We start from the raw sequence: 57,092 nt of genomic DNA on the forward strand, positions 1-57,092 counted from the left end.
CAGTTAAAATGCCTTGCCGTGCTAAGGTGCCAGAAAAGCAGTGGATATAAGGTTGCGGTATAAATAGCCACTTTATCGATAAGCTGCCCGGCACGCGAAGCCTGCTCATTGCGCGAATACAAGCGCATAAAGCCGTATTGCTGCCTGATGAAATGGTAAACGGCCAGGTAAGCCAGGATTCTCCAAAACCACAGGGCATCAAAATGGTAAACCATTACTCCTGCAATATAACAGGCAAGCGGAATGGCAATGAGCAAAGTATATTGTTTTTTAAAATTACCAGGATTAAAATAGGTGCGGTACAAAGTGCTGTACACATGTGCAACATCGATAAAAACAATTAAAAATACCCAATAGGCCAAAGGAACACCCGCTGCATTTTGAAATTGTGACGGAAAGAGCAAAACGAGCAACAGCGCAAAAAACGGAGGCGAAAGGATGAAAACAACATCACTTATACGCGAATTTAACCAGGGCTGATTTGGATTAGGATGTGACATTGAGTACTTGTTTTGCTGCGTTGATGCCCTGATGAAAAGCTTCTTCAAAAATAGATACCCCACTTAAATCGCTATGGGCAAAGAAAATTTTATCATCAACAGGCAGTTTTGCTTTTGCCAGGTTTTCACTCCAGATAAAATCTTTTGCAGGTGCAATCATGCCATGCCCCCAAACCCAGAAATCGATATTTTCAATGGCTTTGCTAATACCAGGGTGTATAATTTCCAGTTCTGGAATGACGATATCCAGCCACTGTTCGTAATTTCTGGAATAAGCGGCCAAACGGGCAACTGCAGGCTCAAAATCGCAAAGCGGGAGATAATAGGTAATTACCTTTTTATCTTCAGAAAGGTTTAAATGTTGTTGCGCCGAGTTTACGTAACCAACTGATGGTGTATTGTAAGCCACATTATCCCAGCAAAGGCTTATTCCTTTCGATTCTGGTAATTGGTTGATAGTAATATTTGCAATAAGCCATGGCGAATAATTAAAAGCTTTATAATCGATATTGCGGTTAAAATTTTTCAGCAAGCGGTTGTTTACGAACTGCGGCGCGCATAAAATGATTTTTTCGGCCTCAATATTTTCAGTAAGTTGTGTTTTGGTGTTAAATACGGTTACCAACGTATTGCCATTAGGCATAGGTTTCAAATCGTAGCACAGGCTTGAGGTTTTAATGTGATCTCTGAGCGGGCCTGCCAATTGTTTCATGATCCAGCCATTGCCTTCAGGCCAGGTTAAAATAGCGTTCTGCTCTGCATTGGCAGCTTTTCCCCTGCGTGAAGCGAAATAATGCAAGCCTGCCCAGGCCGATATATGTTTAATTTTTTGACCGTAATCGTCTTTACTGGCATAATTTAAGTACCAGAGCAGATATTTGGAACGATAGCCCTTTTCTTCCAGATAAGCCTCAAAAGTTATTTTATCCAGCCTTCTGTAGTTTTCATCAGCAGAAGAAGAACTTAAAGGTATATTGAATAAAAATTTACCATCGTTACCTCTGGTGTTTTTAAGCTGATCAACTTCTGATAAAAAACGCCTGATCTCTTTTTTATCGGCAACGGGCACACCAAAATCCGGAATTAAACCTTCCTGCCATTCGCCATTTATTAATAATCTTTCTTCAGGATCGAAAGTTAAATAGTAATCGTTGTAGTAGGGTAACTGCCCCTCAAAATGCGTGATGACGTCAATTTCCTTTAAAAAATCAATCAATAAAGCATCGTCATTATTGGCTATGGTGATATAATGAGCGCCCAAGGGATATGAAGCTATTTTGTTGCTGCCATAATAAGAGTTTCCGCCCGTATGGTTTTCTAGCTCCAGAATTTCGAAATCAGTTTCACCATTCTTTTTTAACCATCTCCCTGCCGACAAGCCGGAAATGCCACTGCCAACAATGAGTGTTTTTACTTTTCTGGTACTTTTCGCCGCGGGTAATTTTAGTTTATCGCGTAAAATATGTCCTGCTTTGGCATCAGGGCCCTGTAAGGTTCCCGGGATGTTATAGCGATTTGACCGCATTTTTTTATAACAACCATTTAAAAAGATGCCACCGGTAATTAATCCGATCCGCAACAAAAAAGAGCGACGCTTTAAATAAGCCGATAACTCATCCTTATAAAACGTTTGCCCACTCATCTTCAAAATACTTGACCAAAATTTGGTTATTAAGCTTATTTACATCAGTTTCTACCTTGCCCATATCTTTCGGAAAGTAGAGCATTAAATCTAAACTTTCTTTCGAAATGAATTTCAGACCCGGTAAATATTGCTGCGGTTTTTTATATACATTATCGGGTTCGGTAGCCATAATGTAGCCCCACTCGCCAAATGATGGTACATAATTGTGATAGGGAATGGTTTTTAAGCCAACACTTTCTAAAGTTTTGTTTACAGTCCAGAAAGATTTTGGTGCAACGAAAGGCGAGGTAGACTGGATTACCATTAAGCCTTTTGGGGCAAGAATACCTTTCACCAACTTGTAAAATGCATTGGTGTAGAGTTTTCCGACAGCATAATTGGATGGATCGGGAAAATCGATCACAATAAAATCGAATTTCTTCCGCTGTGCTTTTACCCAGCTAAATGCATCAGCATTAATTACCTTAACCTTTGGCGATAAGAGGGCGTTTTTATTGAGCCCAAGCAAAATCTTATTCGATTGGAACAGGCCTGTCATTCCTTTATCCAAATCAACCAGGGTTACCGAATCAACATTTGGATATTTTAAAATCTCCCTAACAGCAAGTCCATCGCCACCTCCCATTACCAAAACGTGTTTGGCAAAAGGTAAAGCCTGTAATCCGGGGTGCACTAAAGCTTCGTGATAGCGGTATTCATCATCAGAACTGAATTGCAGGTTTCCGTTCAGGAAAAGCCGCAAAACCTTATTTTTTTTGGTTAAAATAATCCGTTGGTAAGGCGTACTTTTCGAGTAGATAATGGTATCGCTATAAGTCTGGCTCTCAGAAAAACTGGTTATTTTATCGGCATAAATAAAACCCGCAAGCAGGGCGATGATACTGATGAAAGATGCACCCTGCAGATACTTTGAAGCCCTGATTTCCTTTTTAAAGTTCAAACAAACAATTAAGGCTACTGCAACGTTGAGCATCCCAAACAAATAGGCTGTTTTTACCAAACCCAGATGCGGAATGAGCAGTAATGGGAAAATTAAAGAGGCGAGTAAGGCTCCAATATAATCGAAGGTAAAAACTTTAGAAACAAGGTCTTTAAATTCATAGCGATCTTTAAGGATACGCATAAGTAAAGGGATTTCTAAACCAACAAGAATACCGGTTAAGCTTACAAAACCATACAGCACAATCCTGAAAGAGGCAATACTTTCGAAAACGAGGAACAAAACAGTTGAACTGAAACCGCCGACCAGCCCAACCAGAATTTCGATTTGTATAAACCACGAAAGGATATTCTTCTCAAAATATTTGGATACCCAGGAGCCAATACCCATCGAGAAAAGGTAAACCCCAATTATAGTCGAAAATTGGGTAACCGAATCGCCAAGCAGGTAGCTGGCCAGGGTGCCGGCAATTAACTCGTAAATTAAGCCACAGGTTGCAACAACAAAAACTGAAATTAATAAAAGCGCAGGTAACTTTTTGTTCATGCTAACTGTGAATGGCTGAGCTTATAATAATTGCAATGGCAATAATAAAGGCTGCAAAAACAATAGCTAAGGCTAAATTTTGTTTTTCGAGTATTTCTTTCCAAAGATTTTCTGGCGTAATTTTTTCTATAATCCAGAATGCGATAAAAAGTACAAAAATACCCAGGATAGAGTAAACTAATGATGCAATAATGTACTTGATGTTAATTAGTTCGTTTAAGCTCATAATCTTTTATTTATGGTAAAATCTGTTTACATGGCCTCCGTGACGGCTGGATCCATTGAATTCGGTGTTTTTTTCTACATTATCCTGGTAATAGGCATGCCCGCGCAGGCCGCTGTAACCGTAAAAGCCCAAAATAACGAGTAATACAATGAGGTAATATTTAATTGGTTTCAAATCCATTTAATCTCCGTTTACAAAGGGTGAAAAATCGCTGTTGTTCCATCTTCTTTTCTCATAATTGCGCATTAAATACCAGCAAATGGCCGGGAAGATGCAAAGCAGCAGTATGGTAATCAGGGTATTGCGGATCATGCTCACATTAGTAGTAGCCCTGATATACAGGTTGTTCCGGTAAATATCTCCCGATGATGGATATACATTTAAGTGGTACTTGCCTTTCGGTATGTCTGATAAAAGAACCGATTCTCTGGTTGAACCTTCCGACCAGCTTTCGCCATCTTCTACACCATGGTAATATTCTATACCCTTGCTCACTTCCCAGGTTCGGTTATCGGCCTCATTAACCAGTACAATGGTAGTTTCCAGCCAGTTGTTGTCAACACCAGAAGCAATATCGAATTCAATATTGGATGATTCATCTTCAATAACAAATGAAGGCGTAATGAAAGATTTGAAAGCATCAGCACCGGCCTTGGCATCGTAGGTAATTAAAAAATCGTCGTTTATTAATTCTTTTTCAGGTTTTACAGCACCAAAAAGCAAATGCAAAAGCAACACCGCAACTATAGCTATGCCGGTTATTTTTAAAGAAGACATCCACCTGTCGTAAGCTTTAGATGGCTGATTGGCACCAATACCAATCTGTTCCGGAAGACTGCTTTTATCAAGATTAAATGCGGTAGCAATTTCATCCTTGCTCAGGTATTCGCCAATGTAGTAATTGGTAAGGTTTTGCGATTTATTAATCACCTCTTTTACAACCATAAATGGCGGTGCGATATATTCTGTAGCCTTAACCTTTTCATTTACCACATTCCAATCCACTTCGCCAAGCATGGCTGTTACTTTTGGACTGTACCTGTTAAAAAGCTTGTACTCTACCTCTTTGTAGTCTACACTTACACCGTACGATGTAGGTTGTTTATAATCGGGCAGAAAATCTTCGCCTGCGATGAAATTCCAATGGCCATTAAATTCGGCTAAGGTAACATAGCCCTTATCGTGGCTGGTTAAAATATATTCTCTCCAGCAGTATATTGTTTCTGCTTCCTTTTTTTCGAGGTACGCAATTACTTTTAAATCGACACCGTGGATATTGGTTGTTGAGCCAAGTTTTAAAACCGGAGCATTTTTGGGCTTTTCTAATTTTCTGTTCAGCCTTGTTTCTGCCCGGGTAAAAATGTGTAAATACGAGAAACAAGAAGGGCAAACCACGTATTCGCTTTTGGCCGGTTCGTACAGGACAATATTTTGCCTGCATACCGAACAAGCTATTGTTTCTGACAGTTTGAAAAATGATTGAACTGAATTTTCCATTAACGTACAATTTCAGTTTTCTGCATTTCTTTACCTTCAAAAAAGTGCAATACAGCGTCATAAATATCCCTTACCTTTTGGGTATTGTCTTTCTGGTAATTGGATAGAAAAATATCGAAGGTAGCCAGTTTAAACTCCGGCCAGGTATGGATAGATAGATGCGATTCGGTTAAGCAGATAACGGCCGTAAAACCTCCGTTAGGGAAGTCGTGATAAACTTCGCCAACTTTTTCAAGGTTTTGATTGGCAATTAATCCGTTAAAAAGTGCTTTACAAGCCTGAAAAGAAGAGAGTTGTTCCGTTTTTTCAGAAGAAAATTCAGCTAATATGTGTAATCCCGGTTTATAGGTCATTGAGCGTTTAGTATCTTTCAAAATTAGAAAAGTATTTCTAATGTAAGTTATAGCAAGCGAATTTTAAGTTCAGATATTTTTTTCTGCTATAAAATGATCTTCAACATCTTCTTCAAGCGGGATATAAATTCTTTCCCATTCGTTGCCATCTACAATTTCCCAGGTGTGCCCAACGCCAAGGGTATCGTTTGCAATTAAGATAATGCCTGGTTCAATGATAAAAGTTTCACCATTGCTTACCGTAAAACGAAGTTTACCTTTCAAGGTAAGTACATATTGCCGGCGTGGGGCAGGATGGGGGATTTTTTCCAGCGTTGATACATCGGTTTGTGCAAAGAAATGACTGGCTTTGATGTGCTGGCGGATAGGGATTTTGCCTGTTTCAAATGAACATTGTTCGTTTGCTGTATTAATTAAGCGAATGGCTTTAAGGTAATTGCGGGTGTCGGCTATTTCGGTATTCATCTGCAAATAAAAGGTATTGATTTTAAAATTTTAATTCAGTTTGTCCACGTTGCATTACTTCACTTTCGTGTTGTAGCAACCATTTTTTACGCCACAGGCCGCCTGCATACCCCACCAGCTTGCCATTACTGCCAATAACCCTGTGGCAAGGTACTACAATGGCAATGTTGTTTTTGCCATTTGCAGCGGCTATTGCGCGGATAGCGAGTGGCTGATGTGCCGAGAATTTAGCATAGGATGTGGTTTCGCCATAGGGAATAGCCAATAAATTTTGCCAAACGCCCTGCTGAAATTCCGTTCCTTTCTGTTTCATCGGGAAATCGAAATGCTGTAATTTGCCATTAAAATAATCGGTTAATTGTTGGGCAACCTTTAACGTGAGCGGATTTTCGGTTAATCCTGTAATAGCTGTCTCGGCAAAAGTTACGGCATGTACAAATTCATCATCGGCAAGGATGGTAATCTGGCCAACAGGCGATGCAATAACTGATGCGTAGTTCATATTTTTTCTTTTTTGCCACAGATTTCTCTGATTAACACAGATTTTGGTTTATTTTTCTGTATCTACTGTGCTTCCGTGGCTATTTATGCAATTAAAAACTATCTGTGTTTATCCTTTTTATCTGTGGTTTTAATCTTTCTGCGCCTTCAGTGCCTCTGTGGCTAATAACGCTAGTTGCAATTAAATGCTATCTGTGTTAATCCTTTTTATCTGTGGTTTTAATCTTTTTCGATGTCTGCTGTGGCTAAATTGTTAATGCCCCAGATCTCAAACAAAATTACAACAATACAACAATTTAAGCATGCAATATTTATCAATAAAAGTATCTTTGCGGTTATGCAATTGGCCAAAGAGGTTAAATATTTAATTCACAAGGAAGTATTGTTAGAGTGGCGCTCCAAATATACCATTAACGGTGTGCTGTTATACGTGGTTTCTACCATTTTTACCTGTTATTTATCGTTTGTGAGTTTAGGAGATAAATTAACGTGGAATGCGCTTTTTTGGATTATTATGCTTTTCGCCTCGATTAACGGTGTATCTAAAAGCTTTTTGCAGGAAACCAAAGGTCAACAGCTTTACAGTTATATTTTAGCAAGCCCGGCGGCGATTTTAATCTCCAAAACGGTATACAATACCTTGCTCATGCTTGTGCTCACTACCATTGCCTTGGGTTTTTATACCCTGGTATTCGATTCGTTTACCCCCCCTGATTTGATGATGTATTATATAGCCGTGGTATTGGGGAGTATCAGTTTTTCAACGGTATTTACCATGGTTTCGGCTATTGCCAGCAAAGCGGGTAATGGAGGCATGTTGATGGCAATTTTAAGTTTTCCGATTATTATCCCCGTATTGATTCTACTAATTAAGCTGGCCAAAAATGCAGTAGATGGTTTACCCTGGGAGAATAGCTATGACGAAATTGCAATGCTTTTGGTGGTAAACGTACTGGTGGTAGCAACCTCTTTATTGTTATTTCCTTACCTTTGGCGCGATTAAAAAATGAATGATAGATGGATTGAATGATAGCATTCAATCATTCAACCTCATAATTATACACATATATGAAAAAAACCTGGTGGAAAATTTTAGCTTCGGTGCTGGTTGTTTATACTGCAATTGCAGGTTTATTACTGGGCGTACCCCGGCTGGCTATTTTAAACGAGACCATCCGTAACCTGTACTTCCATGTGCCCATGTGGTTTGCCATGATTGTACTTTTCTCCATTTCTGTTTTTTATAGCATCAAGTCGTTGAGCACCAAAAGTGAAATTGATGATATTAAAGCCGTTGAAAGCGTAAATGCCGGTATTATTTTCGGTTTATTGGGGCTGGTAACAGGGGCTATTTGGGCAAAATATACCTGGGGACAATTTTGGAGCTTCGATCCGAAACAGAATTTTGCGGCAATTTCGGTATTGCTTTATTTTGCTTACCTCATTTTGCGCAATGCTATAGATGAGGAGCAGAAAAGAGCCAAAATTTCGGCCATTTATAACATTTTTGCCTTCCCGATGATGGTAGTACTGCTTTTTGTACTTCCCCGTTTAAAAGATTCGTTACACCCCGGAAATGGTGGCAACCCAGGCTTTAACAGTTACGATTTAGATAGCCGCATGCGGATGGTGTTTTATCCGGCATGTTTAGGCTGGATATTAATCGGTTACTGGGTATATACCATCCGTTTCAGAATACGTTCAATAGAAAACAAACAACAACATAACTAAAATGAAGAAGATACTTTTCTCCCTGATATTAATGATGGCTACCCTGCAGTTATTTGCACAGGATAATGGTGTAGAAATGGCCGATACCTTACGCAATAACGGAAAGATATACGTAGTGGTAATCTGTATCGTAATTATCTTACTGGGCTTACTGGCTTATCTTTTTAGTATCGATAAAAGATTGAAAAAAATAGAAAAAGAAAGCAATACCGGAAAATAGGTCTTTCTGCGCAATAAGTTTACAACTTATTTCGGCCATAAAATCAATAAAACGCAATAATTCGGCCTGTTTGCTAATTATGCTTTTATCCTTATCTTATTGTAATTTAGCTTTTTGCATTTTTAAAAATCGCTAATTAAGTATACAAAACAGTAAATATGTAAATTACCTACTACATAGTATTGTTTCTTGCAAATTAATTGGTGATGTTTGATTAGTTATAAATTAAATCAACGGGACGATTTAGATTAACTTTAAAGAGGTGATCAATTTTATATTGATCACTTTTTTTATGCAAAACTTTCTTCAAAAAGGCCTTGATTGTGCCGTAAATCCAATTGTTTTAAGTATATTTAAGGGTGTTAAAATATTTTTTTAACTTTTTTTTATGCTTGTTTAACGCTTCATATTCCAGCTAAATGTTTCGTTTTGTTTCGGATTTAAGCAGGGCATAACTGCCTTAAAACAGGTTTAAATATTGTTTTTGTACAGTTTGCTTAAAACGGTCTAATGTGCCCCCAGCGGCCAGAAATTGTGGTGTTTGCTGTACACTAAGTATTTTTGCATTTGGATATGTGCGGTTTTTTTAGGCAATTTTGCAGCGAAAACTTATTCATAAAAAAAATAAATAATGGCTAATCTAGCAGACGAGAACAAGTTCTTTGCAGATGTTTGTAAGAACTTTGACAGTGCGGCTCAATTCACCAATCATCCCGAAGGTTTATTGAACCAGATTAAAACATGTAATAGTGTGTATCGTTTCCAGTTCCCTATCCGCCGCGGAAACGGTTTTGAAGTAATTGATGCCTGGCGCGTAGAACACTCTCACCACATGAGCCCTACAAAAGGCGGTATCCGTTACAGCGAAATGGTAAATGAAGATGAAGTAATGGCGCTTGCGGCATTAATGACCTACAAATGTGCCATTGTTAACGTTCCCTTTGGTGGTGCAAAAGGTGGTATTAAAATTAACACCAAACAATATAGCGTTGCCGAGCTTGAAACCATCACGCGCCGTTATACTACAGAATTAATTAAGAAAAACTTTATTGGCCCCGGTATCGACGTTCCTGCACCTGATTATGGATCGGGAGAACGCGAAATGAGCTGGATTGCCGATACTTATATGACCATGAACCCTGGTCAGCTTGATGCATTGGGTTGTGTTACCGGTAAACCAATTGCTTTGCATGGTATCCGTGGTCGTAAAGAAGCTACGGGCCGTGGCGTGGCTTACGCCGTACGCGAGTGTGTAGAAGTTGCAGAAGATATGGCTAAGCTGGGCTTTAAGGCAGGTTTAGGCGATAAAAGGGTAATTGTACAAGGTTTAGGTAATGTGGGGTATCACTCTGCTAAATTCCTGGCCGAGTTTGGCGCAACCATTGTTGGTCTTTGCGAGTTTGAAGGTGCTATTTACAATCCGAACGGATTAAACGTTGATGAGGTTTTTGCACACCGTAAAAACACTGGCTCAATTTTAGGCTTCCCTGGTGCTAAAGATTTCAAAAATTCAATGGAAGGTTTAGAGCAGGATTGCGATATCATTGTTCCGGCAGCTTTAGAAAACCAGTTCACCGAGCAGAATATCCGCAACATCAAAGCAAGAATTATTGCCGAAGGTGCTAACGGTCCAACTACGCCAGAAGCAGAAGCCATTTTTACCGAAATGGGCGGTATCATCATTCCTGATATGTACTGTAATGCCGGTGGTGTTACGGTTTCTTATTTCGAATGGTTAAAAAACCTTTCGCATGTGGCCTTTGGTCGTATGGAAAACCGTTACGCGGCTAACTCAAATGCCAACCTGATCAATACATTAGAAAACCTGACCGGGAAAACCATTCTTCCTGAGCACCGTTTAATGATTGTGAAAGGTGCATCTGAAATGGAGCTGGTTAACTCTGGTTTAGAAGATACCATGATCCACTCGTACCACGAAATACGCGAAACTTTGATGACCAAGCCTGGTACCCAAACATTAAGAACAGCTGCTTTCGTTAATTCGATTGATAAAATTGCCGTTTCTTACATGAATTTAGGTGTTTGGCCATAAGGGCTCAAAGCTGAAAGACTAAAGCTTAAAGCGAAAATCCTTGCAGATGTAAAATTTGCAAGGATTTTTTTTATTGGCCACTCTAGTTTCTGTTCGTTAACTGTTAAACTGTGGCTGATGCCATGTTTGAGTTTTCTATTTATTTAGATTTTAAAACAGGCCTTAAGATGTAACACTCAACTCTTCTAAATCCAGCCTCCATTCTTCTTTTCTGATCACTTCATCATCATATTCTTTGTTGCGCTTTAAATGGTGCAACTCGTCTCGCTGAAGCTGAATTAAGGTTAGTACTATTTCCTGATAAGCTTTCAAATCTTCTTTATCAATATCACCTCTTTTAAAAGCGTGGATATTATCCTTTTTTTCTTTCAAAGTATGGTGCAGTTCTGCCTTTAGGTTAACCATTAATTCATTGTGTGTACATTGGTGCTGATAATCGGCATTTAACTTATCTAAAGAAAGATCGATCAATTTTAGTTTAATCTGATTAGTCTGCTCTTGCTCCGTTAATTTACTTTTAGACTCAGGGATTTTAAGTAGTTTAATCACCAGCGGAAGGGTAAGGCCCTGTAAAACGAGGGTAATGAAAATCACTACAAAGGTAATGAATAAGATCAGGTTTCTTAAAGGGAAAGCCACTGAATCAGAAATCATTACCGGAATAGAAAGTGCTGCAGCTAAAGATACAACACCTCTCATCCCCGCATAAATAACTACCACATAAGAATGCCAGGTCATATCCCGGTAACGTATTCTCGTTCTTTTGTTAAACAGAAGTGTAATCTGGGCTGTTGAAACTAACCATACCATGCGAACGATAAGCGCCAGTATACTTATTCCCAATCCATAACCAATAGCTTTGATGATTGGATAATCGGGGCCTAAACCATGAACAATATCGGGTAGGGCCAGGCCAATTAATATAAATACCACGCCATTAAGCATAAATATTAATGACGACCATACATTAACCGTTTTGATCCTCGAATTTGAAGTTAAGATTACATGCGATTGGCTGGAAAGTAATAAGCCACCCGATACTACAGCCATTACGCCAGAAGCTTCGAAATGCTCGGCAATGATGTACATAAAGTATGGCGTAAGTAAGGTAAGTACTGTGTCAATATTATCAGTTGTGGGTAACCACCGGTGAATAACATAAAATATACCACCAATGGCAAGGCCGATTAAAATCCCCAGTCCGGCAACAGTAACAAAACTTACTGCCGCATCCTGCATCACAAATGTGCCGCTAATTACAGTAGCCAATGCAAATTTAAATACAATTAAACTGGAGGCATCGTTTACCAAACTTTCACCTTCCAGCAAAGCACTTACAACTTTCGGAATTTTCATGCCTTTTAATACTGCTGCTGCGGCAACGGCATCAGGTGGTGAAACAATGCCGCCCAATAAAAAGCCGAGTGCCAGGGTAAAACCTGGTATAAATGCCACAGATGCATAAGCAACTGCTACTGAGGTAATAAAAACCAAACCCACGGCCATTAAAAAAATCGCTCCTTTATATTCCCAGAAATCTTTCCACGAGGTAAACCAGGCAGCCTCATAAAGCAGGGGCGGTAAAAAAAGCAGGAAAACAATATTTGGGTCTATTTTGATATGCGGAATACCAGGGATAAAGCCAATAAGTAAGCCGGCTAATACCAAAAAGATAGGATAGGAGATTTTTATCTTCTGGCCAATCATCACCAATAGGGTTACACCCAAAAGTAAAACCAGAATAAGAATCAAATTATCGTGAAGCATTTAAGAAGTTTTTATATTATCGATCTACGAATATACCAACGTTTAGTTAAGAAATAACAGACAAATTAAAAGCTGCTGAGTAGCAGATACAATGAATTGATATCCTTATTCGTCATACGCAATGCTCCCCGGATATTAATTTTCCCAGATTTATCTGCTTTGCCCTTAACGTTTAATTGTGCAAGGTTTTTCAGGTAGGGGTTAATCAAAGGCAGGTTAAGCTGTTTGTTTAATTTCTGAAAGTTAATGTTCAGTGTAAAAAAATCAGCCGATTTTGTATAGCTGGTCTTTGGTTTCAAGTCTTTTTTCGAGCTTAAAACTAACTGTTGGTCAGTATGCTTTGCAAATACCTTAAACAGCGGAAATATAGTTTTATTTACAGTTCCACTATCTGCATTCAGGATGTTTTGATGATCAAGATAGTGCATTAATCCTTTGGTATCTGCATTAATCCTGATTACAAAATCGGGTATTTCTCTTTTTTGTAAGCTTATTTTTTCTACCTTTTCAAAATTATCGTTGTATTCGTAAGTAATAATAGAATCAGTTTGAGTAACTGAGTTGGTCCATTCTAAACCGAGATTACCGTTATAATACTTCATTAAGCTATCGCTTTCGAGGCTAAAGTTTTTAAACCTGTAAACTTGATTTAAACCCCGTTTAAAGCTGGCATTTAAATAAAAGTTAAGGGTATTATCAGGGTTTTGCTGATGCTGAAAAGATCTATCTGCCGGTAAAATATCAGCAGATGACAGTACATCTTCAAAATCGATCTGTCCATTTCTAAAATCAATCCAGCCACTATGGTCTTGGTTGCTAAAAACCACATGTTTTTTAAGTGCTAGTTGTGCTTTAAATTTGCTTTCACAAGCTTTTACGGTATTCTTTTTGTTTAAAATGTCGAGCAGATCTGGCTCAGGGTTTTCTATTCTTGCGGCTATTGCAAATGCTGCTGCTTTACGATTGTAGTAGATTACCAAATTGCCGGGCTGCGATTTGGCCATGTTAATTCCTTCGGTTTTTTTGGTGATTTGCAGATGTAATACATTTTTGATAAAACTTTCAAAACCACCAATACTCTCAATTTCCAGACGCGAAAATATAACATTCGTTGGTTTATTGGCGAGATTATAGAGGTAAATACTGGGGGGAATAGACAAGCCTGTAAACCTTTTGTCTGGCTCCGCCGCGGCAGTATCTTTTTTAAAATCAGATTTAAAATAATACACCGGATGGCTTAATACGTTTACCGCAATAGTTTTGTAAAGTTCATCAATATTAATCTGAATCAGGCTTGTGGCATTTTTTGGAATTTCAGTCTGTTCGGCCTGGTGTGTTCTATATTTACTCATGCCGGCAAAAAAAACAAGCAGCAATAAGAATATTGCTGCTGTTATTTTTAAAAATTTTACCATAATTAAGGTTAATCGGTTAATTGTTTAAATCGGTTAACTGTTGGTTCGTCTGTTCGGTAGTCAAATGGTTAATTGTTTAAATCGGTTAACTGCCAATTGTAATCTGTTAACTGAAAACTGTTAACTGAAAACTGTTAACTGAAAACTGATCTATTTCGCTGCATTTTCAATTAACGAGAACAAATATTTTAAAGCATTCTCATGGCCGTTCGGAATTTCTGCGCTAATATCAGCCGATACCAGATTTCCTTTAATCGGGTTAGATTTCATGTATACATTACCCATTTTCTCTAAAGTGCTGTTGAATTTTTTAGCAGTTTCTTCGCCACCAATTTCAGAAGCCGGTACTTTGCCTACCAGGTTTTTAGCATTAAACAAAAAGCTGAAGTTATTTTTGCTCAACAGGTTTTTATGTGTTTTGCTAATCTGGCTTTTTACCTGGTTGCTGTTGATTGCCTGTATTTCAGTTAGTGAATTGCCAAAAAATACAATGCCATCTTTAATCAGGAAATAAATATCAATCGGACTTTTCTTCTCTATTATTTTGTAAATGTTACCCTCGGCGCTTACAAAGTTTTTGTTTACCCCATATTTAATCAGTTTGTTAATTAACCTGGTATCATCAGATGAGAACATAAAAAGAAAATCGGGGAGTGTTTCATTTTTAGTTTTTATCACTTCTTTCTGTTTGTAATCATCATCGTAATCGTAAGTCGTGTAGGTTACCTCTTTACTATTTAATCCGTTAATTACAAACAAGGCATCTCCTTTAATTACTTTGCTCACTGCTTCTTCATCGAGTAAAAGAGACAGCAGATCAGCACCTAGGTCCATTTCTGCATCCATTCGGGCGCCAAGAAATGAGCCATAAGTTTGTTTCATCAGTTTAGGTAATTCTTCCAAATAAGCTTTGGTATCAATGGCGTAGCTCATAAAACCAATTGCTTTTTCGCTGTTTACATACTTTAAAAAGTTCTTGTTCAGCTTTTTGTTCATGATTTTTTTGTATGAATCGGCCTGTTCTTGTGCCAGTTCTAATCCGGTAGAAATGCGGAAACTCTTATTATCCATAAACAGTTTGGCATTTAAACTGCCATAGCCTTTCATTAAACCCGATTTGCCGTAAGTGCCAAATTCGGGAGCAACCGCATTATAAACATCCTGCAGGCTCGAAACCCAAAGTTCTGCAATGGCTTTGCTATCTAAACTGCTTGTGTATGATTTATTGCTTTCAATAGATTCGTAGTTGCCGTTAAAAATTTGCTCGGCTTGTGCAGCCATCCAGGTAAAGGCCAGTCTTTTTTGCTTGGCTTCCTGTTCGGCACGTTCCTGCTGGTAAAGGTCATAGTCTGCGTTTGCCCTTTCTGCTGCGGGTACTGCTTCTGCAACATCCATGGCGGCATCAGCTATAACTTCTTCCTCAACTTCTTGTTTTGGTTTTACTGCAGCTTTTTTCTTTGCCGGTTTTTTCTTGCCAGTGGCTTTTTTAGCTGTCTTTTTGGTAGCTGTTTTTTGCTTTGCCTTAACCTTTACAGGTGGTGCCGGTACAGCTTCTACCATAGGCTCGTCGGTTGTGGTTACGTATGCCGAATCTACCGCAACTGCGGCGCTATCGGCCAAAGTAGCCTCATCATTTTGAAACCTGATATCTTTAATACCATATTGGGCCGATTTAGCCGAATCAGCAAAGAAAGAACTTTTAATGCTGCCGGTAACAAAATACATCATGTTATTGTTCCACTTAATAATGCTGGTACTATCAGGCAGCACCATGGTTTTGGTATCGCCGGTGGTTTTAATTTTATTATCCTTGTTGTTAATCAGGCTTTCAAATTTAGTGGCATCTTTTAAGGGGATCAGAAAACAGTTATAGGTAATACTATCGGTTAACTGGTTAAAATAATACATGTTTTTATCCAGGTTAATCCCGAAATCTTCGATAGTAGTAAAGTTTTTATCGAGCGATTTTGAAGTACCTTCCAGTAATTTTTTGCCAACAAAAGATTCGTTAAAATCTTTTACAAACATCAGTTTAAAAATATTATCGCCTTTAATGGTAGCAACAGTAAAAGCGTTTGCGGGTATTTTTTTAACCAGATCCTGAGCTTTGACCAGGTTGAACAATAAGAGGAGGGAGAAGGAAAATAGAATTTTTTTCATTGGTAATTTTTGTGGTGTGAGCATTGCACCTGCGTAATTACAGGTAAATGGTTGTGTTATTTAGCTAGTTGTATTGAATTGGATACGTTAATTTTTCCGTTTATTAAATCGCTAATGTTGCTTCTAAGCATCACTGCTTTTTTCGATTTTGATACATTTGATGCCGGATTGGTGCTACTTGTTACAAGCGATTCGAAACGGTAAATGCTGGTGTAGGTAGCGCCGTTAAAAACAGCCTTGTCTTTTGGCTTTAACTTGTTGAATTCGGTTTTAGCCGTGCCAATGGCCTGGTACTGTCTGTTAAAAGTTTTACTGGTCTTGTTGTAACTGTATAACGAGGTATTGGTGGCCTTAATTTTTTGTTTCGCCAGGATATTTTTCGTGATGTTATTGATATTGGAAACATCTTTAAACGAAAAACTGATGGTCGCAATAAAGTTGTTAAAATCGGTATTGCTTTTGACGTTAGTGATCCCTTCTGATTTCTTTAGGTAAGCTACAGCCTCATTTAATTCCTGCTGTATTTTTTGCTTGCTGGGCACTTTATAGCCCTGTACGCTATCCAGCAGCATTACTGAGGCTACTTTAGTTTTACTTTGGCTCAGGTTTATGGTCAGTACCACATCGCCGGTACCGTCGTTTTTCATCGAAATTTCTTCAATTACTTCAAAACAAGAGCTTAAAAAAGGTAAAAGGGCAATAAAAAATAAAAGCTTATAGCATTGGTTGAGGCGCATATTCTTCGCAGGTTAGGGGTTCGTTTATCCGTATTCGTTATCCGGTACCAAAATTAATCATTTAGGTGATGAAATGTTAACTCCTGAACAGATAAAGCAGAATTAATAAGAACGGATATAAATAATGTGGTCCCCCGGAAGCTTTTCTTCCAAAAAATCAGCTAATTGTCAATATAAAGACAAGAAAGTGCTAAAAGAATGCTGGCTATGCCTATTTTTTTATCTTTGTTGCCAGCTTTTACAATACAAATAACCATGAAGAAAAGTGCCATCATTGGATTGATTACCATCGCCATCTCGGTAGGGATTTTATTTAGCTTAAATGCCAATACCGATACCTATTCTAATTTTAAAGAAGCAGCTACTTCTAACAAAGAAGAGCATGTGATGGGTTATTGGGAAAAATCAAAAGGCATGTATTACGATGCGGTTAAAGACGCGAACCATTTCTCTTTTTACATGAAAGATGAAAAAGGCGAAATCCGTGAAGTAATTTATAACGGAACTAAACCGCAGGATTTTGAAAAATCAGAAAAGCTGGTACTTATCGGTAAAATGGATAAGGACAAATTCTACGCATCGAAAATTTTAATGAAATGCCCATCTAAATATAACGATAACCTGGTAGAGGTAAATAAAGATGGTAAGGTAGACACCGTAGGGAAATACGGCGAAAAAAAATATAACTAAATTTAATGGATATTCAATTTGTAGGCGAAAACCTGCTGCCGGGTAAAATCGGACAGTTTTTTATTGTACTGGCTTTTAGTGCATCGTTATTATCAACTATCGCATATTTTTATGCCAGTCGCGAGAAAAATTTAGAAGACAAATCCTGGCGCAATCTCGGAAGAATTGGATTCCTGGTTAACTGGGCTAGTATTATTGGTATTGGTGCTACGCTTTTCTATTTAATTTTAGGACATTATAACGAATATAACTACGTTTATTTTCACTCCTCAAAACAACTTCCAATATATTATATAGTATCGGCCTTTTGGGAAGGACAAGAAGGAAGTTTCTGGCTTTGGGCATTCTGGCAGTCGTTTTTAGGTGCATTGCTCATCTGGAAAGCCAAGACCTGGGAGCGCCCCGTAATGACAGTGGTGGCTTTTTCTCAAGTGTTTTTAACTTCAATGATGTTGGGCGTTGAGATTTTTGGCGAACGTATTGGTAGTTCTCCATTTATCCTGCTTAGAGATGCAGTTGACTTAAAGTCAATGGCACCTGTGGTTTTTGCTAACCCTGAAAATTTTAAAGATTATCTTAAATTCATTACCGATGGCAGGGGATTAAATCCGTTATTGCAAAACTATTGGATGGTGATTCACCCGCCAACCTTATTTTTAGGCTTTGCCAGTATGGTTGTTCCTTTCGCTTATGGCATTGCAGCCCTTTGGCAAAAAAGATATAAAGAGTGGATTAAACCAGCTATGCCATGGACGCTTTTTGCGGTAATGGTTTTGGGTACAGGTATTATTATGGGCTCTTTCTGGGCTTATGAGGCGCTAAATTTCGGTGGTTTCTGGGCCTGGGATCCAGTAGAAAATGCTTCTTTAATCCCATGGTTAACGCTGATTGGTGCAGTACACGTAATGATTGCCTATAAAAATACGGGACATGCTTATTTTACTGCTATTGCACTAGTGTTTTTTAGTTTCCTATTGGTGCTTTATGCATCGTTCTTAACCCGTAGTGGTATTTTGGGCGATACCTCGGTACACTCGTTTACCGATATGGGCATGTTTGGCCACCTGATTTTATACAATGTAGTATTTGCTGTTTTAGCTGTTGGATTAATTGTATGGAGATGGAAAGAACTGCCAATTACCACAAAAGATGAAGAAACCTATTCGCGCGAGTTCTGGATGTTTATTGGTGCTTTAGTGGTAACCGTTGCTTGTATCCAGGTTATTTGTTCAACATCAGTACCAGTATTTAACAAAGCTTTTGGAACAAACTTCGCACCGCCACCAGATGCAGTGAAATACTACAATCAATGGCAGGCTCCTTTTGCAATGGTGATCACATTGATATCAGGTTTCTCACAATATCTAAAATACAAAAGAACCGATCCGCGTAAATTCTATAGCAGTTTAGTTTCTGCAGTTATTTTCTCAGTGGTTTTAACAGCAGGTTTGGTATATGTAACAGATGTTTATACCAATACCATGTACATCATAATCACATTCAGTTGTGTATTTGCTGTGCTTTCAAATGCGGCGGTTTTATATCAGGCATTTGGAGGAAAGGCAAAATTGGCAGGCTCGGCCATTGCACACATAGGTTTTGCACTTTTAATCTTAGGAGCATTAGTATCAGCAGCGACCAATAAGCCAATTTCAATAAACGCCAATAATTTTATTCCGGTAAAGGATTTTGAAAAAACAGAGAAACCTGGCGAAAATATCATGCTATACAAGAACGAGCCTAAACAAATGGGCAAGTACACCGTAACTTATGTAAGCGATACCACCCAGGCTCCCAATACTTTTTACACGCTTAACTTTAAGGTTATAGATAAAGAGGGTAAGGTTAAAGAAGATTTTAACTTGCATCCACACACGCAGGATAACGAGAAAATGGGATTAATTGCCTCGCCTGATACCAAACATTATTTAACTTATGATGTGTACACACACATTACAAGTGCTGCAGTTAAACAATCTGCCCACGATGATCATGAAGGTCATTCTGATGATGAAAATTACAAAGCACCACGCATTGTTAAAGTTTCAGTTGGAGATACCATTCATACTTCGAGTGGTGTGGTTACAGTTAAAGATTTAAACAGAAAGCCTACAGCCAAAGATTTAGCATTGTCACAAGGTGATTATGCTGTAGGCTTACCTTTAGAAATTAATGCTGCAGGCAAAATTTACAATACTGAACCCATTTTCTTAATTAAAGGAAACAATACATTCGATTTTGCGCGTAAAGTAGATGAGCTGGATTTGAAGTTCCGCTTCTCGAGGGTTTTACCTGATGAGAAAAAAGTAGAGTTACAAATATTTGAAAAACCGCAACAAGCTAAAGACTGGGTAGTTTTCAAAGCAATCGAATTCCCTTTCATCAATTTATATTGGGCAGGTACCATTGTAATGGTTATTGGTTTCTTATTGTCTATTTTTAGAAGAAGAAAAGAAGCCAGGATCGGATAAGCACATGGAAATCGTTTTATTAGGTTCGGGTAACGTTGCTACACATTTGGCAAAAGCTTTAAAAGCCAAAGGCGAAAATGTGGTGCAGGTTTATAGCCCAAACCTGGTTAATGCGAAATTATTGGCCAACAGCATTGCTGCAGAAGCAATAGGTGATTTAAATGCAATTAAAACCGATGCCGATTTGTATATCATTTCGGTAAAAGACGACGCGATTGAGAGCATAGCTGAAAGATTAAAGGCAGTAAGCGGTTTGGTGGTGCATACTTCTGGCACAACAGATATTAAGGTACTCTCGGCTCAGTTTAAAAAAGCAGGTGTTTTTTATCCTTTGCAGACCTTTTCTAAAGCGAAAGAAGTTGATTTCGATCGCATTCCGCTTTGTATTGAAGCTACTGATGCAGTTCAATTGGAAGTTTTGCACAAACTGGCAGCTAAATTAAGTCAGCAGGTGTACGAACTCGATGGCGAAAAAAGGAAAGTTTTACACCTGGCTGCTGTTTTTGCCTGTAATTTCCCCAACCATTTATATGCTTTAGCCAATCAGATATTGCAGCAAAATGGATTGGATTTTGAGATTATAAGGCCTTTAATAGCCGAAACTGCCGATAAGGTAATGAATAACCTGCCCGAAAATGTACAAACCGGACCAGCAGTAAGGGCTGACGAAACCACTATGAATAAGCACTTAAGCATGTTAAAAGATATGCCTGAGTTGCAGGAAATTTATCAAACATTAAGCAATAGCATAAAATTAATGCCGAAATAGCATTTTTACGGCTTTTGCTTATTACTTTTGCAAAATAATTATGAGCATTTTTAAACTAAAAATAAATTTTGAAGAAGCAGATCACGAACCGGTAGAATTACCTATTGCTGCTGGTGAATCTGTTTTAGATGTTTGTCTGGATAACGGAATAGAATTACAACACAATTGTGGTGGTGTTTGCGGTTGCAGTACCTGCCATGTGTATGTAACCAAAGGGATGGATAATATTGAAGAGATTTCTGATAAAGAAGAAGATTTTATCGATAGGGCAGTACGTCCGAAAATTACTTCACGTTTAGGTTGCCAATGTGTGGTAATTAACGGCGATATCGAAGTAACCATTCCAGATCAGTCTGGTTTTATGGGGCACTAATTTAGTCCTGAGTTCGGAGTCTTTAGTCGGAAGTCCGGAACTTTCCAACATTAAACATTTCAACTTTATAACAAGTTACAACAAGAAACAAAACATGAACAACGATAAATTTGCTTTACCTTTTTACTGGAACGATTACGAAGATATTGCCATGTCTCTATATGAGAAATTTGGAGATGATTTTTCTGAAACCAAAATTTACCGTATCCGTTTTACCGAATTGATTGATTGGGTTTTAGAACTACCTAATTTTAAAGGAACCCGCGAGGAAAGCAATGAAGGTCATTTGGAGCAAATTCAATCGGCCTGGGTATACGAGTGGAGAGATAATCAGTAAGTAGTCCTCAGTCTTGAGTCAACCCCAAACACTTACCGCTAAACGCTAAACGCAAGATGTTTCTCCAGAAATTAAAAGAAATCACTACTTTCATTTTTGATGTAGACGGTGTGCTTACCGATGGAAGCGTTCAGGTTACTGATAATGGCCAGTCGCTGCGCACCTTTAACATTAAGGATGGTTATGCCATGCAACTGGCCGTTAAACGCGGTTACAACGTCTGTATCATTTCTGGTGGCGACGGGATAGCGATGGGCAAGCGCTTTTTTAATTTGGGTGTTACCGATGTTTTTTTAGGAACCGGTGATAAAGTTGCCGTTTTCAATCAATACCTGAATAATAAAAATATTACTGCCGGAGAAGTGCTTTATATGGGCGACGATATTCCGGATCTAAAAGTAATGAAACTGGTTGGACTCCCAACCTGTCCGGCTGATGCCGTTGAAGAAATTAAAGCCATTTCTACCTTCATTTCGCCTTATAACGGAGGCAAAACTGCTGTACGAGATATTATCGAAAAGGTGATGAAAGTACAGGGGAGGTGGCACGATGAAAATCCTAAAGCTTCAGATTCGGGAGTATAGGTATATTAGTTCAATCGTTCATTAGTCATTGGTTCATTAGTAACTGTAAACTGCAAACTGTTCATTGGTTAACTGGTTAATTGTTTAAATCGGTTAACTGTCTACGGATTCCAAGATTGTCCAATCGTTCATTAGTAACTGTCAACCGCCAACTGCAAACTGTTCATTGGTTAACTGGCTAATTGTTTAAATCGGTTAACTGTTTACGGATTCCAAGTTTGTCCAATCGTTCATTAGTAACTGTCAACCGCCAACTGCAAACTGTTTCCATGGTTAACTGGTTAATTGTTTAAATCGGTTAACTGTCTACGGATTCCAAGTTTGTCCAATCTTTCATTAGTAACTGTCAACCGCCAACTGCAAACTGTATTAGGTTAACTGTCTCCTAACTCCAAACACCCAACTCCAAACTTGTTTACTTCAACACTACGCAGATCGTCATTTCGAGCGGAGTGCAACGAAGTCGAGAAATCTGTCTAGAAGATTTCTCCGTTTCGCCAACCGGGGAAAACCGGCCGGCTCCAGTCGAAATGACGATTTTTCTACGGGACCGTCAGTGGCCGCGGACTCGAAGGGCCACTTGCAGCTTTAAACTTCGCGAAACATCAACTTTGTTACACCACTCAGTATTGACCTTATCATTATAATTCTCGTTCTTCAAAATTTGCAATCTATTGGATTATATGCGAAATTTACATTTATAAATTAATCAATCGATTGATTAATTTATCTTTATAAAAAACATTAACTTTAATTATATGAGCACATATCTCGTACCTGTCGATTTTTCTAAAACAGCGGATCATGCCGCTAAATACGCTGCCAGGCTTAGTTTTGCCATGACCAATGCTAAAATAATTTTGCTTAACGCTTACTACGTTTCCGAATATGAAAGTATTCTGCCAACGCCCGATATGCTGATTACAACCGACGATCGCATTGCCGACGAAATTTCGAACAGGTTAGCTGCCCTTGAAAAATTAAAAACCAAATTGCTCGAAATCAACCCTCAGGCAGAAGTAGAAGTTTATTTAACCCGCGATACCATTTTAAGATCGGTAATCGATCGTGTAAACCGCGAAGAAATAGAACTGATTATAATCGGCAGCAACGGTAAAAAAGCAAAAGATGAAAGCGATATCGGCTCTAACGCGATTAAAATCTCTAAATCGAGTCCTGTGCCAGTGCTGGTTGTTCCTCCTAAAGCCGATTACCAATCGATCAGAAAAGCGGTTTTAGCCTGCGATTTTAAAAAGGTTAAAGAAGTTATCCCCATACGTGCCCTTAAAAATATTCTGAGCAAACACGCACTCGAACTTTTGGTGCTCAATATTCATTCCGGCGATAATATCGACCAAAATGAAGAGCATTTTCTGCATGATATGTTAAAGGATTTTTCACCAGCCTATCATTATTCCGACCACCCTGATACGATTAAAGGCATTGTGACATTTGCTAAAAATGAGGGTGCTCAGCTCATTATTGCATTACCCAAGAAGTACAGCTTTTTCGAGAGTTTACTGCACGAAAGCGTGTCGCAGAAGTTAACCATTAAATCGCATGTACCGGTGCTGTTGCTTAAGGATTAAAACTTTTAATCTGCAACAGCTAAGTTACATTTTGTCATTAAACCATTAATTTGTTTTACACTCCAACCAGTCAATTTTCAACCAAAAACAACAAAAAACATGAAAAAATTATTAATGATCTGCGGATTAATGCTAGGTATAGCTGGCTTCGCTAATGCACAACAAGGTGGTGGACAAGGAAGAATGATGATGAAGCCTGAAGATCGCGTAAAACAATTAGACGAGAAATTAAAACTGTCTGACGATCAGAAAACAAAATTGACCGCTGTTTTTACTGAGCAGGCAGAAACCATGAAAAAAATGCGCGAAGAAATGCAAGGTGGCGGAGACAGAGACGCAATGAGAGAAAAAATGCAAAAAATGCGTGCTGATAACGATGCAAAAGTTACTGCAGTATTAACCGACGATCAGAAAAAAACATACGAAGCCTGGCAGAAAGAAATGCGTGCCGAAATGGAAAAACGCAGACAAGGTGGCGGAAATAATTAATCTTTGAAAAATATCAAATAAGAAAAGCGGCTTTAGGTCGCTTTTCTTATTTTAGCGGAAAATTAAAATATGTCAGTTCAATTTCCGCCCATCATTTTAGCCTCTAAATCGCCACGCCGTCAGGAACTTTTAACCCTGATGGGGCTCGATTTTAAGGTCGAATTGAAAGATGTGGATGAGAGTTATCCTGAAGGTTTGAGCCCGGCTGAGATTGCGGTTTACATATCCGAACAAAAAGCCAAAGCTTTTACCGGTGATGGCGAAATTGTAATTACTGCCGATACCATTGTAGCTTTAAACGGCGAAATTTTAGGCAAACCTGTAGATCGTGCGCACGCACAAGAAATGTTAAGTAAATTATCAGGAAGCAAGCACGAAGTTTTTACGGGGGTAACGCTGGTTAAAGGCGACAAGATGTATTCTTTTTATGATCGTACCGCAGTTACCTGTAAAGCCGTTACCGCAACAGAAATAGATTTCTATATCGATAACTATAAACCCTTTGATAAAGCAGGCAGCTATGGCGTGCAGGATTGGTGGGGAATTGTAGTTGTTGAACGCATAGAGGGCTCTTATACCAACGTAATGGGGCTACCTACCGAAAAGCTTTATAACGAGCTGCTAAAATTTATTTAAACTCCTTTGTGGAATTCTGTTAAAACTTTCATCATCTAACAAAATTAGCAAGATGAAAGTTCCATTTAACGAAATCACCATAGCTGAACCCTGCACACAAAACTGGGAATAAATGCAAAAAGGCTCAGGCTTTAATTTCTGTGCAGCTTGCAGTAAAAATGTTATCGATTTCTCGGGTTATACCAATGCCCAGATTATTCAAACATTGGCAAGTGCCAGTTCTAGCGTGTGCGGCCGTTTAAGCCAGGCACAGTTAAACCAGCTCAACTACCATTTAACCCTTGTGCCGGCAACCAACAGAAACTGGATGAAATACCTTGGTGTATTGGCCATTGGCGCAAGTATTTTTGTGCAAGATGCAAAAGCAGAAAGTTTCAAAACATCCGTTGAAACTTTTAAAACTATTCAATACAAGTCTGACGATAAAAAGCCAGTAATCCCCGAAAAAATATATGGATATATAATTGGGATTGACAACAAACCTGCTGCTGGTGTAAAGATATCGATCTTCGATACCCAATATTCGGTATTGACTGATAAAAATGGGCGTTACGAAATTATTTTAGACCATAAATTTGATACCACTAAGAACCAACTGATGATTGAAAACGCGAAGTATTCAGGTTTTTTATTACTCAACTTTTCTAAAGCGAAACAGAATGACCTTAAGCTTAAAAAAGCCGAGTCAATGATAATGGGTAAGATCATCATGACTACAAAAAAATAAACTAAGTAAATTACGCTTAAATCTCTCCATGATCTGTACATTTTTGTACAGGTCATTTTTTTTAGATCTGACTGGCCAAAACACCCATTTTTAAATCGTAAGTAGAAAGTGTAAGCCTGTTTATTTTACAGCGGCCTAAAACATAATTGGTAATTAAGGTGGCAATTACAATCATATCAACCCGTAGCGGAATAATGCCAGGCATTTCTACTCTTTGCTGGTGGGTAGAGTTGATCAGCTTTCCAGCTATTTCAATGTAATCATCGTAGTTAAACGGATAGCTTTTGATTTGTGCAATGTCTGCAAACTGGTTTTGTTTTCTGGTAACCAGTTCAGCAAAGGTTTCGAATGCACCAGCCGAGCCAATTAAAATTTGAGGTTTATATTTTTCGCAGATTTCGAAAAGATCTGTCAGCTGTTCCTGCACGTGAAAAAGAATGGCCTGTTTATCTTCGTCAGAAAGGGGATCGGATTTAAAGAATTGCTGCATTAGGCGTGCAGCGCCAATGTTGTAACTTTTTTTCCAGATCAATTGCTCCATATCGCAGAGAATAAATTCTACACTGCCACCACCAATATCCATAATTAAAGATAGTTCTTGTATGGCTCCGCTCAATTTTACGCCCTGGTAAATCAATTCAGCTTCCTCATCGCCGCTTATGGTTTCGATATTGATACCGGTTGCTTCCTTAACCGCTTGTACAAAATCATTACCATTTTCAGCACTTCTAACTGCCGAAGTTGCCGTTGCCCTTATGCGATCAACCTTATACTCCGAAATAGTTTGATGAAAGGTTTTAAGGCAGTTTATACCCCTTTCAAATGCCGTTGGGATAATCAGGTTATCATTAATCCGACCTTCGCCCAGTTTAACGGGAACGTTGGTTTTGTATAAAATTTCGGGATCATTTCCTGTTGCTTCAGCAATAAGCAGGTGGAAGGTGTTGGTGCCCAGATCGATAACAGCAATGCGCATAATAATCAGGTTTAGGAAAGCAAAAGCAGTAGCTTTTCGGTGCCGCTAGTCCTGCTATCCATTAAATTTCGTTATTGTTGGTGCTAAATTAAGGTTAGTACAACGAAATACCAGTACTATCAGGTTTATTTTATTTCAACCATTGCATTTAGGTAAATAGAAGGACCTGAGTATTATTTTATGGCTAGTTGTAACTGCCTCGCATTATGCAAGGCTGCTGTGCCCCAGGTATTGTTAAAATAAACAAAAACCTCTTTGGTAGCCGTGTTAATTTGTTCCGGAAAAGCCTCAATCAATGCCTTGTCGTATTCAGATTTATAAAGCACGGGTTTACCATGAAAGCGATAATACACGGTGTCGGTATTTTGAATCACGGTATCGGGCAGGGCAGAGGGGTAACTTTGACCGCTAAAGATAATGCCGCTATGCGCAAGTTCTTGATAAATCTCCTCGTTAAACCAGCTCAGATGCCGAAACTCGACCACATTCTGATAATCTGGATTTAAATTTTTAGTTAATCTGCTCATCCGCTCAGCTGTAAATTCAAATTTAGGTGGAAACTGGAATAAGATACAACCAATTTTGTCCTTTAAACCTGTCTGAACAGCAGTATAGAAATCGTTGAGGAGTGTTTTACAATCATTAAGCTGCTTATAGTGGGTTATTAAACGCGGAGCTTTAATGGTAAATACAAAATCACCAGGGCTTTCATCGTACCATTTTTCGAACGATTTTTGCGTTGGCATCCGGTAAAAGGTTGAATTAATTTCTATGGTATTGAAGTGCTGGCAATAATATTTAAACCAGTTTTTTTGTGCGAGGCCTTTTGGGTAGAATACTTCTTTCCATTCGCGGTAATAAAATCCCGAACAACCAATTCTCCATTTCATGTATAGAGAACAGGCTCTCTAAAAAAAGGTTTATTATCCGTTGTAAATGGCTATAAAAATAATTAGTGAAAAGCCAATATAACCAGAGAGTTTTAAATAAATGTTGTCTTTTTTACCTAAGAAACCCAGTGTTGATGCAAATAATAAATACAAGATTGAAAGGATTAAAAAACCACCAAAAGGCGGATGATGGTTTTTTGTATGATCATGTTGTATCGCTGATGTAAAAAACACTTTAAGTAAAAGAGATGTGAGCCATCCTACAAGATATAAAGTAAATATTGACCACAGTATTGGATGCTTTTTCAAGATTCATTTAGATTTTTATATTAATACTCATTTGTCAATATGGTAACCTATAAACATTGCACTTCGGTTAAGCATGGAGTATAAAACAAAAAAACCGATGCTTGCGACATCGGTTTCCTAACTATATGGAATTAATTACTCAAAATACTCTTTCATTCTTTCGAAGAAGTTTTTGTCGTTTTTGCCTGGCTGAGGCTTAAAGTTCGGAGATTCGCGTAGTTTCTCTAAAGTACTTCTTTCTTCGCTGCTAAGTGCCTTTGGTGTCCAGATGTTGATGTGTATAATTTCATCACCTCTGTGGTAAGAGTTCACCTCTGGTAAACCTTTGCCTTTTAAACGCAATAATTTTCCGCTTTGGGTACCCGGATCGATTTTAATTTTAGCTTTACCATCAATTGTAGGTACTTCAATGCTCATACCTAAAGCAGCATCTACAAAGCTTAAATGTAAGTCGTAAACAATATTATTGCCCTCGCGTTTTAAGGTTTCGTGTGGAACTTCTTCGATCAGGATAATTAAATCGCCCGGAATACCGCCATTTGGTGCTGCATTTCCTTTGCCACTCATGCTCAGTTGCATGCCTTCGCTTACACCTGCAGGAATGTTAATGGTAATGGTTTCTTCGCCACGTACAACACCATCGCCATGGCATACATTACATTTAGAAGTAATTTGCTGACCGCTTCCGTTACAGGTTGGGCAGGTAGATGCAGTTTGCATCTGGCCCAAAATGGTATTGGTTACCCTGCGTACCTGACCGCTACCACCGCAGGTACCACAGGTACTTACTGATGATTTATCTTTTGCGCCAGAACCATCGCAGGTTTTACAAACAATCAGTTTATTAACCTTAATTTTCTTTTCGGCACCATGGGCAATTTCTTCAAGCGTTAGTTTAACCTTAATGCGCAGGTTAGAACCTTTAGCTACACGACGGCCACCACGTTGCTGGCCACCGCCACCGCCGCCAAAAAAGCTTTCGAATGGGTTATGACCACCAAAAATATCCCCAAAATTACTGAAGATATCATCCATGTTCATATTGCCACCACCGTAGCCACCAGAGGCACTGCTGCCTACACCCGCATGACCAAACTGATCGTAACGCTGTTTCTTTTCAGGGCTGCTTAAAACTTCGTATGCTTCTGCAGCTTCTTTAAATTTATCCTCAGCGGCTTTATCTCCCGGGTTTTTATCCGGGTGATATTTAATCGCCATCTTACGGTAAGCCTTCTTTATCTCGTCAGCAGCTGCGCTTTTGGTTACGCCTAGTACGTCGTAATAATCTCTTTTACTCATTTTCTTTGTAACATGTTGAAATGTTTGAAAGTTAGAACGTTCAATGTTCCTAAACTCAAACAAACATTCCCTTTATTTTTTTATTGACTGGAGATCATTGCTGAAATTGCTGTTTACAACATTCCAATCTTTAACCTTCCAATTTTTCAATTCTTTTAAGCGCCAACTACTACTTTAGCGAAGCGAATCACATTATCATTTAAAGTATAACCTTTTTCAACCTCGTCAATCACTTTACCTTTTAAATCTTCGGTAGGGGCAGGGATATTGGTAATGGCTTCGTGGAAATCGGTATTAAAAGGCTGGCTGATGCTTTCAACATCTTTCAAACCTTTTTGTGCCAAAGTATTTTTCAATTTGGTACTTACCAGTAAAACTCCTTCTTTAACCGGGGCAACTTCGCTGGCACTTTCCATGGCTTTTAATGCGCGGTCAAAATCGTCTAAAACTGGTAAAAGCGATACAATTACATCTTTACCGGCAGTTTGCAACAACTCTACGCGTTCTTTTTGCGTACGGCGTTTGTAATTATCGAACTCTGCATATAAACGCAGGTATTTATCGTTAAGCTGTTGAACTTCTGCCTGCAATTTCTCTTCGGCAGTTAATTCTTGTGCTTGTTCAGTCTCATTTGCAGCGGCATCAGTATTTTCTACATTTTCGGTAGCATTTTCTGATGTATTTTCAGTATTCATTATATTTTCTTCTTTATCGTTATTTTTCTTCTTATTAAACATAATATCGGGCTGAATTTTTTTGTGTTAATCTCAACTATTTTGCCATAAACGTAAATCAGCCAAGCTGTCAGATTTATTTGTAATTATCTGAACAGTTTGGCTGATTAGCTGACGGATGTCAGAATTTTTTATGCTATTTGTGCACTTTCGTGAACAATGCCATTTTCACATTTGATAATGCGCGATGGGAAAGTGCGGATGATGTGATAATCATGTGTGGCCATTAAAACGGCAGTTCCGGCCTGACTGATTTGCTTCAATAGCGTTACAATCTCTTCCGAAGTTTCAGGATCTAAGTTACCTGTAGGTTCATCGGCCAGGATAATTTCAGGGTCGTTAAGCAAAGCCCTTGCAATTACAATACGTTGCTGCTCGCCACCCGAAATTTCGTGCGGCATTTTTTTAATCTTAGAGCGTAGGCCTACTTTATCCAAAACATCCTTAATCCGCTCGTTAATCAGCTTTTCGTCTTTCCATCCGGTAGCTTTCAGCACAAATTCGAGGTTTTTTTCAATGGTTCTGTCAGTCAGTAATTGGAAATCCTGAAAAACCACGCCCAGTTTACGGCGTAAAAAAGGTACCTGGCTTTCTTTCAGGTTTTTAAGGTCGAAACCTGCAATGTTACCCTCGCCGTTACCAATATGAAGATCGCCGTACAATATTTTAAGCAAACTACTCTTGCCCGAACCGGTTTGCCCGATTAAGAATATAAATTCGTCTTTTTCGATGTGTAAATTTACGTTTGAGAGTACCAGATGTTTCTGTTGAAAAACATCAACATTGCTTAAATGAATTACTGCGTTACCTGCCATATATTATATTTCTAATTTTGCAATCTGCCCAAAAGGCAGGTCTTTAACCATTTCCATAATGTAATCCTGCTTGTCGCCAAGCCCCAGTTTTTCCAGCGATTTATCGGGTCTGTCTACCCTGAAATAAGCTAAAAGTGTAAACTTATCGTCTCTTAACTGTACGTAATCCGGAATTTTGGCTATGCCTTTAACTTTAACGATATACATTGTGCTCAAAAATAGCATTTCCAAATGATAAGCGAAAGTATGAATCCCTTTTTATCTGACTAACATCAGCCAGCCGGTGTAAGTTTGGAAATCTTCGTTTAAATAAACAGAATAATAATACACTGCAGGAGGGAGGTCTTTTCCATTCATTTTGCCATCCCAGGGCTTAAAAGGTCCGGTGCTTTGGTAAACCAGATTGCCGTAACGGTTCATAATTTTGACAACAGGGTTAGGAAACGATGCTGCTGCAGGGATATTCCAGGTATCATTTACATTATCTCCATTTGGAGAAAAAGTATTGGGAATAACCACTTTTGGATAAACGGTTATGTTGACCTCATCGCTGCTGCTGCTGCAACCTAAATTAGAAGTGGCATATAAGGTATAGGTGATATCGTGCGGTGGGCTGGCAACAGGATTCAGTTTGGTCGGATCATCAAGATAATCGGCCGGTGTCCATAAATAAGTAACATCGCTGGAAACTTTACCATTTAAAGTTATTTTTTGCCCGTTAACGATTTTTTGGTCAGCACCTGCATCAGCCATTGCATTTTTATTCACACTAACAGTTATCTGTGCGGTTCCCGAACAACCATCTTTAGTGACGGTAACGCTATATACGGTTGTTTCGATCGGGCTAGCCACGGGGTTAGGGCTTTCGGGATCGGAAAGGCCAGTGGCGGGTTGCCAGAGGTACTGGGTACCACCAGATGCCGCTAACTGAATAGATTTACCCTCACAAATAGCAGCCGTTTGGATGTTGGTGGTTATGGCTAGCGGATCACTGACAATTACTTGAGTTGACGCAGGCGAAGTACATCCGTTTGCTGTAACCTGAACAGTGTATTCGCCCCCCATGGCTTTGGTTGCATTAATGATGGTAGGGCTTTGGGCTGCAGAGGTAAAACCGTTTGGCCCGGTCCAGCTGTAAGTGGTTCCGCCCGATGCATTTAACTGAATAGTGCTGCCATTACAGAAAGGACCGAAGTTTTCGGCCCTGGCAACGGGTAGGGGATTTACTGTTACTGTAATCGGATCGGATACGGCCCTGCAAAATACTTTATCGATGTTTCCGTTAATGGCGGTAATTAAGCGGTATTGATAAGTACCCGCTGGCTGATTTATAAAGTTAATGGTTGCTTGTTTTGTTGTTGTACCATTAATATCAACCCAGCCAGTGCCCTTGTTTTCCTGCCATTGATAAACGGGATTGGCATACTCTGGTGAAATATTGGCATTTACCGTAAAACTGTTTGTATTCCCCTCGCACATATTTAGGGCTGTATTATTGAGGTTGAAAAAAGGAGCAATACCTGGGCCGCAGGCTCGCACAGTAATATCATCGAGTGCAAAATCGTTACCACTGTTGGTTGGGGTATCGTTAACCAGCTGCAGCGTTACAGTAGAATTGTTTGCATTGCTGAAATCAAGCGTGTATTGGTGCCACATCCCATCTGCGGTTACATTTCCTGTTGAGGCATTACCCAAGAGGTTACCATTAGGATCAATTACCTTTAAAATCATATTTGGGGGCTGGGCATTTGCTGCAGCCGAGTTGGTATTAAGTACCCAAATAGATAAACGTAAAAGTGTATTTGGGCAAAGATCATCCATTTTTTGCTCAAAAAACACAGTTTTGGTCGCAATACCATCAATTAAGAGCATTAAACCATTGCTATCGCCAGTATGATCTGCATGAGGTTGCCAGTAAATAGAATAAGGGTTGCCCGGGGTAGCAGGTGTTTTTACCAGGCCCGATTGATTGGCCGTTAAATTAGTTGGGATTGATCCCGGAGGCCCTTTAAAAGTTGTTGAAGTTGATGCTCCTGGCGCATATTGTGCTAGAGGGCCATACCAGTTATCGGTATTGTTGCCCTGACCAAAAGTCTGGTTAATTAAAGGCTGTCCAAAAGTGCCGGTACATACCTGTGCCCTGGCAAAATTTGCAAATAACAAAATACAAACAATGGATAGCGCTTTTATTAAACGATACATCTACTGGCTCAGGTCAATTGGCTAATATCTAAATAAAAACTTATAATCCAATTGCTTAGCGCGATCAATTTAGCGCATTCAAAAATTCAATCGTATTTACATTATCGGCATAATCCCATAGTTTAGGATGCTGGCTTTGGCCAAAATCAAAACTGGCTACATTGATTGCAGATTTGGTAACCACACACTGGATATCTGCCGCTTTATCTTTCAGTTTATCTTCTACATCCTGCAGATTTTCATATTCTTCATAATAAAGCACTGCCAGTGGTGAAGCTAAACTTTCATCTTCTTTTAACAACAAAAAGCCATTATCGAAATGTTTGGCAGCATTTACCAGATAAATAGATTTATTGTAATCGTAATTGTTCTGGTATTTAAAGTGATTAATAATCTGGTTATTGCTTTCTATGCCCTCATATAAGTGGGCAATATCATACCCTTTCGGGAAATAGATTTTAGAAACATTGCGGCAGCCCAGACCGAAATAATCGAAAATATCGGCACCCAGGTTTTGAATATCTGCTTTACTTTCAGTTCCATCCAAAACAGCAACACTGTTTCTGTTTTTGCGGATGATGTTGGGCACTTTGCTGAAATAGTAATCAAAGTACCGCGAAGAATTATTACTTCCGGTGGCAATTACCGCATCAAAATCTTTTAAACGCTCCACATATTCAATTTTATCTGCAAAAGCGGGTTCAATATTAATCAATTCGGCAATTACTGTTCTAATCAGTTTATCATCTGATGAAGAAAGCTTGATTAAGGCTATGTTTCCAGTGGCTAAAACGCATAAAACATCATGTAAACCCACTAGCGGAATGTTTCCTGCCAGGATTAAACCAACCTTTTTAGGCGAGATACTAAACTTTACTGACTGGAACCAAATGGCTAAATCTGCCTCATTTAGCATGGCCGCAAAAGATAAAACAGATTTTTTTATATTTTCCTGAGTGAACCATGCATTGGCACTTTCTGCACTATAAAGTGCATTTCCTAGTATGTCAGTAGGGTTTGTAAGCTTTTTGCCGAGTTCACCAAATGCGTTAATTGCTTTTTCTTGAGTTAATGCTGACATATTTAGAATTATTATTAATTGATTATATCTTATATTTGCAGCGCAAAGGTAAACTAAGCAAAAGAATTAGACGAAAACATGGCAATTAAAATAACAGATGAGTGTATAAATTGTGGGGCATGTGAACCAGAATGTCCAAATAACGCAATTTACGATGCCGGAACTGCATGGCGTTTTTCTGATGGTACGAATTTAAACGGTATCATTGATTTTGGTAATCAACAAATCGAAGCTGATGCAGCTCAGGAAGCAGTTTCTGATGAAGTATATTATATCGTATCAGATAAATGTACAGAGTGTAAAGGTTTTCATGATGAGCCTCAGTGTGCGGCAGTATGTCCGGTTGACTGTTGTGTAGACGACGAGGATATCCGTGAAACAGAAGAAGAATTATTGGCTAAGAAAGCCTGGTTACACCAGGAAGGATAGGCGAAAGATATTAAATGAAAAAAGTCTCGGTTTTATTAAATCGAGACTTTTTTTGTTTAGAAGATTTTTAATTGCTTATGCCACGGATACACGGATGTATTTTTGCACCATGCTAACTAATGAACTAATGAACCATTTAATTAATCCACCTCACATTTATTAGGGATAATCAAAACCGGACAAGCCGATTTCCGGGCCACGTGTTCGGCTACACTTCCCATTAAAAAGTGATACAATCCGGTGCGGCCGTAGGTTCCGATTACTATAAGATCTGACCCCCACTCGTCTGATTGCTGAATGATGCCATGTGCTGCGGTATCTACAATGCTGAGGTAGGTGGTTTTGATGTCTTTACCATATTTTTCCTCCATTTCCTTAAGTAAAACATGGCTATTCTCTTCGCTATTATCGTAAGTTTCTAAGAATACCGGTGCTAATGTTAAGTCGGGGTTTACATTGGCAGGTATAGGTTCGATAATATTAACCAATGCTACTTCTGCTCCAAATTTTTCTGCCATGTCGTAACCGGCTTTTGCCGCCTTTTCTGAGCAGGTACTGTTATCAACGGCAATTAATATCTTTTTAAAGTTCATAGCGTGTGTATTTAAAAGGTTATCATCATAAAAATAACAAATTTGCAGGCAAAATGTTAGGCAATGGATGTATTTTATTAGTTTTACTCTACTAATTTACAGGCACATTAAATGGAAAACCAATATGGTATTTGCAGGGTTGCAGTAGCACCTTTGCGGGCAGATGCTTCAGATCGATCAGAAATTGTATCCCAACTCTTATTCGGAGAACATGTAGAAATTATCCAGAAAGAAGAACGCTGGTGGCTGGTACAAAACGGATATGATGGTTATGAAGGCTGGATGGATTTCAGGCAGCTGGCCCCCATTAGTCAGGATCAGTTTGTCGAAATGCACGATTGTCATTTGCTTGCGCCTTTAAGTTTTAACAACACCTTAACCGCCGAAGATGGTAGTTTGTATCATTTATGCCCGGGTAGTAACCTGCCATTTTTAAAAGATGGAATTTGCTATGCCGGCGCAGAGCGGTATAAACTGGGATTTGATGCACATAATAACCAAAAAACAGATTTTAAAACTGATGTTACGGCTACAGCTAAATTTTTCCAGAATATACCTTACTTATGGGGCGGACGGAATTTATTTGGTTTAGATTGCTCTGGTTTTACACAATTGGTATTTAAAATACTTGGTATTAAACTAAACCGCGATGCTTCACAACAGGCAGAACAAGGCGAACTGGTAGGCTTTTTGGCTGAATGCCGGCCCGGTGATGTTGCTTTTTTTGATAACGACGAAGGCAAAATTACCCACGTGGGTATTATGTTGAGCCCAAATGAAATTATCCATGCCTCGGCCAAAGTTAAAATAGATCCTATAGATGACCAGGGAATTTTTAATAAAGAACTGGGCAAATACTCACATAAACTCAGAATTATAAAACGTTTTGTGGAATAATGGCCTGAAATGTATCTTATCTAAAAAGAACGTTTTTTTATGCCAGCTAAGTTTAAAATTCAAATCTCTAATCCTTGTCAGGAGAAGTGGGGCAGTATGCAACCCAATACAATGGGTAAATTTTGCAGTTCCTGCCAAAAGGCTGTAACAGATTTTACTCAATTTTCTGATAAGGACTTACAAAATTGGTTTAGCAAAAACCAGCGGAACAGCTGCGGCCGCTTTAACCCAGATCAGCTGGATCGGTTGATTCAGGGAAAATCAAATTATACACTCAGCAAATTTAAGCCAGGCCTGGCTGCTGCTTCCTTACTGGCATTTTTAAGCTTTCCGAAACTGGTTAAGGCACAAAGTACTAAGGCCCCCCATACACAAACTGAAAAGCAGAAAGCTAAACCTGTTTTGGCGGAAACTGCAGTGATTTTTCCTGATACCTTAAGAAGCATTAAAGGTCATGTGCTTGATAAGAACGATAAACAGCCTGTTGGTGGAGCTGTTGTTTCTGTGAATAACAGGCTAGTTTATGGATATACCGACATAAAAGGAAACTTCGAAATACAGCTTCCTGCAAATTTCAGTAATCAAAATTGTGAACTAACCGTAAGTTATTTAGGTTATAAGACTTTAAGTTCACGGGTGGCTTTAAACAACAACGATCAATTAAACCTTGAGCTATGTGTGAGCGCGGAAATTTTAGGTGGAGCTGAAATTGTGATTATCAGACATTCTTTGTGGAGAAGGATTCTTTATCAGGCAAAAAATCAATTAAGGGATATTAACCCATTTTATAAGAAGCTGAATTAATTTTATAAAGACGCTATCGTCATGCTGAATTGGTTTCAGCATCTCTAATTAGAGCCCCTGAAATGAATCCGATAGCTATCGGATCAGGGTGACGCCCGATCCTTACTCCATCTCCCACACCATCACCTGTTTATCATCTCCGGTTGAGATGAGGTATTTGCCATCCTTGCTCCAAACAATTTTATTAATAGAATGGGTATGGCCAGTACCGGCTTTTTCCAGACTTAATATTTTATACAGTTTAAAGTTCTCGGCATCCCATAGTTTAATGCTTTTATCCTGACTGCTGGTTGCAAAATAGGGCAGGGTGGGGTGAAAAGCAATGTCGTAAACGGTAAACATATGGGCTGGGACAGTTTGTAGCAATTCATAATCCGGCAGGCTCCAGATTTTCAGTTGTGCGTCGCGGCTACCTGAAATTAAATACTTGCTTTCGGGGTGGTAGGCCAAAGCAGTAACCGGGAGCTTATGTCCTTCGAGGTTTTGTTTCAGGCTATAATCTGCCAGGTTATAAATTTTAATCAGATGATCTTTACAGCCAAATGCAATTTCCGTTTTGTTAGGAGATAGGGCAATGGTTCGAACGGTATCATAAGCTGCCTGAAAGCGGTAAATCTCTTTAAAATCGATTAACGACCAAACTGCAACTGTTCCATCTTCGCCTGTGGTAATGAGCTCATTTTTAGATTGTACGGTTTTAATGTTGAAAATAGGTTTCAGGTGTGCATTAATGCGCGTAATTACTTCCTGTTTCTTTAAATCGTACACACTAAAAGCACCGCTTCTTTCGCCCACAAACAACTTGTGCTCATAATAATGCAGGCAATAAACAGAGCTTTGCACTGGCATTTTAACCTTAACAAAAGCCATTTCGGCTAATGACCATTCTACAATACCTTTATCGTTACCCGCACTAAAGAATAATTCATCCTGATCAGAATGGGCAAGGGCATAAACCGGGTTTTGGTGGCCGGGAAGTGTTTTGATGTGTTTAAGCATTTCTTATAGCTAAAAGACTAAAGCTGAAAGACCAAAGCTTATGCTTTACCTTTCAGCTCAAATTATTTATGTCTTTTTTAAATTCTTGTTAAAGTTTAATTCGCAAAAATCTTTGGAAAATTTACCCCTTCACCAAATTCATCGACTTTTATTTCCTTTAATCGGTTAAAAATTCTTTCCGAATCTGAAACAGATATTGCAAGTGCTGTACTGAATACTTCGATTGGTAATTTTTCTTCCGTATAATCTTGAAAAATCAGGTTTATACCTTCGTTCTCTTTACTTGGGAATTGATCAATAGCATAATATTTAGCCGTTTTAAGTTTAGTGGTCCAAAAGCCATAATTGTGCTGATAGGATATATGGGTTGTACTGATAATATAAAATTCCTGACCAAAAGTGTTCCAAAGCAGATATTTGCCCAGAGTAAAAAAATATCCTACTGGTAGTAAGAACGGTAAAACATTTGGTTTTTCTTCTTGCAAGCTAAAAGCAAACCAGAATAGGCCAATGATAGCAGCAGTATTGAATAAGAATAAAAATATCTTTAAATAGTAATTTGTAGGAATTTTCGTCCTAACAAATACATTTAAATCGTCGAAATCTATTTCTGTTTTCAATTCTGAACTTATTTAGGTTTTTTTGGCTGGTTTGGCATCCAAAAACCTTACACCCTCTACCTTTTACCTTATTTATGCCTTTTCTCTAAATTCTTTGCAATATCCTGAATAGACAGGCCTTTTTCTTTCAATAAGAACATTAAATGGAAAAGCAGGTCTGATGCTTCGCCAATAAATTCTTCTTCTGTTTCAGCAAGTGCTGCAATTACCGTTTCAACACCTTCCTCACCAACTTTTTGTGCAATTTTATTTAAACCTTTAGCACGCATTTTATTGATGTACGAGCCTTCAACCGGGTTTTCGTATCGATCGTTGATGATGTTTTCCAACTCGAAAATGAAATTCTGATTGAAATCTGTTTTAAAACAGCTGCGGCTACCGGTATGACAGGTAGGGCCAACGGCATCTGCTTTAATGAGAATGGTGTCGTTATCGCAATCAACAAAAAGTTCTTTAACAAATAGAAAGTTGTCGCTGGTTTCGCCTTTTGTCCAAAGGCGGTTTTTTGTACGCGAAAAGAAAGTTACTTTGCCTTCGCTTTGTGTTTTTTCTAAAGCCTCGGCATTCATATAACCCAGCATTAAAACTTCTAAGGTTTTATAATCCTGAATGATTACAGGCAACAGGCCTGCGGTTTTATCCCAATCAAGGGAATTAATATCGATTGTCATTTTTATGCTGTTTCCGTCATTGCGAGGTACGAAGCAATCTTACTACTTATGTCGTCTTTTAAACCCATAGCTTTAGGATTGATTCGTGCCTCGCAATGACGAGTGTATTATTATATTCTTACCGGAATCTGGTTTCTTTTCAATTCCTGTTTTAAATCGGGTATCAAAATTTCACCGTAGTGAAATACCGAGGCGGCTAATGCAGCATCTACATTTGCTTTCTGGAAAACTTCGGTAAAATGATCCATGTTACCGGCACCACCGGAAGCAATGATCGGAATATTAATCATTTGGTTTACTTTACTCAATAAACCGCAATCAAAGCCTGCTTTAGTACCGTCGTGGTCCATAGAGGTTAGCAAAATCTCGCCCGCGCCTAAATCTTCGGCTTGTTTAATCCAGTTTTCAGTTTCCAGTTCGGTAATTAACCTGCCACCATTCAAATGTACCCTATTTTTACCATCAACATGTTTGGTATCCACTGCTAAGACCACAAATTGTACACCAAAGGCTTTGGCCAGTTCTTCAATCAGTTTAGGGTTTCTTACAGCCGCCGAGTTGATACTGATTTTATCGGCACCAGCGTTTAACAAGGCCTCAGCATCGGCAATTTCGGTAATTCCTCCACCAATGGTAAATGGAATGTTTAATTGCCTTGCTACCGATTTAACCATTTCAATCATCGTTTTGCGGCGCTCGTGTGTAGCGGTAATATCCAGGAAAACCAGTTCATCGGCACCTTGCTGTGCGTATTGGGCTGCCAGTTCAACCGGATCGCCGGCATCGCGTAGGTCAACAAAGTTTACACCCTTTACGGTACGGCCATCTTTTACGTCAAGACATGGTATTATTCTTTTACTTAGCCCCCCGCCCCCTAAAGGGGGAGTTGAAAACTGCTTTGCAGGTATGGCTTCTTTTATTTTTTCCAAAACTGAGTTTAAATTATTATAAAGTTCGGTATTCTTAAATCTAATTACTTTGATTCCAAATCCTTCAAGAATCTGTTGTCGTTCAATGTCTTTATTCATAACCTCTGGCAGATCATGTATACTTCCATCTAATTCAATAATTAATTTCGCTTCATGACAGTAAAAATCAGCAATAAAGTATGAAATAGGATGCTGTCTTCTAAATTTAACTCCTAATTGTTTATTGCTGATTACTTGCCACAGTAAACTTTCTGCTTCAGTTACATTGTTTCTTAATTTCTTAGCATTCTCAAAAATTGTAGGTAGTGCACCATAAAACATATTAGGCTCATTGACTTCGAAAAAGTCGGATTCGTCTTCGTTTATCTTATAGGTCATACTCCAATTATGCTAATTAGCTCCCCCTTCAGGGGGCTGGGGGGTTATATGCTACTCAAAGCCTTCAAATTCCACTCTTTAATCTCTTCAATGGTGATCCGGTCTTCGTAAATGGCTTTTCCAACTACCACGCTTCTGATCGGGTATTTGGCCAGTTCGTAAATATCGTCCATAGAACTTACACCACCCGAAGCAATTAATTTGATCATTGGTGAGTGTTCCAGTAGTTTTTGGTATAATTCAATCGCTGCACCGCCTAATTTTCCATCTTTGCTGATATCGGTACATAAGAAGCGGAAGAAACCTAACGAAAGGCATTTATCCACGTAATCCATCAGCTTAATTGGTGAGCTTTCCATCCAGCCCGAGTATTTAATTACTTCATCCAAAACATCAATTGCAATAACAATGCGGTTGGCATAATCGTCTTTTTTGGCAAAAGCTTCGCTCAACTGAGGCAGGAAATCGGGATTGGTAATGGCTTGCGTACCCACAATTACGCGGTGAATACCTGCATCAAGCAGATTGGTAACCTGCTCAATGGTACGGATTCCGCCGCCATACTGCACGCGCATTTCTGTTTTTTTAATGATTTCGAAAAGTGATTTCTGGTTGCTGAAATCGCCTTTTGCACCGTTCAAATCAATAATGTGGATGAAATCGGTACCGTTTGACCGGTATTTTTCGATCATTTCGGCAATAGAAACATCGTATTCCGTTTTCTGGTTGTAATCGCCTTCACGCAAACGGACAACTTTTCCATCTAAAATATCAATAGCAGGTATGATATACATTTTATATTATAAGCTTAAGTTTGAAAAATTTTTTAATATTAATTCGCCGGCTTTCCCTGATTTCTCGGGGTGGAACTGAACGCCGTAAAAATTGTCTTTTTGTACTGCCGCCGAAAACTTTAAACCATAATCAGCAGATGCAATGTCAAAAGTAGGGTTATATTCAATAAAGTACGAATGCACAAAGTAAAATTGTGTATTATCTTCAACACCTTCAAACAACGAATTGTTTTTAGGGTTCACGGCATTCCAACCCATGTGTGGGATTTTGATATTCAGGTCTTTATCAAATTTTTTGGTCTTTACCGGCACGATGTCCAAAAGGCTGGCATTGCCCTCTTCCGAATGTTCGGTAATGAGTTGCATGCCCACGCAAATGCCCAGTACAGGTTTGGTCAGCTTTTTTATGGCTTCAACCAGGCCGGTACCTTTTAATTTTTCCATGGCAGCACCCGCATGACCAACACCAGGGATGATGATGTGGCTGTACTTTTCGAGGTCAGCTTCAGTATTAACCATACCGTATTGGAGGTTTAAACGATCTAAAGCTGCGGTTAGCGAGAAAATATTACCAGCGCCGTAATTTACTATTCCAATCTCCCCAAACCCCTGGAGGGGCTTTTCAGTTCCATCTTTCATATGTTTTTTATACTGTTAAAAGAATTTAAAATTAATTTGAGCTTTCTTTTGAGGTGTCTATCTTCTTAAAACCGATGATTAATTTCGTTCTAATCAAATAGTCAACAATCAATTTATCTCCTTTCCACCAATTGTAAAATTCCGCTTTATCTAAAATAATATCTCCTTTTAGTTTAATTGAGGATTTTTTGCACTTGATCATAAACTTTTCATTGTTTGTCCTTATTTTTTTAAGTACTTCCAATTCGATTGTTTTTTTACGATTTGAATCAAAATCCATCTTTAATAGTAAAAGTGGACGGGCAATGAAGAACGCGATATATACTGATCCGAAAATAAGGAAACCTGTAAATGCTTCCCAATAATTTCCCGTTGAACCTGCTGATGGCATGCCGTTTTTGCTTGAAAAAGGAATAATAAATGCCATGATTAAAAAGATTAGTATTGTTGTATAAAGACCTTTTTTAGCCAGAGGCATTATTTCATAAGTAATCAGATCTATGTCTTCCTGACTTAGTTCTTCATCAACTGAACTTACTGTTGCATTATTTATTCCATTATCCATCTTCCCTTTTACAGTTTACAGCTTACAGTAGACCCTTTGTGCTTGGCAGTACCATTTTCTCTGCATCGCGTTTTACCGCCATTTTTATGGCTTTGGCAAATGCTTTAAAAATAGCTTCAATTTTATGGTGTTCGTTGTCGCCTTCGGCTTTAATGTTCAGGTTACATTTTGCGGCATCGCTAAACGACTTAAAGAAATGGTAAAACATTTCTGTTGGCATGTCGCCTACTTTTTCGCGTTTAAATTCCGCATCCCAAACAATCCAGTTCCTGCCGCCAAAATCGATAGCTACCTGCGCCAGGCAATCATCCATGGGTAAACAGAAACCATAACGCTCAATTCCCAGTTTATTGCCTAAACCTTTCGCAAAAGCCTCGCCTAAGGCAATTCCGGTATCTTCTATGGTATGGTGCTCGTCAATATGTAAATCACCTTTGGCAATTACCTCCAAATCAACACTGCCATGTCTGGCGATCTGATCAAGCATGTGATCGAAAAAGTTAAGGCCTGTTTCAATTTTTGCTTTTCCGGTACCGTCTAAATCCAGGTTAATGGTAATATCGGTTTCGTTGGTTTTGCGTACGTGATTAATTTTTCTGCTTCCTGCTTTTAACAGGTTGTAGATATCTTCCCATTTCTGGGTTTCTAAAACAATGATATCTAATAAAGTCTCGTGTTTATCTAAAGCCTCGGTCGATCCCAATGCATCATTCTGGCGAAGAAAGATCGCTTTTGCGCCTAAGTTTTTAGCCAGGATCACGTCGTTTAACCGGTCGCCAATTACGTAAGAGTTTTTTAAATCGTAGTCGCCGTTAAAATATTTGGTAAGCAGGGCCGTGCCGGGTTTACGGGTAGGGGCATTGTCTTTGGCAAAAGTACGGTCGATTACAATCTCGCTAAAGTTAACACCTTCACCTGCGAAAGTGTCTAACATGAAATTATGGATCGGCCAGAAATTTTCTTCCGGATTAGAGGGAGTTCCCAGTCCATCCTGGTTGGTTACCATTACCAGTTCATAATCCATTTCGCTGGCAATTTTCGACAGGTAATACAATGAGCGCGGATAAAATTTAAGTTTGGCAAAACTGTCTACCTGTTCGTCATCTGGTTCGATGTTTAACGTACCATCGCGATCGATAAATAATACTTTCTTCATTATAATTTTTTTAATACGGTTAACAGTTTATCATTCTCTTCTTTTGTGCCCACAGTAATGCGTAAACAACCTTCGCAAAGTGTCACTTTAGAGCGGTCGCGCACAATGATTCCTTCCTCCACCAGATCATCATAAATCTTCAGTGCATCGGTTACTTCTGCAAGCACAAAATTGGCATCAGAAGGGTAAACTTTTGTTACAATATTCAGTTCATTTAAAGCTGTAGATAAACGCTGTCTTTCGGCAACAGATTCTTTAATCCATTCGTTTACTTGTGCGATGTTTTTTAGCGCTTCGAAAGCTAAATCCTGAGTGGCCTGGTTGATGTTGTAAGGTGGTTTAATTTTGTTTAAAACATCGATCACTTTTGTTGAAGAAAATGCCATGCCCAAACGCAAAGCTGCAAGCCCCCAGGCTTTCGAAAATGTTTGCAAAACTACCAGGTTTCCGTACTCGGTTAACTCTTGTATAAAGGTCTTTTGTCGGGCGTAATTAATGTAGGCTTCATCTACCACAACAATGCCATTAAAGTTGGCCAAAATCGTTTCAATATCTTCGCGGTTTATCGAATTTCCGGTCGGATTATTTGGCGAACAAATGAAAATTAATTTCGTGTTTTTATCAATGGTTTCTGCAATTTTTTCCATGTCTAACTGGAAGTTTGGAAGCAGGCTAACCTTGCGGATTTCTACGTCATTTATATTTGCCGAAACTTCGTACATGCCGTAAGTTGGAGGCAAAATAATCACATTGTCTTTACCCGGATTACAAAAAGCCCGAAATAATAAATCGATGGCTTCGTCGCTGCCATTTCCTAAAAAAGTATTCTCGATTGGAACACCTTTAATTTTGCTTATGGCATCTTTTAAATCCAGTTGTAAAGGATCCGGATAGCGGTTATAATTGGCCGGCAAAGGCGAGCCATAACTGTTCTCATTGGCATCTAAAAAAATCGATGCCTGGCCTTTAAATTCATCCCTGGCAGTAGAGTAGGGGCGAAGGTTTTTTATATTTTCTCTTACTAAATCGTTAATGTCCATTATTTGTCCTTAATCGTCACCCTGAATTTAGTTCAGGGTCTCTGGTTATTCAATAGATGCTGAAATAAATCCGAAAGCTATCAGATCAGCATAACGTGAGTTGTGAAATTGTTTATCTAGTTAAATTCTTTAAGCCTGATACTCACTGCATTTTTATGTGCTTCCAATCCTTCAGCTGCTGCAAGTGTTTCAACAGTTGTACCAATGTTGTTTAAACCTTCGGTTGACAGGTGCTGAAAAGTGATTTTTTTAATAAAAGCATCAACAGAAACGCCCGAGTATGCTTTTGCAAAGCCGCTGGTTGGCAAAGTATGGTTAGTACCTGAGGCATAATCGCCTGCGCTTTCAGGCGTAAGGTTACCTAAAAATACCGATCCGGCATTGGTAATCAACGGGATAAGCTCCTGGTACTGCTCAGTGGCCAATATTAAGTGCTCGGGCGCATATTCGTTTGAAAATTGCATCGCAAGCTCAATATTATCCGTTAAAACTGCATAAGAATTGTCGATTGCTTTGGCAGCAATGTCCTTTCTAGGTAGGATAGCAAGCTGTTTTTCAACTTCTTTTAATGTTTCGGCTATGATTTCATTCGAGGTAGAAACCAATATAGCCTGACTATCAGTACCATGTTCTGCCTGTGCAAGCAGATCTGCCGCAACAAATGACGGAATGGCAGTTTCATCGGCTACTACCAAAACCTCAGATGGGCCCGCAGGCATATCGATAGCCACCTTGTTTTGTACCATGGTTTTGGCAGTGGTTACATAACGGTTACCTGGGCCAAATATCTTGTATACCTGTGGTACGGATTCGGTTCCGAAAGCCATTGCGGCTACGGCTTGCGCACCACCAATCATGAATATTTTTTCGATACCGAGCAGCACAGCGCAGTAGGCCAGATAGCAATTTGTTTTACCGTCTTGCTGTGGTGGCGAACATACAATTATTTCTTTACAGCCTGCAATAAGCGCCGGTGTTGCCAGCATTAAAAAGGTACTTGGTAAAACGGCAGTTCCACCCGGAATATAAAGCCCAACCTTTTCAATTGCCCTGGCTTCGCGCCAGCAAACCACACCTGGCATGGTCTCTACTTTATCTTCTTTTTTTAATTGCGACAGGTGAAAATTTTTGATGTTTTGGTGCGCGGTATCGATAGCTTTTTTTGCTTCAGCCGGAATGGTAGCTGCGATGGTTTTTAATTCTTCCGCATCCAGAAAAAGTTTTTCCAGTTCAACTTTATCAAAGGTTTTTGCGAAGTTAAAAAGGGCTTTATCGCCATCCGCTTTTACCGATTTTATGATGTCGGCAACACGGCTTTCAATCAGTTTATCGTCTTCAATCTGTCTTGAACAAAGTTCTTCAATTTTTGATTTAGATAAATCTGTATAATTGTAGATTTTCAATGTTTTATATTTTAAAATTAACTAATAGTTAATATGGAATTTTACGATTTTACTTGATTATTTTCTCAATTGGCATTACTAAAATACCTTCTGCTCCGGCTGCTTTCAAGTTGTTTATTTTATCCCAGAAATCAGCTTCTGCAATTACCGAATGTACGGCTACCCAGTTAGGTTCGAAGAGCGGAACTACCGTTGGACTTTTAACACCCGGAAGAAGATCGACTACTTTTTGAAGGTTATCTTTCGATACATTCAGCACCACGTATTTGTTCGATTTTGCACTAAGTACCGAGCGGATTCTTTGCAGTAATTCTGCTACCTCCGGATTGTCGGCTATAGATTTGTTTCCGATTAAAACCGCTTCCGATTGCATTACATCTGCAAATGGTTTTAGTCCGTTGCTCTTTAAAGTTCCACCGGTAGAAACGATATCAAAAATGGCATCGCTTAAACCTAAACCCGGACCAATTTCTACCGAACCGGAGATGGTTCTGATATCAGATTTGATGCCTTTTTCTGTTAAGAATTTTTCGAGGATTACCGGGTAAGAAGTGGCTACAGCTTTACCGTTCAGCTCTTCTAAATTTTGGATAGTACTGGTAGCCTGAACGGCAATTTTTAAAGTGCATTTTCCGAAACCCAGCTTCTGAAGATAATCAACTTCGGCTTTGGTTTCTACAATTACATTTTCACCAACAATACCCAGATCGGCAATGCCATCCTGTACATATTCCGGAATATCATCATCGCGAAGAAAAAGAATTTCTAAGGGGAAATTGGTAACCGTTGAAATGAGTGAACTTTTGTAGTTTTCGAATGCTAAACCACAGTTTTTAAGAATTTCTACAGATTTTTCGTTTAACCTACCCGATTTCTGGATAGCAATTTTAAGTGTTTTCAAAGTATTGAATATAGAGTGGACAAGAAATTATTTTACGGAAAAAACGTTTTGAAGTACAAAACAAACATATAGCATCGCCTATCGGCGATGGTGAAGATGTAAGTGATGGTTCAAAGTTAAGTTCATAAATTTATTTCTGCCTATATCAATGCTTTAGCTGATTAGCGCTGGCAAATATAGTGTTTGAAATGGTAAAACAAAAAATAATGGCACTTAATTTGCCATTATGCTGTTTTTATTGCCAATAACCGTTATTTTGTATTAAATTTTTAACAAATTGAAAAAGTTTCGCTTTCTGATTTTGCCCTTTATCTTGTTCGTTTCTGCCTGCGGATGGTTTAAAAGCCCACCCGAGATCGGGAAAGTGCTATCTGAGCATTTTAAGAATAAAATGTACAAAGATTTTGATACTGTAGCTTACGACAGCATTTTTGTTAAAACAATGGATAGCCTTTCGGGCAATTTCATCAATCCCAAAACAATTAAAGCATTTTATAGCAATAATTATAATCAACCTAAACTCATTACGCACTTTTACATTAATGGTGAGCTCGATTCGCTTGTAGCTTATTTAAATAAAAGTGAGGTGCATGGTTTCAATCCAAAGATTTTTAAGGGCGATGAGATAAAAGATTTATTAACGGAATTAACAGCTAATAAATTTAAGAAAGTAGAAGAGAGCTATCCGGTTATTGCCAGGCTAGAACTTTTATCGGCCAATGCCTACTTAAATTACACCAATTATTTGAAGTATGGTGTGGTAAATCCGCGCAATATTTTCTCGCGTTATTATATCAAAGTTGGGCGTCCGGATAGTGCCGGTATGCTTAAACTTTTAGATGGGAATAACCTGGTTGAAAACCTCAAATCAGCTCAGCCAAAATCGGTACAATATAAAGCTTTACAGTCGGCCTATTTGAGTGCAAATTCCGAAAGTGAAAAAAGGATTTTACTGCTAAATATGGAACGCTTCAGGTGGCAGATGCCCGCTACCGGAGATAACTATGTTCAGGTAAATATTCCTGACTTCAGGCTCACCTGGCTGGACAATCTGGATACCGTAATTTCGATGAAAGTTTGTGTTGGCGGGAAGCGTGAAAATGGTTACGAAGAGAAGCTAAAAGCTTTTGCAAAATCGGGCAATCTGGATGATAAACCAAAGAACCACGAAACGCCATTATTGTTTAGTAAAATCAATTCCATTCAGGCCAATCCAATTTGGAATATTCCGGTAAGTATTGCACAAAGTGAAATCTACTGGATGGCGCGTAAAGATCCTTTTTATTTATCGAACAGTAACATTAAAGTCTACTATAAAGATAAGCTGATTGGCGAGCCCGATACCATTAACTGGAACCGTTATTCGAGAGATAAGTTACCCTTTAAATTTAAACAGGGATCTGGTGGTGGAAATGCCCTGGGTAAGTTCAAATTTATTTTCGATAACAGCTCTAGTATTTACCTGCACGATACCAATAATAAAAACGGTTTCAACTTAACTAACCGTGCCATTAGTCATGGTTGTGTGCGTATTGAAAAACCTTTAGAGTTTGCCGAGCTTTTGGTAAAAGATACTTATACTTACGATAAGTTGAGGGCCGAAGTAGATTTACCCCCGGTTGATAGCACGCATATGAAGTGGTATCAAAAAAGGATGGCGCAAAAAGCCGATACGCTTAAAACGTTCCAGCTAAAACCGGCCTGGTTTGCACCAAAGAAAAATGTTCCTTTAATCATCACCTATATTACCGCCTGGTTTCAAAATGACAAGATAGAATACCGCCCGGATGTTTACGGAATGGACGAAAAACTTTGGGCTGCCATGAAAAAGTATCGATAAGAAAGCTTTATTTTGCACCATGCAAGAAAAACCAACCTTTAACCACCAGGCCGATTTGGTAAACAGCGCAATCCGTTTTATCAACTCGTGGTTTAAGCAATCTAAAACCATCACTGCAGAACTGAGCAATTTCTTTATCCTTCCGGGAAATAAAGTAATTGGTGCAGAAGTGATTGTTGCCCGGTTGAAAGGGATTTTTGGCCAGTCAGATGAATATGTTGGTGGGCGCTACGATATCATCGATGTAAATTTCGAACTGATGGGTGAGGAAAAAGGGATGGGTTTTGTAGAAGGGGTTGCCGGTTTCAGGGCGGTGCTGAAAGATCAATCAAAAATTATCAGTGGCCCGTTCAAACTTTATTTTGCCCTTCAAAATGGTAGCTGGAAAATTGTAAATATCGAGTTTCCGGGCTTTGCTTATTAAATATTCTTCATTTCTGCTTAACAGATATCTTTTTTAGATTTGTGTTCCTTTTACACAAATCTTTATGATCAATCAGAATATTAAAATCGCTGTAGATGCTATCGTTTTTGGCTACGAAAAAAATGTGCTTTACGTTTTGGCTGTGCAACAAAAATACGGGGTGTTTAAAGATCGGTGGGTTTTGCCTGGTGGTTTTATTAAAGATGATGAATCACTGATTGATGCCGTTAAACGGGAGTTACAGGAAGAGGCAGGCGTTGGTGTAAACTATTTAGAGCAACTCAGTACCTTTGGCGATGACGTTAACCGTGATTCAAGAGGAAGAATAATTTCAGTTGCTTATTTTGCACTGGTTAATCCACAAAATTTTATACTTAAAGCCGATACCGATGCAAAAGATGCCCGATGGTTTCCGGTTAATCAGCTCCCGGTGCTAGGCTATGACCATAATGAAATGGTAAAATTGGCGCATGCCCGGTTAAAAGCTAAGCTAACTTATCAGCCCATAGGCTTTGATCTGTTGGATGACGAATTTCTGTTCTCTGATCTCGAAAACCTGTATTGTTCAATTCTCGAACGCGATATAGACAGGAGAAATTTCAGAAAAAAAATCTTGAGTTTTCATATCCTCAAAGAAACAGATAAACTAGTTAAAACAAGCTCCAGTGGTCGTCCAGGTAAACTATTTAAGTTCGATAAAGCCAAATACGACCAGTTATTAGAGGAGGATTTTCAATTTGAAATTAAGTTTGCGTAAAAATAACGCAAATAATTCTTTGACTTTTAAAAAGTGTTTTTATATTTGTGTAATTAATACGCAAATATATGATCAACTTAGATAAAAATTTCAGTCCGTTCGGTACAGAGAATGCTGTTCAGTTTCAGTCTTTCGTATTTGCCGGTGGCGAACCACACATTAAAATTAGCAGTAATTTCGATCCTGCATCTGTTGTACAGCTTACACATCGCATAAATTCATTTAACGATCTGGGTTTAATTTGCACCACGGTTGATGCCTTGAAGCGTATGGGAGTTAAGACGATTAAATTGTTTATTCCTTACTTTCCCGCTGCAAGGCAAGACCGGGTAATGGTGCCAGGCGAACCTTTAACCGTTAAAGTTTATGCTGATATCATTAATGCACTTGGTCTTGATAACGTAACTGTTTTCGATCCACATTCGGAAGTTACACCCGCTTTGTTAAATAACTGCACAGTAATTACGAACCATGTTTTTATTCAAGAAGTTGTCGCACAAATTGGCCAAGGAGTTAAGCTCATTTCGCCAGATGGCGGTGCGCTGAAGAAAATTTATAAAGCTTCTGAATTTTTGGGTGGTGCAGAAGTGGTGGAGTGCTCGAAAAGCCGCGATGTTAAAACGGGCAGGTTATCGGGATTTAAAGTTTACGCTGAGGATTTGGAAGGAGCAGATTGTTTAATTGTTGATGATATATGTGACGGCGGAGGAACCTTTATTGGTCTGGCAGAAGAGCTTAAAAATAAAAATGCCGGTAAACTGTATCTGGCCATTAGTCACGGGATTTTTAGCAAAGGTTTTAATGAGCTGGCTAAATATTTTGATCAGATTTTTACAACCGATAGCATCAGAGAAGTCGAAGAAGTGGGCGTAACGCAGATCAAATTGCAGGATATTTTAAGATAATACCCATAACAAACTAAAAAATGACACCTACAATTGTTCATAATGGAATATTCGGATTCGTGGTAGGCGATGCCCTTGGTGTGCCTGTAGAGTTTAAAAGCCGTGATTATTTAACCAGATTTCCGGTAACTGAAATGCTTGAATATGGAACCCATAGACAACCTAAGGGAACCTGGAGCGATGATAGTTCGCTTACATTTTGTTTAGCTGAAAGTCTTTGCAATGGTTACAACTTAGATGATATTTCGCAGAAATTCCTTCAATGGTTCAATGCTCAAATTTGGACACCGCACGGAAGCGTTTTCGATATAGGTATTGCAACAACTGCAGCCATTAAGCTGATAAAGCATGGAATTGACCCCGTTTTATGTGGTGGGGAATCAGAGATGGACAATGGGAACGGATCTTTAATGCGGATTTTGCCTTTGCTGTTTTATTTGCAGAATGAAAGCGATTTGAAAGTTATTTTTCAACGTGTAAAAGAAGTTTCATCGATTACACATGCACATTTTCGTTCTGTTTTTGCCTGTTTTATTTATGTTATATATGGTTTAGCATTGTTAAAAGGACAAAATAAGAAAGAAGCATACCTTACAACGCAGTTAAAAATTAAGCATTTCATACAGGAAAATAATTTTGATGTTAATGAAATTAAATTGTTTAAAAGAGTTCTGGTAGATGATATCTCAGGAGTTCCTGAAAATGAGATCTATTCTTCCGGTTATGTGTTGCATAGTCTCGAAGCTAGTTTATGGTGTATCCATACTACGGAATCTTATGAGGATGCGGTTTTAAAAGCTGTTAATCTGGGCGATGATACCGATACAACAGCTGCAATAACAGGAGGTTTGGCTGGTTTAATATATGGTTTTAATGCAATTCCTGAAAGCTGGTTGAATGTGATTATTAAAAAAGAAGAAATTGAAAAACTTTGTTTAGGAATGGATACTACATTGATAAAACAACAAAAATATACTGTAGAGGATATTAAAAAAGGTGATAAATTCCTGATGTTCTGGGGGCATCAGCCTGCTCCAAATGGTGAAATAACTAAAACCTGTTTTAGTCAGTGGTGGCTTTCATCTTTCGTACACGAGGGGGTTAATTATAAAACTGCTGAGCATTGGATGATGGCCAAAAAAGCAGAACTATTTGGCGATACAACAATTTTAGCTAAGATTTTAAACGCCAAAACGCCAGCCGAAGCTAAAAAACTTGGACGCGAGGTAAACGATTATGATGATGATATTTGGGTTAAAAGCAGATTTGAAATCGTAAGGCAAGGCAATTATTTAAAATTTAGCCAAAACGAAGCGCTTAAGGATTATTTACTCGCCACTGATAAACGGATTTTGGTTGAGGCGAGTCCTGTTGATTCAATTTGGGGTATAGGTTTAGCTCACGATCATCCAGATGCTACTTATCCCGAAAAATGGAAAGGACTTAACCTGTTAGGCTTTGCTTTAATGCAGGTGAGGGATGAATTAAAAAAATAAAATTGGAAAACTGTAGCCTTACATCAGTAAGCACACAAAATAAAAGTTTAATGAGCAAACTGGAAAAATTTAGAAAATGATTTTAGCGGTAATTAAAGCAGACATCACCACAATTGAAGTTGATGCGATTGTTAACGCTGCAAACAGTTCATTGCTTGGTGGAGGCGGGGTAGATGGTGCAATCCATAGAAAAGGTGGTAAAGCAATTTTGGAAGCCTGTATGGTTATCAGAAGTAAACAAGGCGGTTGTAAAACGGGAGAAGCAGTGATTACAACTGCAGGTAACTTACCATCGAAAAATGTAATTCATACCGTTGGACCAGTTTGGAATGGTGAAAGTGCTGAAAAGGAAGCTTTACTTGCCAGTTGTTACAGGAATAGCTTAAAACTTGCGGTCGAAAATAACCTTAAAACCCTGGCTTTTCCTAATATCAGTACCGGCATTTATCATTTTCCAAAAGATAAAGCTGCTGAAATTGCCATTGCCACAGTAAATAATTTTGCTGAAAAGGGAAAGATAGAAAAAGTAATTTTTGTGTGTTTCGACGATGAGAATTATAAACTCTATGAAGAAAAACTCAATCGCATTAAACAATGAGATGAGTTGTTAATAGAATTACAAAATGAAAATAACAGTTAAAAAATATAAAGAGCAACTAGTAGAATGGCCAAATTCAGGGTGCCATATTATGGCCCAGTATGATGACGAAAAATAATCGTTTATCAGGCTTACCGTAAAGAAATAGGCGAATTTGCTGTCAAAAATCAATTTTTTGGTGGCGAATTCAGCTTAAACAGAATGACCTGGATAAAACCCAATTTTTTATGGATGATGTATAGGAGCGGTTGGGGAACAAAGGAGGGGCAAGAAATCACTTTAGCCATTCACCTTAAAATCTCTGCGTTTCAGAATTATCTGGAAAATGCAGCGTATACTTCTTTTGCCCAAAGCGAAGGCATATCTCATGAGGAATGGAGAAATGAATTAGAAAACTCCAGCATCAGGTTACAATGGGATCCGGATCATGATCCTCATGGTAAGAAAGAAGATAGAAGAGCTATTCAGATTGGATTGAGAGATAACTTTATCAACTCTTTCGCAACCAAAGATATACTGTTGATCGAGGATATCAGTGAATTTGTTCGTGAGCAACACAAATTCGTTCAAAACAACCAATTGGCAGACCTTCTGGTACCAGAAGAAAAACCTTTTAAGTTTAGCAATGCTGATTTAAACAGTAAATTAAAAATCTCATAAATTAAAATCATGGATGAGAAAATAACAAAAGGAATAAGCAAGTTTTTGAGCTTTGTACTCAGGCATTCGCCCGAAACGATCGGACTCAGCTTAGATGAGAACGGTTGGGCCAATGTGGATGAACTGCTGCAAAAAAGTAGTCGTGACGGAAAAATACTTACCATTGAAATGTTAACCCATGTGGTAGAAAGTAACGATAAAAAAAGATTTGCTTTTAATAACGATAAAACCAAAATAAGGGCCAGCCAGGGGCATTCTATTGAAATTGAACTTAACCTGATGGCAGTAACCCCTCCTGAACAGTTATACCACGGCACGGTAGCCAAATATCTTGAGGGGATTAAAAAAGAGGGCTTATTGAAAATGAGCAGGCAGCATGTTCATTTGAGTAAGGATAAAGAAACCGCTGTAAAGGTAGGAAGCAGAAGAGGGCTTGCACAAATACTTACCGTTAATGCTGGAGAAATGCATCGGGCCGGTTTTCAGTTTTTCTTATCCGATAACGGCGTTTGGCTTACAGATTCGGTTCCGGAAAATTATATTGCATTTTAATTATGAGCAGAGTATTGGTTATAGGCGATATACATGGCGGTTTAAAGGCATTAATCCAGGTATTGGAACGCGCTTCGGCAACTGAACAGGATCGGCTTATATTTTTGGGTGATTATGTTGATGGCTGGAGTGAATCGGCTCAGGTAATTGATTATCTTTTGAAATTGAAAGAAACCCACGAATGCATTTTTATAAGGGGAAATCACGATGTCTGGTGCGAAGATTGGTTAAAGAGCGGAATAATAGATGATGTTTGGTATCAGCATGGCGGTAAAGAAACTATTGATAGCTATGCCCATATCGGCGCTGATGAGCAAAAGAAGCATCTGGTTTTTTTTGAGCAGACGGAAGATTATCATGTAGATGAGCAGAACAAGCTGTTTATTCATGCCGGGTTTTCGTCTATGCACGGACCAGCCAAAGAGCGTTATGCCTCTAACTATTCCTGGGATCGCACCTTATGGGAAGTGGCGCTTACCATGGATAGGCGTATCAAGAAGGATTCGGCACTATACCCTAAGCGGCTTTTACTCTTTAACGAGATTTACATTGGCCACACACCAACACTTTATTACAATGTAGATGTGCCCATGAATGGTTGTAACGTTTGGAACATCGATACAGGAGCTGCATTTACAGGTAAATTAACCTGTTTTGATATTGAAACTAAACAATTTTGGCAGAGTGATACTTTACAAAGCTTGTATCCAAACGAAAAAGGAAGAAATAAATGAAAGATATTGAATATAAGAAAGGCGACGCAACAAATCCTTCAGGTAACGGAAATAAGATTATCGTTCATATATGTAACGATATCGGAGGTTGGGGAAAGGGCTTCGTCTTAGCGATTTCAAAAAGATGGAAAGCTCCGGAAAATAGTTACAGAACATGGTATCAATCCAAAGATAATTTCAATCTGGGTGAAGTTCAGTTTGTACAGGTGGAACAAGATTTATGGATAGCTAATTTAATTGGTCAGCATAAAATTAATAAGGCTCAAAATGGTACTGTTCCAATTAGATATGTTGCCGTTGAAAAAGGCTTAAAGAAAGTTGCAGATTTTGCATGTGATATTAATGCCTCAGTCCACATGCCAAGAATAGGATGTGGTTTAGCAGGAGGAGAATGGGGAATGATTGAGCCAATTATTAAAGAAACAATTTCAAAAAAAGATATTAATACAACAGTCTACGATTTTTAAAAGCCAGAACCTATGAATCCATTATTATTAACAGATGGTTACAAAGTTGACCACAGAAGACAATATCCTGAACATACCACATTAGTATACTCTAACTGGACGCCAAGAAAAAGCCGCTACGATGAAATTGATCATGTTGTGCTATTTGGTTTGCAATATTTTATCAAAAAATACATCATCGAAGAGTTTGATAAAAACTTTTTCAGTCAGCCTAAAGAAGAGGTTTTAAGAAAATATGCCCGTCGCATTAACAATTACCTGGGCGAAAACCTGGTAGGTACAGCGCATATAGGCGCTTTGCATGATCTGGGATATATTCCAATGGTATTTAAATCTTTGCCCGAAGGTGCTAAAGTGCCCTTACGCATTCCGATGTTTACCATGTACAACACACTGCCTGAATTTTTTTGGCTGACCAATTATTTCGAAACCTTACTTTCTGCGGTGGTGTGGTTGCCATGTAATTCAGCAACGCTGGCTTTGCAATATCGGGGTATTTTGGATCGTGCAGCTATTGAAACATCGTCGGTACCTGAATTTGTAGACTGGCAGGGGCACGATTTTTCCATGCGTGGTATGGGCGGCATTGAAGCTGCGGTTACTTCGGCAGCAGGCCATTTGTTAAGTTTCACTGGTACTGATACCATTCCGGCTATTGATTTTCTGGAAGAATATTACAATGCCAATTCAGATCAGGAGTTAATTGGTGGTTCAGTTGCCGCAACCGAACACTCTGTAATGTGTATGGGCACCAATACAGGTGAGCTCGAAACCTTTAAAAGATTAATTTTGGAAGTTTACCCTAAAGGGATTGTTTCTATTGTATCAGATACCTGGGATTTATGGAAGGTTTTAACAGAATATTTACCACAGCTCAAAAATGAAATCGTTAACCGCGAGGGTAAAGTGGTTATCCGCCCCGATTCTGGTGATCCGGTCGATATCATTTGTGGTAATCCGAATGGTAAGCATGAAAACGAACGGAAAGGTGTAATTGAATTGCTTTGGGATGTCTTTGGTGGCAAAGTAAATGATAAAGGCTTTAAAGAACTGGTTCCGCAGATTGGCGCCATTTACGGCGATAGTATTAATTTAGAAAGAGCCACTCAGATTTGTGAGCGGCTAAAAGCCAAAGGTTTTGCCTCTACCAATGTGGTATTGGGTATTGGTTCTTTCACTTATCAGTATAATACCCGCGATACTTTTGGTTTTGCCATGAAAGCTACTTACGGCGAAGTAAACGGCCAGGGTCGCGATATTTTTAAAGACCCGATTACTGATGACGGAACCAAAAAATCGGCGAAAGGTTTGTTGCAGATTTTTAAAGATGCCAATGGCGAATATCAGTTAAAAGATCAGTGCACCTGGGAAGAAGAGCGGGGAGGCGAGTTGAAAGAAGTGTTCAGGGATGGGGAATTGTTGATCGATCAAACGTTGGCTGAGATTAGAGAAAGATTGAGGAAAAGTTAAATGCTGTTTTAAACCAGTTGGTATTGATACTGGCTGGTTTATTTAATAAATTACTACGCAAAACATAAGATTATCAGGTTTTTAAAGCGCTAAAATTTATAGACCCATTACATATTCATTAAATTATTCTTGTATATTTGTACCATATTGGTACGCATTAAATTAAGGTTATGTTAGTAGTAAGTAGTAGAGAATTCAGGGAAAAACAAGCCGAGTACATGGATATGGCTGATAATGGAGAGCAGATTATTGTTCAGCGGGGAAAGAATAAAGCTTATTCAATTACTCCAATAACCAACGATGATATTTATTTTTCGAAAGAAATGGTTGAAAAACTTGAAAAATCACTTTCTCAGGCAAAAAATGGTGAGGTGACTAAAGTGACAGGGAAAGAGGCTTTGGTAGAATTTCTTAAAGATTTATAATGTATCATCTGGAGTTTACCAAACAGGCAATTGATGATCTGAAATGGTTGAAAAAGACTGATCAGGCAGCCTACGGTAAAGTTCAGAAGCTATTGTTAGAACTTATTGATCATCCGGCTACCGGAACTGGTAAGCCAGAATTGAAAAAATATAATTTGGCTGGTTTGTATTCAAGAAGGATAACACAAAAGCATAGGCTGGTTTATCAGATAAATGGTG

At 38.7% G+C, this 57,092-nt stretch carries 63 protein-coding genes and 1 pseudogene (2 of these 64 running past the window's edge); 30 read left to right on the forward strand and 34 right to left on the reverse strand.

Features of this window, described 5'->3' with window-relative positions; translation table 11 throughout:
* The 9 genes from OC25_RS12970 to OC25_RS13005 all read right to left on the reverse strand — a co-directional run.
* A protein-coding gene (locus OC25_RS12970) for a hypothetical protein (protein WP_039476692.1) crosses the window boundary here: on the reverse strand, positions 1-500 show its 5' portion. The gene continues 565 nt to the left of window position 1, outside the view; only the first 500 of its 1,065 coding nucleotides appear in the window; the start codon lies at positions 498-500; its stop codon lies beyond the left edge, outside the window.
* Complete coding sequence (locus OC25_RS12975; protein ID WP_245221989.1) at positions 487-2,025, reverse strand: NAD(P)-binding protein; 1,539 nt, start codon at positions 2,023-2,025, stop codon at positions 487-489. Before OC25_RS12975 ends, OC25_RS12970 begins: the two co-directional genes overlap by 14 nt.
* A 94-nt stretch (positions 2,026-2,119) precedes the next feature.
* Positions 2,120-3,631 (reverse strand): polyamine aminopropyltransferase, encoded by a 1,512-nt coding sequence (locus OC25_RS12980; RefSeq protein WP_039476695.1) that lies wholly within the window; start codon positions 3,629-3,631, stop codon positions 2,120-2,122.
* A 1-nt stretch (position 3,632) separates the two neighbouring features.
* Positions 3,633-3,857 (reverse strand): DUF350 domain-containing protein, encoded by a 225-nt coding sequence (locus tag OC25_RS12985; RefSeq protein WP_039476697.1) that lies wholly within the window; start codon positions 3,855-3,857, stop codon positions 3,633-3,635.
* A gap of 6 nt (positions 3,858-3,863) precedes the next feature.
* Positions 3,864-4,037 (reverse strand): hypothetical protein, encoded by a 174-nt coding sequence (locus OC25_RS27910; protein WP_156131469.1) that lies wholly within the window; start codon positions 4,035-4,037, stop codon positions 3,864-3,866.
* Entirely contained in the window at positions 4,038-5,354 is a 1,317-nt protein-coding gene (locus OC25_RS12990) for a DUF4178 domain-containing protein (protein WP_039476698.1), read from the reverse strand.
* Positions 5,354-5,728 carry an S-adenosylmethionine decarboxylase family protein gene (locus tag OC25_RS12995; protein WP_245221992.1) on the reverse strand — a complete coding sequence of 125 codons (375 nt, stop codon included), beginning with the start codon at positions 5,726-5,728 and terminating at the stop codon, positions 5,354-5,356. Before OC25_RS12995 ends, OC25_RS12990 begins: the two co-directional genes overlap by 1 nt.
* Positions 5,729-5,776: 48 nt before the next feature.
* Complete coding sequence (locus OC25_RS13000) at positions 5,777-6,172, reverse strand: cupin domain-containing protein (RefSeq protein ID WP_039476704.1); 396 nt, start codon at positions 6,170-6,172, stop codon at positions 5,777-5,779.
* Between the two features lie 22 nt (positions 6,173-6,194).
* Positions 6,195-6,674 (reverse strand): methylated-DNA--[protein]-cysteine S-methyltransferase, encoded by a 480-nt coding sequence (locus OC25_RS13005; RefSeq protein ID WP_039476706.1) that lies wholly within the window; start codon positions 6,672-6,674, stop codon positions 6,195-6,197.
* Between the two features lie 336 nt (positions 6,675-7,010).
* On the opposite strand from OC25_RS13005, the gene OC25_RS13010 reads away from it, so the two are divergent.
* The 4 genes from OC25_RS13010 to OC25_RS13025 all read left to right on the forward strand — a co-directional run bounded on the left by OC25_RS13010 (position 7,011) and on the right by OC25_RS13025 (position 10,677).
* Positions 7,011-7,676, forward strand: a complete 666-nt coding sequence (locus OC25_RS13010; protein WP_039476976.1) for a heme exporter protein CcmB — start codon at positions 7,011-7,013, stop codon at positions 7,674-7,676.
* Between the two features lie 65 nt (positions 7,677-7,741).
* The gene (gene ccsA, locus OC25_RS13015; protein WP_039476708.1) at positions 7,742-8,404 is read left to right on the forward strand and encodes a cytochrome c biogenesis protein CcsA; all 663 of its coding nucleotides are present in this window, start codon (positions 7,742-7,744) and stop codon (positions 8,402-8,404) included.
* 1 nt (position 8,405) lies between these two features.
* Positions 8,406-8,624, forward strand: coding sequence for a CcmD family protein (locus OC25_RS13020; protein ID WP_039476709.1), 219 nt, complete (start codon positions 8,406-8,408; stop codon positions 8,622-8,624).
* A gap of 631 nt (positions 8,625-9,255) precedes the next feature.
* Complete coding sequence (locus tag OC25_RS13025) at positions 9,256-10,677, forward strand: Glu/Leu/Phe/Val family dehydrogenase (RefSeq protein WP_039476711.1); 1,422 nt, start codon at positions 9,256-9,258, stop codon at positions 10,675-10,677.
* Positions 10,678-10,839: 162 nt separating this feature from the next.
* On the opposite strand, the gene OC25_RS13030 is transcribed toward OC25_RS13025, so the two are convergent.
* From OC25_RS13030 to OC25_RS13045, 4 genes are all read right to left on the reverse strand, one after another.
* A complete protein-coding gene (locus OC25_RS13030; protein WP_039476712.1) occupies positions 10,840-12,444 on the reverse strand; it encodes a Na+/H+ antiporter in 1,605 nt (534 codons plus the stop codon).
* Between the two features lie 65 nt (positions 12,445-12,509).
* Positions 12,510-13,859: a hypothetical protein gene (locus OC25_RS13035; protein WP_039476713.1), complete on the reverse strand. Its 1,350-nt coding sequence runs from the start codon at positions 13,857-13,859 to the stop codon at positions 12,510-12,512.
* 150 nt (positions 13,860-14,009) lie between these two features.
* Positions 14,010-16,019 (reverse strand): hypothetical protein, encoded by a 2,010-nt coding sequence (locus OC25_RS28235; protein WP_209435591.1) that lies wholly within the window; start codon positions 16,017-16,019, stop codon positions 14,010-14,012.
* Positions 16,020-16,075: 56 nt separating this feature from the next.
* Positions 16,076-16,756 (reverse strand): hypothetical protein, encoded by a 681-nt coding sequence (locus OC25_RS13045; protein WP_039476715.1) that lies wholly within the window; start codon positions 16,754-16,756, stop codon positions 16,076-16,078.
* Positions 16,757-17,011: 255 nt separating this feature from the next.
* Here OC25_RS13045 and OC25_RS13050 point away from each other — a divergent pair, with 255 nt between their 5' ends.
* From OC25_RS13050 to OC25_RS13095, 10 genes are all read left to right on the forward strand, one after another.
* Entirely contained in the window at positions 17,012-17,446 is a 435-nt protein-coding gene (locus tag OC25_RS13050) for a cytochrome c maturation protein CcmE domain-containing protein (RefSeq protein WP_039476977.1), read from the forward strand.
* Between the two features lie 5 nt (positions 17,447-17,451).
* Entirely contained in the window at positions 17,452-19,917 is a 2,466-nt protein-coding gene (locus OC25_RS13055; protein WP_039476716.1) for a heme lyase CcmF/NrfE family subunit, read from the forward strand.
* A 4-nt stretch (positions 19,918-19,921) separates the two neighbouring features.
* Entirely contained in the window at positions 19,922-20,686 is a 765-nt protein-coding gene (locus OC25_RS13060; protein ID WP_039476719.1) for a Rossmann-like and DUF2520 domain-containing protein, read from the forward strand.
* Between the two features lie 40 nt (positions 20,687-20,726).
* On the forward strand, positions 20,727-21,059 hold the full coding sequence (locus tag OC25_RS13065) for a 2Fe-2S iron-sulfur cluster-binding protein (protein WP_039476720.1): 333 nt from the start codon (positions 20,727-20,729) through the stop codon (positions 21,057-21,059).
* 94 nt (positions 21,060-21,153) lie between these two features.
* Positions 21,154-21,396: a Fe-S cluster assembly protein IscX gene (iscX, locus tag OC25_RS13070; RefSeq protein ID WP_039476722.1), complete on the forward strand. Its 243-nt coding sequence runs from the start codon at positions 21,154-21,156 to the stop codon at positions 21,394-21,396.
* Positions 21,397-21,452: 56 nt separating this feature from the next.
* A complete protein-coding gene (locus tag OC25_RS13075) occupies positions 21,453-21,980 on the forward strand; it encodes a KdsC family phosphatase (RefSeq protein ID WP_039476725.1) in 528 nt (175 codons plus the stop codon).
* A gap of 758 nt (positions 21,981-22,738) precedes the next feature.
* Positions 22,739-23,569, forward strand: a complete 831-nt coding sequence (locus OC25_RS13080; protein ID WP_039476727.1) for a universal stress protein — start codon at positions 22,739-22,741, stop codon at positions 23,567-23,569.
* A gap of 99 nt (positions 23,570-23,668) precedes the next feature.
* Positions 23,669-24,058, forward strand: coding sequence for a hypothetical protein (locus OC25_RS13085; protein WP_039476730.1), 390 nt, complete (start codon positions 23,669-23,671; stop codon positions 24,056-24,058).
* A gap of 69 nt (positions 24,059-24,127) precedes the next feature.
* Entirely contained in the window at positions 24,128-24,694 is a 567-nt protein-coding gene (locus tag OC25_RS13090; protein ID WP_039476732.1) for a Maf family protein, read from the forward strand.
* 112 nt (positions 24,695-24,806) lie between these two features.
* A complete protein-coding gene (locus OC25_RS13095; RefSeq protein ID WP_039476734.1) occupies positions 24,807-25,421 on the forward strand; it encodes a carboxypeptidase regulatory-like domain-containing protein in 615 nt (204 codons plus the stop codon).
* A gap of 61 nt (positions 25,422-25,482) precedes the next feature.
* On the opposite strand, the gene OC25_RS13100 is transcribed toward OC25_RS13095, so the two are convergent.
* The 8 genes from OC25_RS13100 to OC25_RS13140 all read right to left on the reverse strand — a co-directional run bounded on the left by OC25_RS13100 (position 25,483) and on the right by OC25_RS13140 (position 33,727).
* Complete coding sequence (locus tag OC25_RS13100) at positions 25,483-26,397, reverse strand: Ppx/GppA phosphatase family protein (protein ID WP_039476737.1); 915 nt, start codon at positions 26,395-26,397, stop codon at positions 25,483-25,485.
* Positions 26,398-26,570: 173 nt separating this feature from the next.
* Positions 26,571-27,287, reverse strand: coding sequence for a DUF72 domain-containing protein (locus OC25_RS13105; protein ID WP_039476739.1), 717 nt, complete (start codon positions 27,285-27,287; stop codon positions 26,571-26,573).
* A 444-nt stretch (positions 27,288-27,731) separates the two neighbouring features.
* The gene (dnaJ, locus tag OC25_RS13115; RefSeq protein WP_039476742.1) at positions 27,732-28,895 is read right to left on the reverse strand and encodes a molecular chaperone DnaJ; all 1,164 of its coding nucleotides are present in this window, start codon (positions 28,893-28,895) and stop codon (positions 27,732-27,734) included.
* Between the two features lie 155 nt (positions 28,896-29,050).
* Entirely contained in the window at positions 29,051-29,632 is a 582-nt protein-coding gene (locus OC25_RS13120) for a nucleotide exchange factor GrpE (protein WP_156131470.1), read from the reverse strand.
* A gap of 128 nt (positions 29,633-29,760) precedes the next feature.
* Entirely contained in the window at positions 29,761-30,444 is a 684-nt protein-coding gene (locus OC25_RS13125) for a cell division ATP-binding protein FtsE (RefSeq protein WP_039476744.1), read from the reverse strand.
* 3 nt (positions 30,445-30,447) lie between these two features.
* Complete coding sequence (locus OC25_RS13130) at positions 30,448-30,651, reverse strand: hypothetical protein (RefSeq protein ID WP_039476747.1); 204 nt, start codon at positions 30,649-30,651, stop codon at positions 30,448-30,450.
* Positions 30,652-30,702: 51 nt separating this feature from the next.
* A complete protein-coding gene (locus OC25_RS13135; RefSeq protein WP_039476748.1) occupies positions 30,703-32,646 on the reverse strand; it encodes a T9SS type B sorting domain-containing protein in 1,944 nt (647 codons plus the stop codon).
* 64 nt (positions 32,647-32,710) lie between these two features.
* Positions 32,711-33,727 carry an acyl-CoA reductase gene (locus OC25_RS13140; protein ID WP_039476750.1) on the reverse strand — a complete coding sequence of 339 codons (1,017 nt, stop codon included), beginning with the start codon at positions 33,725-33,727 and terminating at the stop codon, positions 32,711-32,713.
* 78 nt (positions 33,728-33,805) lie between these two features.
* Between OC25_RS13140 and OC25_RS13145 the strand changes: the two genes are divergently transcribed.
* Positions 33,806-34,156 carry a 4Fe-4S dicluster domain-containing protein gene (locus OC25_RS13145; protein ID WP_025143125.1) on the forward strand — a complete coding sequence of 117 codons (351 nt, stop codon included), beginning with the start codon at positions 33,806-33,808 and terminating at the stop codon, positions 34,154-34,156.
* A gap of 140 nt (positions 34,157-34,296) precedes the next feature.
* On the opposite strand, the gene OC25_RS13150 is transcribed toward OC25_RS13145, so the two are convergent.
* Complete coding sequence (locus OC25_RS13150) at positions 34,297-34,749, reverse strand: universal stress protein (RefSeq protein WP_039476755.1); 453 nt, start codon at positions 34,747-34,749, stop codon at positions 34,297-34,299.
* Between the two features lie 111 nt (positions 34,750-34,860).
* Between OC25_RS13150 and OC25_RS13155 the strand changes: the two genes are divergently transcribed.
* On the forward strand, positions 34,861-35,646 hold the full coding sequence (locus tag OC25_RS13155; protein ID WP_039476758.1) for a C40 family peptidase: 786 nt from the start codon (positions 34,861-34,863) through the stop codon (positions 35,644-35,646).
* Between the two features lie 402 nt (positions 35,647-36,048).
* Positions 36,049-36,450: a carboxypeptidase-like regulatory domain-containing protein gene (locus OC25_RS28130; RefSeq protein WP_167335398.1), complete on the forward strand. Its 402-nt coding sequence runs from the start codon at positions 36,049-36,051 to the stop codon at positions 36,448-36,450.
* Between the two features lie 102 nt (positions 36,451-36,552).
* On the opposite strand, the gene OC25_RS13165 is transcribed toward OC25_RS28130, so the two are convergent.
* From OC25_RS13165 to hisG, 12 genes and pseudogenes are all read right to left on the reverse strand, one after another.
* Positions 36,553-37,449: a WD40 repeat domain-containing protein gene (locus OC25_RS13165; protein WP_039476763.1), complete on the reverse strand. Its 897-nt coding sequence runs from the start codon at positions 37,447-37,449 to the stop codon at positions 36,553-36,555.
* Between the two features lie 95 nt (positions 37,450-37,544).
* Positions 37,545-38,069 carry a hypothetical protein gene (locus OC25_RS13170; protein ID WP_039476765.1) on the reverse strand — a complete coding sequence of 175 codons (525 nt, stop codon included), beginning with the start codon at positions 38,067-38,069 and terminating at the stop codon, positions 37,545-37,547.
* A 68-nt stretch (positions 38,070-38,137) separates the two neighbouring features.
* Positions 38,138-38,740 carry a bifunctional phosphoribosyl-AMP cyclohydrolase/phosphoribosyl-ATP diphosphatase HisIE gene (hisIE, locus tag OC25_RS13175; RefSeq protein WP_039476766.1) on the reverse strand — a complete coding sequence of 201 codons (603 nt, stop codon included), beginning with the start codon at positions 38,738-38,740 and terminating at the stop codon, positions 38,138-38,140.
* A gap of 110 nt (positions 38,741-38,850) precedes the next feature.
* The gene (gene hisF / locus OC25_RS13180) at positions 38,851-39,648 is read right to left on the reverse strand and encodes an imidazole glycerol phosphate synthase subunit HisF (protein ID WP_052266208.1); all 798 of its coding nucleotides are present in this window, start codon (positions 39,646-39,648) and stop codon (positions 38,851-38,853) included.
* A 9-nt stretch (positions 39,649-39,657) separates the two neighbouring features.
* Positions 39,658-40,047 (reverse strand): annotated as a pseudogene (locus OC25_RS28375) (endonuclease domain-containing protein); the annotation flags it as partial.
* A 44-nt stretch (positions 40,048-40,091) separates the two neighbouring features.
* Positions 40,092-40,841, reverse strand: a complete 750-nt coding sequence (hisA, locus tag OC25_RS13185) for a 1-(5-phosphoribosyl)-5-[(5-phosphoribosylamino)methylideneamino]imidazole-4-carboxamide isomerase (protein ID WP_039476767.1) — start codon at positions 40,839-40,841, stop codon at positions 40,092-40,094.
* 6 nt (positions 40,842-40,847) lie between these two features.
* Entirely contained in the window at positions 40,848-41,480 is a 633-nt protein-coding gene (gene hisH / locus OC25_RS13190) for an imidazole glycerol phosphate synthase subunit HisH (RefSeq protein WP_052266194.1), read from the reverse strand.
* Between the two features lie 31 nt (positions 41,481-41,511).
* Positions 41,512-42,045, reverse strand: coding sequence for a hypothetical protein (locus OC25_RS13195; protein WP_039476768.1), 534 nt, complete (start codon positions 42,043-42,045; stop codon positions 41,512-41,514).
* A gap of 22 nt (positions 42,046-42,067) precedes the next feature.
* On the reverse strand, positions 42,068-43,201 hold the full coding sequence (gene hisB / locus OC25_RS13200) for a bifunctional histidinol-phosphatase/imidazoleglycerol-phosphate dehydratase HisB (protein WP_039476769.1): 1,134 nt from the start codon (positions 43,199-43,201) through the stop codon (positions 42,068-42,070).
* On the reverse strand, positions 43,201-44,241 hold the full coding sequence (gene hisC / locus OC25_RS13205) for a histidinol-phosphate transaminase (protein WP_039476770.1): 1,041 nt from the start codon (positions 44,239-44,241) through the stop codon (positions 43,201-43,203). Before hisC ends, hisB begins: the two co-directional genes overlap by 1 nt.
* Positions 44,242-44,357: 116 nt before the next feature.
* Positions 44,358-45,644, reverse strand: a complete 1,287-nt coding sequence (hisD, locus tag OC25_RS13210; protein ID WP_039476771.1) for a histidinol dehydrogenase — start codon at positions 45,642-45,644, stop codon at positions 44,358-44,360.
* Between the two features lie 49 nt (positions 45,645-45,693).
* On the reverse strand, positions 45,694-46,545 hold the full coding sequence (gene hisG, locus OC25_RS13215; protein ID WP_039476772.1) for an ATP phosphoribosyltransferase: 852 nt from the start codon (positions 46,543-46,545) through the stop codon (positions 45,694-45,696).
* A gap of 391 nt (positions 46,546-46,936) precedes the next feature.
* On the opposite strand from hisG, the gene OC25_RS13220 reads away from it, so the two are divergent.
* From OC25_RS13220 to OC25_RS13285, 13 genes are all read left to right on the forward strand, one after another.
* The gene (locus OC25_RS13220) at positions 46,937-48,385 is read left to right on the forward strand and encodes a L,D-transpeptidase family protein (protein ID WP_245221995.1); all 1,449 of its coding nucleotides are present in this window, start codon (positions 46,937-46,939) and stop codon (positions 48,383-48,385) included.
* Between the two features lie 19 nt (positions 48,386-48,404).
* Entirely contained in the window at positions 48,405-48,809 is a 405-nt protein-coding gene (locus OC25_RS13225) for a hypothetical protein (RefSeq protein WP_039476774.1), read from the forward strand.
* 64 nt (positions 48,810-48,873) lie between these two features.
* Positions 48,874-49,566 carry an NUDIX hydrolase gene (locus OC25_RS13230; protein WP_039476775.1) on the forward strand — a complete coding sequence of 231 codons (693 nt, stop codon included), beginning with the start codon at positions 48,874-48,876 and terminating at the stop codon, positions 49,564-49,566.
* A 68-nt stretch (positions 49,567-49,634) separates the two neighbouring features.
* Positions 49,635-50,471: a ribose-phosphate diphosphokinase gene (gene prs / locus OC25_RS13235; RefSeq protein WP_039476776.1), complete on the forward strand. Its 837-nt coding sequence runs from the start codon at positions 49,635-49,637 to the stop codon at positions 50,469-50,471.
* Positions 50,472-50,491: 20 nt separating this feature from the next.
* On the forward strand, positions 50,492-51,967 hold the full coding sequence (locus OC25_RS28380) for a riboflavin biosynthesis intermediates N-glycosidase (RefSeq protein ID WP_167335399.1): 1,476 nt from the start codon (positions 50,492-50,494) through the stop codon (positions 51,965-51,967).
* A gap of 76 nt (positions 51,968-52,043) precedes the next feature.
* The gene (locus tag OC25_RS13250; protein ID WP_039476777.1) at positions 52,044-52,565 is read left to right on the forward strand and encodes an O-acetyl-ADP-ribose deacetylase; all 522 of its coding nucleotides are present in this window, start codon (positions 52,044-52,046) and stop codon (positions 52,563-52,565) included.
* A gap of 117 nt (positions 52,566-52,682) precedes the next feature.
* Entirely contained in the window at positions 52,683-53,225 is a 543-nt protein-coding gene (locus OC25_RS13255) for a DUF4291 domain-containing protein (RefSeq protein WP_280740778.1), read from the forward strand.
* 9 nt (positions 53,226-53,234) lie between these two features.
* Complete coding sequence (locus OC25_RS13260; RefSeq protein WP_039476778.1) at positions 53,235-53,777, forward strand: RNA 2'-phosphotransferase; 543 nt, start codon at positions 53,235-53,237, stop codon at positions 53,775-53,777.
* Positions 53,778-53,779: 2 nt separating this feature from the next.
* Positions 53,780-54,511: a metallophosphoesterase family protein gene (locus OC25_RS13265; protein WP_039476779.1), complete on the forward strand. Its 732-nt coding sequence runs from the start codon at positions 53,780-53,782 to the stop codon at positions 54,509-54,511.
* Positions 54,508-54,978, forward strand: coding sequence for a macro domain-containing protein (locus tag OC25_RS13270; protein WP_039476780.1), 471 nt, complete (start codon positions 54,508-54,510; stop codon positions 54,976-54,978). The genes OC25_RS13265 and OC25_RS13270 overlap by 4 nt, the downstream gene beginning before the upstream one ends.
* A 12-nt stretch (positions 54,979-54,990) precedes the next feature.
* The gene (locus OC25_RS13275; RefSeq protein ID WP_039476782.1) at positions 54,991-56,448 is read left to right on the forward strand and encodes a nicotinate phosphoribosyltransferase; all 1,458 of its coding nucleotides are present in this window, start codon (positions 54,991-54,993) and stop codon (positions 56,446-56,448) included.
* Positions 56,449-56,618: 170 nt separating this feature from the next.
* Positions 56,619-56,873 (forward strand): prevent-host-death protein, encoded by a 255-nt coding sequence (locus tag OC25_RS13280; RefSeq protein WP_039476785.1) that lies wholly within the window; start codon positions 56,619-56,621, stop codon positions 56,871-56,873.
* Positions 56,873-57,092, forward strand: the 5' portion of a protein-coding gene (locus OC25_RS13285) for a Txe/YoeB family addiction module toxin (RefSeq protein WP_209435592.1). Its footprint extends 53 nt past the window's final position; the window shows 220 of its 273 coding nt (coding positions 1-220); it begins with the start codon at positions 56,873-56,875; the stop codon falls past the right edge of the window. The genes OC25_RS13280 and OC25_RS13285 overlap by 1 nt, the downstream gene beginning before the upstream one ends.

Source organism: Pedobacter kyungheensis (assembly GCF_000812965.1).
Lineage (GTDB): Bacteria > Bacteroidota > Bacteroidia > Sphingobacteriales > Sphingobacteriaceae > Pedobacter > Pedobacter kyungheensis.

Excerpts from the sequence above, each read along its gene's own strand:
- OC25_RS13145 (WP_025143125.1), top strand. The coding sequence starts at position 33,806 with ATGGCAATTAAAATAACAGATGAGTGTATAAATTGTGGGGCATGTGAA.
- OC25_RS13090 (WP_039476732.1), top strand. The coding sequence starts at position 24,128 with ATGTCAGTTCAATTTCCGCCCATCATTTTAGCCTCTAAATCGCCACGC.
- OC25_RS13125 (WP_039476744.1), bottom strand. The coding sequence starts at position 30,444 with ATGGCAGGTAACGCAGTAATTCATTTAAGCAATGTTGATGTTTTTCAA.
- OC25_RS13005 (WP_039476706.1), bottom strand. The coding sequence starts at position 6,674 with ATGAACTACGCATCAGTTATTGCATCGCCTGTTGGCCAGATTACCATC.
- OC25_RS13065 (WP_039476720.1), top strand. The coding sequence starts at position 20,727 with ATGAGCATTTTTAAACTAAAAATAAATTTTGAAGAAGCAGATCACGAA.
- OC25_RS13150 (WP_039476755.1), bottom strand. The coding sequence starts at position 34,749 with ATGAACTTTAAAAAGATATTAATTGCCGTTGATAACAGTACCTGCTCA.
- hisIE (WP_039476766.1), bottom strand. The coding sequence starts at position 38,740 with ATGACAATCGATATTAATTCCCTTGATTGGGATAAAACCGCAGGCCTG.
- OC25_RS13010 (WP_039476976.1), top strand. The coding sequence starts at position 7,011 with ATGCAATTGGCCAAAGAGGTTAAATATTTAATTCACAAGGAAGTATTG.
- OC25_RS13270 (WP_039476780.1), top strand. The coding sequence starts at position 54,508 with ATGAAAGATATTGAATATAAGAAAGGCGACGCAACAAATCCTTCAGGT.
- OC25_RS13265 (WP_039476779.1), top strand. The coding sequence starts at position 53,780 with ATGAGCAGAGTATTGGTTATAGGCGATATACATGGCGGTTTAAAGGCA.
- OC25_RS27910 (WP_156131469.1), bottom strand. The coding sequence starts at position 4,037 with ATGGATTTGAAACCAATTAAATATTACCTCATTGTATTACTCGTTATT.
- OC25_RS13165 (WP_039476763.1), bottom strand. The coding sequence starts at position 37,449 with ATGCTTAAACACATCAAAACACTTCCCGGCCACCAAAACCCGGTTTAT.
- OC25_RS13020 (WP_039476709.1), top strand. The coding sequence starts at position 8,406 with ATGAAGAAGATACTTTTCTCCCTGATATTAATGATGGCTACCCTGCAG.
- OC25_RS13130 (WP_039476747.1), bottom strand. The coding sequence starts at position 30,651 with ATGTATATCGTTAAAGTTAAAGGCATAGCCAAAATTCCGGATTACGTA.
- OC25_RS13100 (WP_039476737.1), bottom strand. The coding sequence starts at position 26,397 with ATGCGCATTGCTGTTATCGATCTGGGCACCAACACCTTCCACCTGCTT.
- iscX (WP_039476722.1), top strand. The coding sequence starts at position 21,154 with ATGAACAACGATAAATTTGCTTTACCTTTTTACTGGAACGATTACGAA.
- OC25_RS13280 (WP_039476785.1), top strand. The coding sequence starts at position 56,619 with ATGTTAGTAGTAAGTAGTAGAGAATTCAGGGAAAAACAAGCCGAGTAC.
- OC25_RS28235 (WP_209435591.1), bottom strand. The coding sequence starts at position 16,019 with ATGAAAAAAATTCTATTTTCCTTCTCCCTCCTCTTATTGTTCAACCTG.
- OC25_RS28380 (WP_167335399.1), top strand. The coding sequence starts at position 50,492 with ATGACACCTACAATTGTTCATAATGGAATATTCGGATTCGTGGTAGGC.
- hisC (WP_039476770.1), bottom strand. The coding sequence starts at position 44,241 with ATGGACATTAACGATTTAGTAAGAGAAAATATAAAAAACCTTCGCCCC.
- OC25_RS13080 (WP_039476727.1), top strand. The coding sequence starts at position 22,739 with ATGAGCACATATCTCGTACCTGTCGATTTTTCTAAAACAGCGGATCAT.
- ccsA (WP_039476708.1), top strand. The coding sequence starts at position 7,742 with ATGAAAAAAACCTGGTGGAAAATTTTAGCTTCGGTGCTGGTTGTTTAT.
- OC25_RS13105 (WP_039476739.1), bottom strand. The coding sequence starts at position 27,287 with ATGAAATGGAGAATTGGTTGTTCGGGATTTTATTACCGCGAATGGAAA.
- OC25_RS13260 (WP_039476778.1), top strand. The coding sequence starts at position 53,235 with ATGGATGAGAAAATAACAAAAGGAATAAGCAAGTTTTTGAGCTTTGTA.
- OC25_RS13060 (WP_039476719.1), top strand. The coding sequence starts at position 19,922 with ATGGAAATCGTTTTATTAGGTTCGGGTAACGTTGCTACACATTTGGCA.
- dnaJ (WP_039476742.1), bottom strand. The coding sequence starts at position 28,895 with ATGAGTAAAAGAGATTATTACGACGTACTAGGCGTAACCAAAAGCGCA.
- OC25_RS13085 (WP_039476730.1), top strand. The coding sequence starts at position 23,669 with ATGAAAAAATTATTAATGATCTGCGGATTAATGCTAGGTATAGCTGGC.
- OC25_RS13155 (WP_039476758.1), top strand. The coding sequence starts at position 34,861 with ATGGAAAACCAATATGGTATTTGCAGGGTTGCAGTAGCACCTTTGCGG.
- OC25_RS13140 (WP_039476750.1), bottom strand. The coding sequence starts at position 33,727 with ATGTCAGCATTAACTCAAGAAAAAGCAATTAACGCATTTGGTGAACTC.
- OC25_RS13030 (WP_039476712.1), bottom strand. The coding sequence starts at position 12,444 with ATGCTTCACGATAATTTGATTCTTATTCTGGTTTTACTTTTGGGTGTA.
- OC25_RS13225 (WP_039476774.1), top strand. The coding sequence starts at position 48,405 with ATGCAAGAAAAACCAACCTTTAACCACCAGGCCGATTTGGTAAACAGC.
- hisB (WP_039476769.1), bottom strand. The coding sequence starts at position 43,201 with ATGAAGAAAGTATTATTTATCGATCGCGATGGTACGTTAAACATCGAA.
- OC25_RS12980 (WP_039476695.1), bottom strand. The coding sequence starts at position 3,631 with ATGAACAAAAAGTTACCTGCGCTTTTATTAATTTCAGTTTTTGTTGTT.
- OC25_RS13075 (WP_039476725.1), top strand. The coding sequence starts at position 21,453 with ATGTTTCTCCAGAAATTAAAAGAAATCACTACTTTCATTTTTGATGTA.
- OC25_RS13135 (WP_039476748.1), bottom strand. The coding sequence starts at position 32,646 with ATGTATCGTTTAATAAAAGCGCTATCCATTGTTTGTATTTTGTTATTT.
- OC25_RS13275 (WP_039476782.1), top strand. The coding sequence starts at position 54,991 with ATGAATCCATTATTATTAACAGATGGTTACAAAGTTGACCACAGAAGA.
- hisA (WP_039476767.1), bottom strand. The coding sequence starts at position 40,841 with ATGTATATCATACCTGCTATTGATATTTTAGATGGAAAAGTTGTCCGT.
- OC25_RS13230 (WP_039476775.1), top strand. The coding sequence starts at position 48,874 with ATGATCAATCAGAATATTAAAATCGCTGTAGATGCTATCGTTTTTGGC.
- OC25_RS13025 (WP_039476711.1), top strand. The coding sequence starts at position 9,256 with ATGGCTAATCTAGCAGACGAGAACAAGTTCTTTGCAGATGTTTGTAAG.
- OC25_RS13195 (WP_039476768.1), bottom strand. The coding sequence starts at position 42,045 with ATGGATAATGGAATAAATAATGCAACAGTAAGTTCAGTTGATGAAGAA.
- OC25_RS13095 (WP_039476734.1), top strand. The coding sequence starts at position 24,807 with ATGCAAAAAGGCTCAGGCTTTAATTTCTGTGCAGCTTGCAGTAAAAAT.
- OC25_RS12990 (WP_039476698.1), bottom strand. The coding sequence starts at position 5,354 with ATGGAAAATTCAGTTCAATCATTTTTCAAACTGTCAGAAACAATAGCT.
- OC25_RS13120 (WP_156131470.1), bottom strand. The coding sequence starts at position 29,632 with ATGTTTAATAAGAAGAAAAATAACGATAAAGAAGAAAATATAATGAAT.
- OC25_RS13035 (WP_039476713.1), bottom strand. The coding sequence starts at position 13,859 with ATGGTAAAATTTTTAAAAATAACAGCAGCAATATTCTTATTGCTGCTT.
- OC25_RS13050 (WP_039476977.1), top strand. The coding sequence starts at position 17,012 with ATGAAGAAAAGTGCCATCATTGGATTGATTACCATCGCCATCTCGGTA.
- prs (WP_039476776.1), top strand. The coding sequence starts at position 49,635 with ATGATCAACTTAGATAAAAATTTCAGTCCGTTCGGTACAGAGAATGCT.
- OC25_RS12975 (WP_245221989.1), bottom strand. The coding sequence starts at position 2,025 with ATGCGGTCAAATCGCTATAACATCCCGGGAACCTTACAGGGCCCTGAT.
- OC25_RS13055 (WP_039476716.1), top strand. The coding sequence starts at position 17,452 with ATGGATATTCAATTTGTAGGCGAAAACCTGCTGCCGGGTAAAATCGGA.
- OC25_RS12985 (WP_039476697.1), bottom strand. The coding sequence starts at position 3,857 with ATGAGCTTAAACGAACTAATTAACATCAAGTACATTATTGCATCATTA.
- OC25_RS13045 (WP_039476715.1), bottom strand. The coding sequence starts at position 16,756 with ATGCGCCTCAACCAATGCTATAAGCTTTTATTTTTTATTGCCCTTTTA.
- OC25_RS13220 (WP_245221995.1), top strand. The coding sequence starts at position 46,937 with ATGTACAAAGATTTTGATACTGTAGCTTACGACAGCATTTTTGTTAAA.
- OC25_RS13250 (WP_039476777.1), top strand. The coding sequence starts at position 52,044 with ATGATTTTAGCGGTAATTAAAGCAGACATCACCACAATTGAAGTTGAT.
- hisH (WP_052266194.1), bottom strand. The coding sequence starts at position 41,480 with ATGAAAGATGGAACTGAAAAGCCCCTCCAGGGGTTTGGGGAGATTGGA.
- OC25_RS13000 (WP_039476704.1), bottom strand. The coding sequence starts at position 6,172 with ATGAATACCGAAATAGCCGACACCCGCAATTACCTTAAAGCCATTCGC.